The 54435-nt window shown below is 69.5% G+C and carries 59 protein-coding genes, 4 tRNA genes and 1 pseudogene; 34 read left to right on the top strand and 30 right to left on the bottom strand.

Annotation, left to right across the window (positions count from 1 at the left end; translation table 11 throughout):
• Nucleotides 1-527 precede the first annotated feature (527 nt).
• The 4 genes from AB0J71_RS36565 to purM all read left to right on the top strand — a co-directional run bounded on the left by AB0J71_RS36565 (nt 528) and on the right by purM (nt 4286).
• Complete coding sequence (locus AB0J71_RS36565; RefSeq protein WP_352320471.1) at nt 528-935, top strand: MarR family transcriptional regulator; 408 nt, start codon at nt 528-530, stop codon at nt 933-935.
• 94 nt (nt 936-1029) lie between these two features.
• Nucleotides 1030-1776, top strand: coding sequence for an SDR family NAD(P)-dependent oxidoreductase (locus AB0J71_RS36560; protein WP_352320469.1), 747 nt, complete (start codon nt 1030-1032; stop codon nt 1774-1776).
• A 51-nt stretch (nt 1777-1827) separates the two neighbouring features.
• On the top strand, nt 1828-3264 hold the full coding sequence (gene purF / locus AB0J71_RS36555) for an amidophosphoribosyltransferase (RefSeq protein ID WP_352320467.1): 1437 nt from the start codon (nt 1828-1830) through the stop codon (nt 3262-3264).
• Nucleotides 3261-4286: a phosphoribosylformylglycinamidine cyclo-ligase gene (purM, locus tag AB0J71_RS36550; protein WP_352320465.1), complete on the top strand. Its 1026-nt coding sequence runs from the start codon at nt 3261-3263 to the stop codon at nt 4284-4286. The genes purF and purM overlap by 4 nt, the downstream gene beginning before the upstream one ends.
• Before the next feature lie 35 nt (nt 4287-4321).
• On the opposite strand, the gene AB0J71_RS36545 is transcribed toward purM, so the two are convergent.
• Complete coding sequence (locus tag AB0J71_RS36545) at nt 4322-4867, bottom strand: CGNR zinc finger domain-containing protein (protein ID WP_352320463.1); 546 nt, start codon at nt 4865-4867, stop codon at nt 4322-4324.
• Between the two features lie 86 nt (nt 4868-4953).
• On the opposite strand from AB0J71_RS36545, the gene AB0J71_RS36540 reads away from it, so the two are divergent.
• A complete protein-coding gene (locus AB0J71_RS36540) occupies nt 4954-5796 on the top strand; it encodes an alpha/beta hydrolase (RefSeq protein ID WP_364418503.1) in 843 nt (280 codons plus the stop codon).
• A 91-nt stretch (nt 5797-5887) separates the two neighbouring features.
• Here the strand turns inward: AB0J71_RS36540 and AB0J71_RS36535 are convergent, their stop codons facing one another.
• Together AB0J71_RS36535 and AB0J71_RS36530 are read right to left on the bottom strand one after the other, a co-directional pair.
• Nucleotides 5888-6115 (bottom strand): DUF3073 domain-containing protein, encoded by a 228-nt coding sequence (locus AB0J71_RS36535; protein ID WP_352320460.1) that lies wholly within the window; start codon nt 6113-6115, stop codon nt 5888-5890.
• A 151-nt stretch (nt 6116-6266) separates the two neighbouring features.
• Nucleotides 6267-7346, bottom strand: a complete 1080-nt coding sequence (locus AB0J71_RS36530; RefSeq protein ID WP_352320458.1) for a Glu/Leu/Phe/Val dehydrogenase dimerization domain-containing protein — start codon at nt 7344-7346, stop codon at nt 6267-6269.
• Nucleotides 7347-7451: 105 nt separating this feature from the next.
• Here AB0J71_RS36530 and AB0J71_RS36525 point away from each other — a divergent pair, with 105 nt between their 5' ends.
• Both AB0J71_RS36525 and bldC read left to right on the top strand, forming a co-directional pair.
• Nucleotides 7452-8315, top strand: a complete 864-nt coding sequence (locus AB0J71_RS36525; protein ID WP_364418501.1) for a hypothetical protein — start codon at nt 7452-7454, stop codon at nt 8313-8315.
• A gap of 322 nt (nt 8316-8637) precedes the next feature.
• Nucleotides 8638-8841 (top strand): developmental transcriptional regulator BldC, encoded by a 204-nt coding sequence (gene bldC / locus AB0J71_RS36520; RefSeq protein ID WP_013133571.1) that lies wholly within the window; start codon nt 8638-8640, stop codon nt 8839-8841.
• Between the two features lie 123 nt (nt 8842-8964).
• Here bldC and AB0J71_RS36515 read toward each other — a convergent pair whose 3' ends face one another.
• Entirely contained in the window at nt 8965-9576 is a 612-nt protein-coding gene (locus tag AB0J71_RS36515; protein ID WP_352320454.1) for a TetR/AcrR family transcriptional regulator, read from the bottom strand.
• A 257-nt stretch (nt 9577-9833) separates the two neighbouring features.
• Between AB0J71_RS36515 and AB0J71_RS36510 the strand changes: the two genes are divergently transcribed.
• From AB0J71_RS36510 to AB0J71_RS36495, 4 genes are all read left to right on the top strand, one after another.
• Nucleotides 9834-10826, top strand: a complete 993-nt coding sequence (locus AB0J71_RS36510; protein WP_352320452.1) for a LacI family DNA-binding transcriptional regulator — start codon at nt 9834-9836, stop codon at nt 10824-10826.
• 209 nt (nt 10827-11035) lie between these two features.
• Complete coding sequence (locus tag AB0J71_RS36505) at nt 11036-11284, top strand: hypothetical protein (protein ID WP_125645653.1); 249 nt, start codon at nt 11036-11038, stop codon at nt 11282-11284.
• 131 nt (nt 11285-11415) lie between these two features.
• Complete coding sequence (locus AB0J71_RS36500) at nt 11416-12264, top strand: N-acetylmuramoyl-L-alanine amidase (protein WP_364418499.1); 849 nt, start codon at nt 11416-11418, stop codon at nt 12262-12264.
• A complete protein-coding gene (locus tag AB0J71_RS36495; protein WP_352320448.1) occupies nt 12261-13853 on the top strand; it encodes a beta-N-acetylhexosaminidase in 1593 nt (530 codons plus the stop codon). The genes AB0J71_RS36500 and AB0J71_RS36495 overlap by 4 nt, the downstream gene beginning before the upstream one ends.
• A 7-nt stretch (nt 13854-13860) precedes the next feature.
• Here the strand turns inward: AB0J71_RS36495 and AB0J71_RS36490 are convergent, their stop codons facing one another.
• The 3 genes from AB0J71_RS36490 to AB0J71_RS36480 are packed head-to-tail and all read right to left on the bottom strand — an operon-like array spanning nt 13861 to nt 16149.
• Complete coding sequence (locus AB0J71_RS36490; protein WP_352320446.1) at nt 13861-14421, bottom strand: GNAT family N-acetyltransferase; 561 nt, start codon at nt 14419-14421, stop codon at nt 13861-13863.
• A gap of 18 nt (nt 14422-14439) precedes the next feature.
• Nucleotides 14440-15492 carry a quinone-dependent dihydroorotate dehydrogenase gene (locus AB0J71_RS36485; protein ID WP_352320444.1) on the bottom strand — a complete coding sequence of 351 codons (1053 nt, stop codon included), beginning with the start codon at nt 15490-15492 and terminating at the stop codon, nt 14440-14442.
• 6 nt (nt 15493-15498) lie between these two features.
• Complete coding sequence (locus AB0J71_RS36480; protein WP_352320442.1) at nt 15499-16149, bottom strand: response regulator transcription factor; 651 nt, start codon at nt 16147-16149, stop codon at nt 15499-15501.
• An 18-nt stretch (nt 16150-16167) separates the two neighbouring features.
• Between AB0J71_RS36480 and AB0J71_RS36475 the strand changes: the two genes are divergently transcribed.
• A complete protein-coding gene (locus tag AB0J71_RS36475) occupies nt 16168-16542 on the top strand; it encodes a tautomerase family protein (RefSeq protein WP_352320441.1) in 375 nt (124 codons plus the stop codon).
• Between the two features lie 39 nt (nt 16543-16581).
• A complete protein-coding gene (lpdA, locus tag AB0J71_RS36470) occupies nt 16582-17961 on the top strand; it encodes a dihydrolipoyl dehydrogenase (RefSeq protein WP_352320439.1) in 1380 nt (459 codons plus the stop codon).
• Between the two features lie 56 nt (nt 17962-18017).
• Here the strand turns inward: lpdA and AB0J71_RS36465 are convergent, their stop codons facing one another.
• Entirely contained in the window at nt 18018-18494 is a 477-nt protein-coding gene (locus AB0J71_RS36465; protein ID WP_364418497.1) for an anthrone oxygenase family protein, read from the bottom strand.
• A 117-nt stretch (nt 18495-18611) separates the two neighbouring features.
• Between AB0J71_RS36465 and AB0J71_RS36460 the strand changes: the two genes are divergently transcribed.
• Nucleotides 18612-19100 carry a hypothetical protein gene (locus AB0J71_RS36460; RefSeq protein WP_352320436.1) on the top strand — a complete coding sequence of 163 codons (489 nt, stop codon included), beginning with the start codon at nt 18612-18614 and terminating at the stop codon, nt 19098-19100.
• Here AB0J71_RS36460 and AB0J71_RS36455 read toward each other — a convergent pair whose 3' ends face one another.
• Nucleotides 19101-19919: a nucleotidyltransferase domain-containing protein gene (locus AB0J71_RS36455; protein WP_364418495.1), complete on the bottom strand. Its 819-nt coding sequence runs from the start codon at nt 19917-19919 to the stop codon at nt 19101-19103.
• Between the two features lie 151 nt (nt 19920-20070).
• Between AB0J71_RS36455 and AB0J71_RS36450 the strand changes: the two genes are divergently transcribed.
• From AB0J71_RS36450 to AB0J71_RS36420, 7 genes are all read left to right on the top strand, one after another.
• Entirely contained in the window at nt 20071-20850 is a 780-nt protein-coding gene (locus tag AB0J71_RS36450; protein ID WP_364418493.1) for a hypothetical protein, read from the top strand.
• A gap of 78 nt (nt 20851-20928) precedes the next feature.
• A complete protein-coding gene (locus tag AB0J71_RS36445; protein ID WP_352320430.1) occupies nt 20929-21396 on the top strand; it encodes a hypothetical protein in 468 nt (155 codons plus the stop codon).
• 75 nt (nt 21397-21471) lie between these two features.
• Nucleotides 21472-22188, top strand: coding sequence for an ABC transporter ATP-binding protein (locus AB0J71_RS36440; RefSeq protein ID WP_364418491.1), 717 nt, complete (start codon nt 21472-21474; stop codon nt 22186-22188).
• Nucleotides 22185-22910, top strand: coding sequence for an ABC transporter permease (locus AB0J71_RS36435; protein WP_352324498.1), 726 nt, complete (start codon nt 22185-22187; stop codon nt 22908-22910). Before AB0J71_RS36440 ends, AB0J71_RS36435 begins: the two co-directional genes overlap by 4 nt.
• Nucleotides 22907-24121: a sensor histidine kinase gene (locus AB0J71_RS36430; RefSeq protein ID WP_352324500.1), complete on the top strand. Its 1215-nt coding sequence runs from the start codon at nt 22907-22909 to the stop codon at nt 24119-24121. Before AB0J71_RS36435 ends, AB0J71_RS36430 begins: the two co-directional genes overlap by 4 nt.
• 3 nt (nt 24122-24124) lie before the next feature.
• Nucleotides 24125-24751 carry a response regulator transcription factor gene (locus AB0J71_RS36425; protein ID WP_352324501.1) on the top strand — a complete coding sequence of 209 codons (627 nt, stop codon included), beginning with the start codon at nt 24125-24127 and terminating at the stop codon, nt 24749-24751.
• Nucleotides 24752-24898: 147 nt separating this feature from the next.
• Complete coding sequence (locus AB0J71_RS36420; RefSeq protein ID WP_364418489.1) at nt 24899-26941, top strand: cellulose binding domain-containing protein; 2043 nt, start codon at nt 24899-24901, stop codon at nt 26939-26941.
• Between the two features lie 28 nt (nt 26942-26969).
• On the opposite strand, the gene AB0J71_RS36415 is transcribed toward AB0J71_RS36420, so the two are convergent.
• Nucleotides 26970-28979 carry a protein kinase gene (locus AB0J71_RS36415; RefSeq protein WP_364418487.1) on the bottom strand — a complete coding sequence of 670 codons (2010 nt, stop codon included), beginning with the start codon at nt 28977-28979 and terminating at the stop codon, nt 26970-26972.
• A gap of 71 nt (nt 28980-29050) precedes the next feature.
• Nucleotides 29051-30034 (bottom strand): DUF5937 family protein, encoded by a 984-nt coding sequence (locus tag AB0J71_RS36410; RefSeq protein WP_352324504.1) that lies wholly within the window; start codon nt 30032-30034, stop codon nt 29051-29053.
• A 135-nt stretch (nt 30035-30169) separates the two neighbouring features.
• Here AB0J71_RS36410 and AB0J71_RS36405 point away from each other — a divergent pair, with 135 nt between their 5' ends.
• Entirely contained in the window at nt 30170-31024 is an 855-nt protein-coding gene (locus AB0J71_RS36405) for an isocitrate lyase/phosphoenolpyruvate mutase family protein (RefSeq protein WP_352324505.1), read from the top strand.
• A 442-nt stretch (nt 31025-31466) separates the two neighbouring features.
• On the opposite strand, the gene AB0J71_RS36400 is transcribed toward AB0J71_RS36405, so the two are convergent.
• From AB0J71_RS36400 to AB0J71_RS36385, 4 genes are all read right to left on the bottom strand, one after another.
• Nucleotides 31467-31543: transfer RNA gene (locus tag AB0J71_RS36400), tRNA-Phe, on the bottom strand.
• A gap of 5 nt (nt 31544-31548) precedes the next feature.
• Nucleotides 31549-31623 (bottom strand) — tRNA-Asp (locus AB0J71_RS36395).
• 100 nt (nt 31624-31723) lie between these two features.
• Nucleotides 31724-31796, bottom strand: a tRNA-Glu gene (locus AB0J71_RS36390).
• Nucleotides 31797-33302: a metallophosphoesterase gene (locus AB0J71_RS36385; protein ID WP_352324506.1), complete on the bottom strand. Its 1506-nt coding sequence runs from the start codon at nt 33300-33302 to the stop codon at nt 31797-31799.
• Nucleotides 33303-33398: 96 nt separating this feature from the next.
• On the opposite strand from AB0J71_RS36385, the gene AB0J71_RS36380 reads away from it, so the two are divergent.
• Nucleotides 33399-33740, top strand: a complete 342-nt coding sequence (locus AB0J71_RS36380) for a metallopeptidase family protein (protein ID WP_352324507.1) — start codon at nt 33399-33401, stop codon at nt 33738-33740.
• 109 nt (nt 33741-33849) lie between these two features.
• On the top strand, nt 33850-35136 hold the full coding sequence (locus AB0J71_RS36375) for an MFS transporter (protein WP_352324509.1): 1287 nt from the start codon (nt 33850-33852) through the stop codon (nt 35134-35136).
• Here AB0J71_RS36375 and AB0J71_RS36370 read toward each other — a convergent pair whose 3' ends face one another.
• Nucleotides 35137-35433, bottom strand: coding sequence for a PspC domain-containing protein (locus AB0J71_RS36370; RefSeq protein WP_352324510.1), 297 nt, complete (start codon nt 35431-35433; stop codon nt 35137-35139).
• Between the two features lie 91 nt (nt 35434-35524).
• On the opposite strand from AB0J71_RS36370, the gene AB0J71_RS36365 reads away from it, so the two are divergent.
• The gene (locus AB0J71_RS36365) at nt 35525-36679 is read left to right on the top strand and encodes an acyl-CoA dehydrogenase family protein (protein ID WP_352324511.1); all 1155 of its coding nucleotides are present in this window, start codon (nt 35525-35527) and stop codon (nt 36677-36679) included.
• A gap of 49 nt (nt 36680-36728) precedes the next feature.
• Nucleotides 36729-36801: transfer RNA gene (locus AB0J71_RS36360), tRNA-Lys, on the top strand.
• 71 nt (nt 36802-36872) lie between these two features.
• Here AB0J71_RS36360 and AB0J71_RS36355 read toward each other — a convergent pair.
• The 10 genes and pseudogenes from AB0J71_RS36355 to AB0J71_RS36310 all read right to left on the bottom strand — a co-directional run bounded on the left by AB0J71_RS36355 (nt 36873) and on the right by AB0J71_RS36310 (nt 44454).
• Nucleotides 36873-38189, bottom strand: coding sequence for a tyrosine-type recombinase/integrase (locus AB0J71_RS36355; protein ID WP_364418485.1), 1317 nt, complete (start codon nt 38187-38189; stop codon nt 36873-36875).
• The gene (locus AB0J71_RS36350) at nt 38189-38362 is read right to left on the bottom strand and encodes a helix-turn-helix domain-containing protein (RefSeq protein ID WP_364418483.1); all 174 of its coding nucleotides are present in this window, start codon (nt 38360-38362) and stop codon (nt 38189-38191) included. Before AB0J71_RS36350 ends, AB0J71_RS36355 begins: the two co-directional genes overlap by 1 nt.
• Nucleotides 38362-39910: pseudogene (locus AB0J71_RS36345) on the bottom strand (replication initiator). Before AB0J71_RS36345 ends, AB0J71_RS36350 begins: the two are co-directional and overlap by 1 nt.
• A gap of 50 nt (nt 39911-39960) precedes the next feature.
• Nucleotides 39961-40116: a hypothetical protein gene (locus AB0J71_RS36340; RefSeq protein WP_364418481.1), complete on the bottom strand. Its 156-nt coding sequence runs from the start codon at nt 40114-40116 to the stop codon at nt 39961-39963.
• Entirely contained in the window at nt 40113-41531 is a 1419-nt protein-coding gene (locus AB0J71_RS36335) for an FtsK/SpoIIIE domain-containing protein (RefSeq protein WP_364418479.1), read from the bottom strand. The genes AB0J71_RS36340 and AB0J71_RS36335 overlap by 4 nt, the downstream gene beginning before the upstream one ends.
• Before the next feature lie 84 nt (nt 41532-41615).
• On the bottom strand, nt 41616-41939 hold the full coding sequence (locus AB0J71_RS36330) for a hypothetical protein (RefSeq protein WP_364418477.1): 324 nt from the start codon (nt 41937-41939) through the stop codon (nt 41616-41618).
• Nucleotides 41936-42202, bottom strand: coding sequence for a hypothetical protein (locus AB0J71_RS36325; protein WP_364418475.1), 267 nt, complete (start codon nt 42200-42202; stop codon nt 41936-41938). Before AB0J71_RS36325 ends, AB0J71_RS36330 begins: the two co-directional genes overlap by 4 nt.
• Nucleotides 42202-42624: a plasmid replication, integration and excision activator gene (locus tag AB0J71_RS36320; RefSeq protein ID WP_364418473.1), complete on the bottom strand. Its 423-nt coding sequence runs from the start codon at nt 42622-42624 to the stop codon at nt 42202-42204. The genes AB0J71_RS36325 and AB0J71_RS36320 overlap by 1 nt, the downstream gene beginning before the upstream one ends.
• Nucleotides 42625-43186: 562 nt before the next feature.
• On the bottom strand, nt 43187-43921 hold the full coding sequence (locus AB0J71_RS36315; protein WP_364418471.1) for a GntR family transcriptional regulator: 735 nt from the start codon (nt 43919-43921) through the stop codon (nt 43187-43189).
• A 248-nt stretch (nt 43922-44169) separates the two neighbouring features.
• Entirely contained in the window at nt 44170-44454 is a 285-nt protein-coding gene (locus AB0J71_RS36310) for a hypothetical protein (RefSeq protein ID WP_364418469.1), read from the bottom strand.
• Between the two features lie 345 nt (nt 44455-44799).
• Between AB0J71_RS36310 and AB0J71_RS36305 the strand changes: the two genes are divergently transcribed.
• On the top strand, nt 44800-46089 hold the full coding sequence (locus AB0J71_RS36305; RefSeq protein ID WP_364418467.1) for a hypothetical protein: 1290 nt from the start codon (nt 44800-44802) through the stop codon (nt 46087-46089).
• Between the two features lie 531 nt (nt 46090-46620).
• Here AB0J71_RS36305 and AB0J71_RS36300 read toward each other — a convergent pair.
• The 3 genes from AB0J71_RS36300 to AB0J71_RS36290 form a co-directional block, all read right to left on the bottom strand.
• Nucleotides 46621-47622: a hypothetical protein gene (locus AB0J71_RS36300; RefSeq protein ID WP_364418465.1), complete on the bottom strand. Its 1002-nt coding sequence runs from the start codon at nt 47620-47622 to the stop codon at nt 46621-46623.
• A 560-nt stretch (nt 47623-48182) separates the two neighbouring features.
• Nucleotides 48183-48365 carry a hypothetical protein gene (locus AB0J71_RS36295; protein WP_364418463.1) on the bottom strand — a complete coding sequence of 61 codons (183 nt, stop codon included), beginning with the start codon at nt 48363-48365 and terminating at the stop codon, nt 48183-48185.
• A 694-nt stretch (nt 48366-49059) separates the two neighbouring features.
• Nucleotides 49060-49425 carry an STAS domain-containing protein gene (locus AB0J71_RS36290; protein ID WP_358302909.1) on the bottom strand — a complete coding sequence of 122 codons (366 nt, stop codon included), beginning with the start codon at nt 49423-49425 and terminating at the stop codon, nt 49060-49062.
• Nucleotides 49426-49774: 349 nt separating this feature from the next.
• Here AB0J71_RS36290 and AB0J71_RS36285 point away from each other — a divergent pair, with 349 nt between their 5' ends.
• Entirely contained in the window at nt 49775-50032 is a 258-nt protein-coding gene (locus AB0J71_RS36285) for a hypothetical protein (RefSeq protein WP_364418461.1), read from the top strand.
• A 133-nt stretch (nt 50033-50165) separates the two neighbouring features.
• Here AB0J71_RS36285 and AB0J71_RS36280 read toward each other — a convergent pair whose 3' ends face one another.
• Complete coding sequence (locus AB0J71_RS36280; protein WP_364418459.1) at nt 50166-50360, bottom strand: hypothetical protein; 195 nt, start codon at nt 50358-50360, stop codon at nt 50166-50168.
• A gap of 531 nt (nt 50361-50891) precedes the next feature.
• Here AB0J71_RS36280 and AB0J71_RS36275 point away from each other — a divergent pair.
• The 6 genes from AB0J71_RS36275 to AB0J71_RS36250 all read left to right on the top strand — a co-directional run.
• The gene (locus tag AB0J71_RS36275) at nt 50892-51110 is read left to right on the top strand and encodes a UBP-type zinc finger domain-containing protein (protein WP_352321829.1); all 219 of its coding nucleotides are present in this window, start codon (nt 50892-50894) and stop codon (nt 51108-51110) included.
• 19 nt (nt 51111-51129) lie between these two features.
• Nucleotides 51130-52119, top strand: a complete 990-nt coding sequence (locus tag AB0J71_RS36270; RefSeq protein ID WP_364418457.1) for a fatty acid desaturase — start codon at nt 51130-51132, stop codon at nt 52117-52119.
• Between the two features lie 131 nt (nt 52120-52250).
• Nucleotides 52251-52424 carry a CsbD family protein gene (locus AB0J71_RS36265; protein ID WP_364418455.1) on the top strand — a complete coding sequence of 58 codons (174 nt, stop codon included), beginning with the start codon at nt 52251-52253 and terminating at the stop codon, nt 52422-52424.
• A gap of 113 nt (nt 52425-52537) precedes the next feature.
• Nucleotides 52538-52708 (top strand): hypothetical protein, encoded by a 171-nt coding sequence (locus AB0J71_RS36260; protein WP_352321824.1) that lies wholly within the window; start codon nt 52538-52540, stop codon nt 52706-52708.
• A gap of 138 nt (nt 52709-52846) precedes the next feature.
• Nucleotides 52847-53821 (top strand): LysR substrate-binding domain-containing protein, encoded by a 975-nt coding sequence (locus AB0J71_RS36255; protein WP_352321822.1) that lies wholly within the window; start codon nt 52847-52849, stop codon nt 53819-53821.
• 157 nt (nt 53822-53978) lie between these two features.
• Nucleotides 53979-54435: TetR family transcriptional regulator (locus tag AB0J71_RS36250; protein WP_364418453.1), on the top strand; the 457-nt coding region annotated here is incomplete at its 3' end.

Below are 54435 nucleotides of genomic sequence, written 5' to 3'. Positions count from 1 at the left end.
GACGAGGGGCGTGCTCGGGTCCAGAGAACTGCTCGGGTCCAGAGGCGTGCTCGGGTCCAGGGGCGTGGTCGGGGGCGTGTTCGTGGTCGGGGGCGGTCCAGCCCTCCGGGGTGCCGGCGCCGCCGGTCGGCCCCGCGCCGGGCGGGCCGCCGACGGCCCACTCGCTCGGGCGCCACTCGTTGCTCGTCGGCCCGCCCTCGTACGGCCCGATCTCCGGCGGCTCCTCCTCGGGCGCCGGCCGCTCCTCCTCGGCCGTCCCCTCCCGCCTCCCTTCGGGCGTGTGCTGCGGCGGCGCGGATTCGGGCCGGCCCTCGCGGGGGTGGCCTTCGCGGTGCTGCGGGTCCTGCCCCTCGCGGGGTTCGTTGGGGTCCCCAGGTGTGGTCACGTCTGCGTCTCCCGACGGGTCTGCATGCCGGATACTTCACCTTTTCGCGGAGGGCATCGGCTAAAGCGCACGACACGGTAAGACGGCCGCCATCCTTGGGTCACCATGCGCCAAAGCGGCAGGCGGCGGGCAAGATGAGTGCATGCTGGACGAGACCCTGACGTACGCCCTGATCATGGTCATGAAGACCCACCGCAACCGGATGGCCGCCGCCCTGGCGCCACTGGGCCTGCACACGGGCCAGGAGCTGCTGCTCAACCAGCTGTGGCGGCAGGACGGCCTCACCCAGGGCGAGCTGATCGCCCGGCTGGGCGTTGAGCCGCCGACCGTCACCAAGACCCTCCAGCGCCTGGAACGCGCGGGCTTCGTCCACCGCTCCCCCGACCCCGACCGCCCGCGGGTGGGCCGCGTGCACCTGACGGAGGCCGGCAAGGCGCTGCGCCAGCCGGTCGAGGAGATCTGGGCCAGGACCGACGAAGAACTCCAGCACGGCCTGGACGACACCGAACGCGCCCTGCTGTCCCGCCTCGTCCGCGCCATCCCCCAGTAACTCTCTTCACCAAGAGCGAAACCCCCTTGCCTCCAGCACCCACAAAGGACTTAGCTGGCTAATTAGTCGGCTAATCAATCAAGAGAGGCATCCCATGCACGCGTTCATCACCGGCGGCTCCTCCGGCATCGGCGCCGCCACCGCGCTCGCCTACGCCAGGGCCGGCGCGCGGGTCACCCTCACCTACAACACCGGCCCGGACCGCGCCGCGGAGGTCGTCAAGCGCATCGAGGAGGCGGGCGGCCAGGCGGCGGCCGTCCATCTCGACCTGGAGGACCACGCCACCGTCGCGCCCGCCGCCGCCCAGGCGGGCCCGGTGGACGCCCTGGTGCTCAACGCCGTCCGCTGGGGCACGATCATGCCCAACAGCATGAGCTTCGAGGACGTCCCCGCCGCCGAATGGACGGCCGCCCTGCACGCGAACGTCGTCGGCAACGCCCTGCTCGTCCAGGCCTTCCTGCCCGGGATGCGGAGGAACGGCTTCGGCCGGATCGTCTTCGTCTCCTCGGGCGCCGCCGAGGAGGGCCAGCCGGGCCCCGGCCCGTACGGCACCGCCAAGATGGCCCTGCACGGCATGGCCCGCGCCCTGGCCTGGGAGGCCGGCCGGGACGGCGTGCTGGTCAACGTGGCCGTCGCCGGGCTCACGATCACCGAGGCCGAGCGCCCGGTCACCCAGGAGGTCCTCGACCGCGTCGCGGCCCGCACGCCCAGCCGCCGGCTCTCGACCGCCGACGACATGGCGGCGCTGATCCATTTCCTCGGATCGGCGGCGAACCGCAACGTCACCGGAGAGTTCGTCCGCGACGGATCCAACGCCGGCAGATCCTCCCACGCCGGCTGATGAAGCACCCGGGTGTGCGAGCACGGAAGCCCGCAACCTAAACTGAGGCATGTGCTGAAGGGCGACGGCCGGCTCGGCCATGACCTGGACCCCCACGACCGCGCACCCAAAGACGCTTGTGGTGTCTTCGGCGTCTGGGCACCAGGCGAGGAAGTTTCCAAACTCACCTACTACGGGCTGTACGCGTTGCAGCACCGCGGCCAGGAGTCCGCGGGCATCGCGGTCAGCGAGGGCAGCCGCATTCTCGTCTACAAGGACATGGGCCTGGTGGCCCAGGTCTTCGACGAGTCCGTGCTGGGCACCCTCCGCGGCCACCTGGCCATCGGCCACTGCCGTTACTCCACCACGGGTTCGAGCGTGTGGGAGAACGCGCAGCCGACCCTCAGCTCCACCGAGGTCGGCGGGCTCGCGCTCGCGCACAACGGCAACCTGATCAACACCCCGGAGCTGGCCGAGCGCCTGGCTCCCGGCTCCACCCGGGCGACCACCGACACCGAGGTCCTGGCCTCGCTGCTCGCCCAGGATCGCACGCGTTCCATCGAAGACTCGGCGGCCGAGCTGCTGCCGCAGGTCAAGGGCGCGTACTCGCTGGTGTTCATGGACGAGAAGACCCTCTACGCGGCCCGCGACCCGCAGGGCATCCGCCCGCTGGTCCTGGGCCGTCTGGAGCGCGGCTGGGTGGTGGCCTCCGAGACGGCGGCCCTCGACATCGTGGGCGCCACGTTCGTCCGCGAGATCGAGCCCGGCGAGCTGCTCACCATCGACGAGGACGGCGTCCGGTCCCGCCGCTTCGCCCTGCCCGACCCCAAGGGCTGCCTGTTCGAGTACGTCTACCTGGCCCGTCCCGACACCACGATCGCGGGCCGCGGCGTGCAGGTCACCCGGGTCGAGGTCGGCCGCGTGCTGGCCCGCGAGCACCCGGTCGAGGCCGACCTGGTCATCCCCACGCCCGAGTCCGGCACCCCGGCCGCCGTCGGCTACGCCGAGGAGAGCGGCATCCCCTACGGCCAGGGCCTGGTGAAGAACTCCTACGTGGGCCGCACGTTCATCCAGCCCTCGCAGACCATCCGCCAGCTCGGCATCCGGCTCAAGCTCAACCCGCTGCGCGAGGTCGTCGCGGGCAAGCGCCTGGTGGTCGTCGACGACTCGATCGTGCGCGGCAACACCCAGCGCGCCATCGTGAAGATGCTGCGCGAGGCGGGGGCGCGTGAGGTGCACGTCCGCATCTCCTCGCCGCCCGTGGCCTGGCCGTGCTTCTACGGCATCGACTTCGCGACCCGCGCCGAGCTGATCGCCGGCTCGCTGTCGGTGGAGGAGATCAGGGCCTCGCTGGGCGCCGACTCGCTGGGGTACATCTCCCTGGAGGGCCTGACCAAGGCCACCACCATCCCCGCCGGGCGGCTCTGCCGGGCCTGTTTCGACGGCTCGTACCCGATCCCCATCGACCAGGACAACGTGGGCAAGTTCGTGTTGGAGAGCAAAGCGTGAGTACCTACGAGGCCGCCGGCGTCGACATCGAGGCGGGCGAGCGCGCCGTCACCCTGATGAAGGACAAGGTGGCGCGGGCCCGCCGGCCGGAGGTGGTCGACGACGCCAGCGGCTTCGCCGGGCTCTTCGACGCCTCGGCGCTGCTGCGTTACCGGCGTCCGCTGCTCGCCTCCTCCACCGACGGCGTGGGCACGAAGGTCATGATCGCCCAGCGCTACGGCAAGCACGACACGATCGGCATCGACCTGGTCGGCATGGTCCTCGACGACCTGGTGGTCTGCGGGGCCGAGCCGCTGTTCATGACCGACTACATCGCCGTCGGCAAGGTCGTGCCCGAGCGCGTGGCCGAGATCGTCGGCGGCGTGGCCGAGGGCTGCCGGCTGGCCGGCGCGGCGCTGGTCGGCGGCGAGACCGCCGAGCACCCGGGCGCCATGGGCCCCGACGAGTACGACCTGGCCGGAGCCGGCACCGGCGTGGTCGAGGCCGACGCCATGCTCGGCCCCGACCGCATCCGCGAGGGCGACGTGGTCCTCGGGCTGGCCTCCTCCGGTGTCCACTCCAACGGCTACTCGCTGGTGCGGCACGTGCTGCGCGAGGCGTCGCTGTCGCTCGACGCGGTGCTGCCCGAGCTGGGCCGTCCGCTGGGCGAGGAGTTGCTGGAGCCGACCCGCGTCTACTCGCTCGACTGCCTCCACCTGGCCCGTTCCACCGAGGTGCACGCCTTCGCGCACATCACGGGCGGCGGCCTGGAGGCCAACTTGTCGCGGTCGCTGCCCGGCCACCTCGACGCGCTGCTCGACCGGTCGTCCTGGACCCCGCCGGCGATCTTCGAGGTGCTGGCCGGGCACGGGCGGATCGCCCAGAAGGACATGGACCGTACGTTCAACCTCGGCGTGGGCATGGCGGCCGTGGTGGCGCCCGGCTCGGCCGACGAGGCCGTCCGGCTGCTCGCCGAGCGCGGTCTGCCCGCGTGGGTGCTGGGCGAGATCGTCCAGGGCTCCGGCCAGGCGCGCTACCGCTGACCCGCGACGGGGGCCGGCTCGATGCCGGCCCCCGTTCAGCCGGTCCTGTGCCGCTGGTAGTGGCGGGCGACGCGCACCCGGTTGCCGCACAGCTCCGGTGAGCACCAGCGCCGCCGGGGGTGGGCGGGCAGGAAGATCATGCGGCACCGGGGCCCCTCACAGGCCCTGATCCGGCTCGCCGCCGGATCGGCGAGCAGGTCGGCCGCGGCCTCGGCGAGCTGCGCGAGCAGGCGGGCGAGCCGGTCGCCGTCCCTGTGCGCGCCCTTGGTGAGCCCGCCGTCCGTGACGTCCAGACGCCCGTACGCCGGCGCGGCGCGCATCGCGTCGTTGATCGCCGCGACCGCCTCGCCAGGCGGCCGCTCGCCCCGGCGCACGGCCTCGACCGCCGCCGCCACGTGCGCCCGCAACTCCCGGAGCACGCCGAGATCGTCCGCCGTGAACGGCCCCCGGACGGACGCCAGCCGGCCCGCCTGACGATCGAGCCAGTTCCCGAACACCTCGGGCGTGTCGAGGACGTCGAAGTCCTGGCCCCGGGTGTTCACCAGGTCCAGCGCGAGCGGCTCACCGATCAGGAACTCCATGAGTTCTAATGCTACATCTCCCCCTTGACGCGTTAGAAGCCTGCCCGTTATAACTAACGCATCATTGCGCGAGAAAGGCATTAGGCATGGAGATCCCGCAGATCCGCCACGGTTTCGTGGACGTGGAAGGCGTCCAGGTGTTCTACCGGGAGGCGGGCCCGCGCGACGGCATCCCCGTGCTCCTGCTGCACGGCTTCCCCTCGGCCTCCCACCAGTACAGGCGCCTGATGGACGCCCTGGGCGCCCGCTACCGCCTGATCGCGCCGGACTACCCCGGCTTCGGCCACACCGAGGCCCCCGGCGACTTCGTCTACTCCTTCGACCGCCTGGCCGACGTGGTCGAGGGTTTCGTGCGCGAGATCGGGCTCGACCGCTTCGTCTGGTACGCCTTCGACTTCGGCGGCCCCGTCGGCTTCCGCCTGGCCACCCGGCACCCCGAATGGATCGCCGGCCTGATCGTCCAGAACGCCAACGCCTACGACGAGGGCCTGTCGGACCTGGCGCGCACCACGATCCACGCGCCCGCGGAGAACCTGGGCGACCTGTTCACCCTGCCCGTCACGCGCGGCCAGTACGAGGGCGGCGCATCGGACGTCTCAGCCGTCGCACCCGACGGATGGACCCTGGACCAGCACTTCCTCGACCTGCCCGGACGCCGGGAAGCCCAGCTCGCGCTGGCGCTCGACTACCGCTCCAACCTCGCGCTCTACGCCGACTGGCAGGCATGGCTGCGCCGCCACCGGCCGCCCACGCTGATCGTGTGGGGCCGCAACGACGCCTTCTTCCCGGAGCCGGGCGCGCACGCCTACCTGCGGGACCTGCCGGACGCCGAGCTGCACGTGCTGGACACCGGGCACTTCGCCCTGGAGGACAAGCTCCCCGAGATCGCGCCGCTGGTCGCAGGCTTTCTCGACCGCACGCAAGCGTGACGAAAGCCCCACGGTTGCCCGTGGGGCTCGACGCTCATGAACGAGGATCCGGCACATGCCGGATCCTCGGCCACGTCACTCTGAAGAACGGCTATCGGCGACCCGAAGGACGGCCGTCTTCGTCGTCCCCGGAGCCGTAGTCATCGGCGTAATCGGCATAGCGATCCGCCAGCTCATCGTTGAGGTCGTCGGCGTCGTCATTGCTGGAGTCTCCGACCCCGAGTTCGTCGCGCAGACGGTCAAGATCCGTGCCACCGCTGTTGTACTTCAGCTGGCGAGCAACCTTGACCTGCTTGGCCTTTGCTCGGCCGCGCCCCATTGGCTCGACCCCCTCGTGTGGGGTCGTCCCCGACCCCTCGTCGCTAACGCACCACACACTGACGCCGCCTGACTTTGGACGTCAGCCTATCGTTCGCCTATTACCGTACCTGTTTTGTGCCCAGCTCGGTACGTCGTATGGGCGTGGGGCGTCAGTGGCCCAGCCAAATGGCCCTAATACGCCCGACTTCCGACATTCTGCGCTCGGCTAGCCTATCCGCTGCCACAGCCGGCGGAACGCCCTCGTCCGCCGCGATCCCGAAGATCTTCAGGGTTGTGTCGTAGATCTGGGCCGCCTTCGCCCTGGCCCGGTCCATGCTGAAGCCCTCGATCTCGTCGGCGACCTGGATGACGCCGCCGGAGTTGACCACGTAGTCGGGCGCGTACAGGATCCCGCGGTCGGCCAGCTGCTTCTCGACGCCGGGATGCGCGAGCTGGTTGTTGGCCGCGCCGCAGACGATCTTCGCCCGCAGACCGGCCACCGTGGCGTCGTCGAGCGCGCCGCCCAGCGCGCAGGGCGCGAAGACGTCGATGTCGGACGTGGTGAGCGCCTGGGCGTCGGCGACCACCTCGACCTCCGGATGCCGCTGGCGCACCCGCTCGACGGCCCGCGGGTCGACGTCGCAGATCACGACCTCGGCGCCGTCCTCGCGCAGGAGGTCGACCAGGCGGTGGCCCACCTTCCCGACCCCCTCGACGCCGACCCGCCTGCCGTGCAGCGACGGCGTGCCGAAGACCCGTTCGGCCGAGGCGCGCATGCCCTGGAAGACGCCGAACGAGGTCAGGACGGAGGAGTCGCCGGCGCCGCCGTGGGCCAGGGTGCGGCCGGTGACGTGGCGGGACTCGCGGGCGACGACGTCCATGTCCTCGCTGAAGGTGCCGACGTCGCAGGCGGTGATGTAGCGCCCGCCCAGCGACTCGACGAACCTGCCGTAGGCGCGCAGCAGCGCCTCGCTCTTGACCTTGGCCGGGTCGCCGATGATGACGGCCTTGCCGCCGCCGAGGTCGAGGCCGGCCAGGGCGTTCTTGTAGGACATGCCCTTGGCCAGGTTGAGCACGTCGGCCAGGGCCGCCTGCTCGTTCTCGTACGGATAGAACCTGGTGCCGCCGAGCGCGGGCCCGAGGGCCGTGCTGTGGACGGCGATGATCGCACGCAGGCCGCTCTGCTCGTCGGCGCAGAAGACGACCTGCTCGTGGACGTCCTTGTGGGACGTGCCGAAGACGTCGGTCACGGTAGTGACTCCCTGTCCGGTCCACCGCTCCTTCGCGGCGGAGGTCACTCTCAGACTAGTGAGCCCGACGGTGCGCGCAGGTGCTCTTCGTGACACGATGCCTCCGTGCTGCCCTATGCCGCCTACCTCCGCGTCTATGAGCCACTGACCGCGTTCGCCGAGTCCGAGCGCAAGCTGTGGGCCGACTACGCCGACTCACGCGACCGTCCGCGCCGGGCGAACGCGCTCAACGCGGAGCACAGCGAGTCGGTCATGCGCCTGCTCGGCATGCCCCCTCAGCCCGTTCCCGCCCAGGAGAGCCCCAATGCCTATCTGCGGCGCGTTGAGGACCGTTTGTACGTATGTCCCTGGCAGACGCGTCTGCGGTCGTGGCTGGCCTTCTCACGGCTTCGTGGCGCCACTCCCGTGAAACTGATGGACCGGCTCGTGCCGAAGGCCATCGCCGAGCAGACGGCCGACGACTTCGACCGGTTCAAGCGCCGGGCCGGTTCGTCCGCCTTGCGTACGCACATTCGCACCACGGCGTGGCATGTGCCGCCATCGTGGTTCGTGCCGTTTGATGGGAACGAGCGCTGGCTGGTGCTCGGCTCCTCCACCCCGAGACAGGACGTGACGACCACTACGGGCCGTAACCTCATCTACGTCACCTCCATGGCCCAGGCCAGGAGGCGGGCGGCCCGCGCCCTCAACGTGATGCGCCGGCACCTCGGCGACGCGTCGTCCAACTTCGACGTGGAGGACATCGCACGCTGGCTGGAGGAGTTCCACCCGCACTCGCTGGTCGAGCTCGACTACGGCGGCCTGGTCCACCTGATGAACGACGACGCCCTCCAGGCCGACCAGTCGGTTGCTGAGCTTTCGGCCGCTTTGACCGGTCTGGACACGGGTCAAGAAGAACTTGCCTATGCCATGTACCAGCGCGTCATCCTTCGGTGGAAGTCAATGCAACAGCTGGAATCCGCCAACTGATTCCCAAAACAACCGTCTGACCTGCATGAGTAGGTCACGTCTCGCGGCTGCTCTCTTCTGCGAACTGAGTAGTTTGCCGTTTTCACTGCGATACCACGAACCGTGTCGCTAGAATCACCGAGCGTGACATCGCCATAGGGGCGGGCAGTTGGGTCAAAGAAGGGCTCGCCAATCGCTCTGCGTGGCGGTATGGTCACATCGGGTGATGCCGCATATGGCTCAGAAAAGCCGCACGCTCTGCGCCATAGGGGGACATCCGTGACACGCGCAAAGGCAGTCACAGGATCGCTAAGCCGGTCCACACGGAGGAGAGGCCGCACAAATGTCAGCTCGTACACCCGAGGCCGAGCCACTGCTCACGCCCGCTGAGGTCGCGACCATGTTCAGGGTCGACCCCAAGACCGTTACGCGGTGGGCCAAGGCGGGCAAGTTGACGTCGATTCGTACCCTCGGCGGTCATCGGCGTTACCGGGAGACCGAGGTTCGCGCACTGCTGGCGGGCATTCCACAGCAGCGTTCCGAGTAGTTCGCAAAGGGTCGTCACGAACCTCAGGGGGGTTGAGGGTGGACCAGGTACGCTTGCCCGGTCCACCGACGTGACGTCGCACGGGGAAGTTGGCGTCGCCCGCCCGGCGCCACTCTTCCCCCGCTACGCCAGTTGCTCGCCGGTGAGCACGTCGAGCAGCTCGCCGACCTCGCCGTCGTAGGCGGCGGCCACGCCCAGCAGGGCCACCATGTGGTCGACGAGCATCTTCTCCAGGATCGGCCGCTCGACGTCGCGGTGCTCCAGCCAGTCGAGACCGGCCGTCTCCACGGAGGCGATCCACGAGCGCAGCGTGGTGCGCAGCACCGGGCTCGGCTCCTCGACGCGCATCTGCTTCTGGATGAGGCGGAACAGCCTCCGGCGCACGCCGTCGACGATCTCCCCCACCTCGCCCGCCCGGTTGGCGGGCCCCCCGCGCAGCAGCGCGGCGAAGCCGGCGGCGTGCTCCTCGACGAAGTCGAAGTAACGCCCGAGGCCCGCGGCCAGCTCGTCGAGCGGCCTGCCGCCCTCGGCCGGGCGCAACCGCGACTCCAGCTGCTCGGCCGCGCTCCTCAGCGCGGCCACGTAGAGCTCCTGCTTGCCGCCGAAGTAGTGGTAGACGAGCGCCCGCGAGGCGCCTGCCGCGGAGGCGACGTCGTCGATCGAGACGTCCTCGGCGTCACGGGTGCTGAACAGCTCCAGCGCGGCCGCCATGAGCTCCTCGCGACGGCGGTCCACGCTCAGCCTTCGGCGTGCGGGGCGTGCCGTCTCGGCTGACTTCCCGGGTGTCACACCTGCACAGTATCCGACGACGTGCCCAATAGCGGACGTGTGGCGAATGGGTCAATATCAGGCTTCCCTAACCCGAACCCGTACCCTGCGGCTTACTCGATCGTTTGGTGAGACAGGTGCCCATATCCGCATCGCGGGGGAGACACATGTCAGGACCGCCCGTCAACACTTCAACCATCGCCGAGCTCCGCGAGGTAGACCCATTGCCTCGGCCACGACCCACCATCCGCAACGTCGCCGAGCGAGCCGGCGTCTCGAAGTCGCTGGTCTCACTCGTGCTGCGCGGATCCCCGCACGTGAGCGAGCACCGGCGGCAGGCAGTGCTCCAGGCGGCGCGCGAGCTCGGCTACCGGCCGAACGCCGTCGCGCGCAGCCTGGTGGAAGGACGTACCCATCTGGTCGGTGCGCTCGTCGCCGACCTGCACAACCCGTTCTACGCCGAGTTCCTCGACGGCCTGCAGGAGAGCCTGCACGGCGACGGGCTGCGCATGCTGATCGGGAACAGCCAGTGGGACCCGGCGTTCGAGGACGAGGCCGTCGAGGCCTTCCTGGAGCTCCGGGTCGACGGGCTGGTGCTCTTAGGCATCGCGCCGACCAGCGAGACGCTGATCGAGGCCACCGCCTACACCCCGACCGTCGTCGTGGGGGAACGTGACATCGAGCTCGACGGCGTCGACATCGTGGTCGACGACGACCAGCTCGGCGCCCGCCTGGCCATCGACCACCTGGTGAACTTCGGGCACAAGCGGATCGCGCACATCGAGGGCCCCCGGTCCTCACGCTGCGAGGGCTACCTCGTGGCGATGCGCAGGCATTCGCTGGCCCCGTACATCATGGTCGAGGCGGCGGACGCGACCGAGGAGGGCGGCCGCGAGGCGGCGATCGCCCTGCTGACCCGCGACCCGCGGCCGACGGCCGTGTTCGCGGCCAACGACGTGGTGGCGCTGGGCGTGCTGGCCGCCGCGGCGGAGCTGGGGCTGCGGGTGCCGGAGGACCTGTCCGTGGTCGGCTACGACAACACCCACCTGTCGGCCTCACGGCACATCTCGCTCACCTCGGTCGACCAGCCGCGCCGCGCCATGGGCAGGTCGGCGGCCGCGCTGCTGAGCGACAGGATAGGCGAGCCGGCCAAGGGCGCCCGGCTGCGCGAGATCCAACCCGAGCTGGTCGTGCGCCGCAGCACGGGACCCGCCTGAGGGGATATCTGCCGGTTGCGCTGCCGTTGCGGGCCTTCACCGGGCGCCGCAATGGCACGGCGGGCCAATGCACAGGTCTCTCGTCGGCAAGCCCGACCAAAGCCTGGGTCAAGCCGTACGGCAACGTCGCCGGACGGCGGTTTACTCGTCAGGGTCATGCTAATTGTGGCCGAATCTGGTTCGGTCACGATCTGATCCGGGGGACAGTCATGCGTGATCCAGAACTGGTGTCCTGCGCCCAGCGCGCGGCGGCCGAGCTCGAACGCGCCTGGGGGCACTGGCGCGCGGGCAGGGGGCGGGGCACCGACGTCGGCGCCGAGTCCGTCGCCAGCTACGTGGCGCATTCCCTCGACCATCCGTGGGGCCGCCCCCGCGTCGTCCTCGGCCTCGACGCCGAGGACGCGCGGGAGCTGGCCGCCCTGCTCGAACGGCAGGAGGTTGGCGAGCACGTGTGGTGAAGCGGACGGCGAAACCGCCAGACGGACCGTCGCAGCGGTCCCGATCCGGCACTTCGGCAGGGTCGCGTGCCGACTCGCAGGATTGCTGTTGATACGGGCCTGAACGCGTGGCTTCACGTAAGTTGGAGCCCATGCGTGCTCTACCAGCCACCGTCCTCGCCGTCTGCGGCCTGATCGCCTCCGCGTGCGGCGGCACCGAGCCTGGTGGCGCCGCGGCAGGTCAGGCCCCCTCCACCGCCCAAGGGCCCAGTAAGGCGTCCGTCCAGGACGGGACGACGGAGACGGCCACGGCGAAGCAGGCGCCGCCCGGCGCCAAACCGCTCGCCGGCAAGGTCATCGTCATCGACCCCGGGCACAACGGCGCCAATTACCGCCATCCGGCCGAGATCAACCGCAAGGTCAACGTGCTGACCCAGATGAAGGCCTGCGACACGACCGGCACGGCCACGAAGAGCGGTTACAGCGAGGCCGCCTTCACCTGGGACGTCTCCAACCGCATGGCGAAGATCCTCAAGCAGCGCGGCGCGACCGTCAAGCTGACCAGGCCGGACAACGACGGCGTCGGGCCGTGCATCGACCAGCGGGCCGCGATCGGCAACAAGGCCCATGCCGACGCCGCGATCTCGGTCCACGGCGACGGCTCGGACAATTCCTCGCACCGGGGGTTCCACGTGATCCTCCCGAAGAAGATCAACGGGCCGGTCGACAAGGTCGTGGGCGCCTCGACCAAGCTGGGGATCGACGTACGCGACGCCTACCTCAAGGGCACCGGCATCCCCTACTCCAACTACATCGGCAACAAGGCGCTGAACTTCCGCAACGACATCGGCGGGCTCAACCTCTCGACCGTGCCGAAGGTCCTCGTCGAGTGCGGCAACATGCGCAACGCCGTCGACGCGGCCAAGTTCCAGGACCCGAAGTTCAGGCAGCGGATCGCCTTGGCACTCGCGAACGGGATGCAGCACTATCTCGAAGCATGATTCCTCGCCCAGAGCTGCTCAGTGATCTTTCCGGCTCCTTCGAGCTGACCTCGGGCGCGACCGTCGCCGGTCCGTACGCGGACGCGGTACGTCGCGCGCTGCCCCTCCTCGACCTGCGCCCGGGAGACTCGGGCGAGATCGAGGTACGCCAGGATCCCGCGCTCGGCGCGGAGGCCTACCGGCTGACCACCGGGTCGCGTGGGATCGAGATCGTCGCCGGCGGGGCGGCGGGCGCGTTCTACGCGGCGCAGTCGTTGCACCAGTTGCTGCCGGACGCCTCCTACCGGTTCGCCGACGGCGCGTCGTGGCCGGTGCCCGGAGTGCGGATCGAGGACGCGCCGCGGTTCGCCTGGCGTGGGCTGCACCTCGACGTGGCCCGGCATTTCTCCCCCAAGCGGGAGGTGCTCCGGCTGATCGACCTGATGGCCGTGCACAAGCTGAACCGGCTGCACCTCCACCTGGTCGACGACCAGGGCTGGCGGGTGGAGAGCCGGGCGTACCCGCTGCTGCACGAGGTCTCCTCGCACCGGCCGCGCACGGCCACCAACTACTACCGGGAGCCGGAGGCGTACGACGACATCCCGCACGGCGGCTACTACACGCTGGAGGACCTGGCCGAGATCGGCGCGTACGCGCGGTCCAGGTTCGTCACGGTGGTGCCCGAGATCGACGTGCCGGGGCACGCCTCGGCGATCCTGGCCGCCTACCCGGCGCTCGGCGCCACCGGCGAGCCCTACGACGTGCTCGACCGGTGGGGCATCTCGCCGGCCATCCTGTCGCCGCTGCCGCCGACCGTCGAGTTCCTGATCACGATCTTCGACGAGATCATCGGCGCGCTGGGCGAGGTGCCCTTCTTCCACATCGGCGGGGACGAGGTCGTGCTCGACCACTGGGCGCAGTCGGCCCAGATCACGGCCTACCGCGAGTCGCTGGGGCTGTCCACGGTGCCCGACCTGCAGGCGTGGTTCCTGCGCCGGCTGGCCGACGCCCTCGCCGAGCGCGGCGCGCGGGCCGTGGTGTGGGACGAGGCGTTCGTCAGCGGCGGGCTGCGCCAGGACACCGTCGTCATGCCGTGGCGCGGCATGGGCGTCGGGCGGCGCGCCGCCGCGGCCGGCCACGAGGTGGTCGCCACCCCGGTGTTCCCGCTCTACTTCGACTACGCCGAGGCGGCCTCCGCCGACGAGCCGATGGCCATCGGCGACACCACCACGGTGGCCGACGTGGCCGCGTTCGACCCGGCCCCCGCCGACTGGACCGACGAGGAGCGGGCGCGCGTCATGGGCGTGCAGGCCCAGCTCTGGACCGAGCGCGTGCCCGACCCCCGGACCGTCGACTACCGGCTCTGGCCGCGGTCGTGCGCGCTGGCGGAGGTCGCCTGGGCCGGCTCGGGCGGCGACGGGTTCGCCGAGCGGCTGGAGCGGCACCTGCGGCGGCTCGACGCGATCGGCGTGGAGTACCGGCCGACGGCGGGCCCGCACCCGTGGCAGCGGCGGCGTCCGCACCGGCCGAGCGGCGTGAAGGTGAACGAGGTGATGGAGCGCATCGACGCCATGACGCACGACGCGGAGTCGACCAGGCCGAGCGTCTGACCGTCGGTCACATGGGCGCGGGCCGGTCGTTGAGTATGCGCTGGAACAGCACGTGGTCCTGCCACTCGCCGTCGATGCTGACGGCGCGGGGGGCCATGCCGTACTCCTCGAAGCCCGCCTTGCGCAGGACCGCCTGCGAGGCCTTGTTGTGCGGGAGCGTGCCGGCCTCCACCCGGTGCAGGCTCAGGTCCTCGTCGGCGGCCCGGCACGCCTCCAGCACCGCCTTGGTGGCCAGCCCCCGCCCGTTGTACGCGGCGTCCACCCAGTAGCCCAGCGACGCGCTCTGGGCGGCGCCCCGGATGATGCTGTTCAGGTTCATCCGGCCCACGACGCGGTCGCCGTCCGTGAGCACCCACGGCATGACGAAGCCGGCCGCACGGTCCTCGGCCAGTCGTTCGAGGCGTGCGGCCTGGCCCGCGGGGGTGAAGAAGTCGGCCGGCCTGCGGGGCTCCCAGGGGCGCAGGAACTCGCGGTTGCGGCGGTAGGCGTCGGCCAGCGCCCGCGCGTCGGACCTGGCGACGGGGCGCATGACGACGTCGTCGGTGAGCTTCACCTCGGCATTGATCACGATTCCACGATAGGGGCCCTAGGCGGTGCGGCCGATCGCCTCGGTGACGGAGGACAGGCCGTGGCGGCGGACCCGGCGGGCGAGCTGCCGGTGGATGCGGGCGGCCCACAGCGGGCCGCCGTAGATCCAGCCGGTGTACCCCTGGACCAGGGTGGCCCCGGCCAGCAGGCGCTCCCAGACGTCGTCGACGTCCTCGACGCCGCCCACGGAGACCAGCGTGAGGCGGTCGCCGACCTTGGCGCGCAGCCGGCGCAGCACCTCCAGCGAGCGCCCCTTGAGCGGACGCCCGGACAGGCCGCCGGTCTCGCCGCCGTGCCTGATGGTGGTGTTGGTCGCGATGATGCCGTCGAGGCCCAGCTCCACGGCCAGGTCGGCGACCGCGTCGACGTCTTCGTCGGCCAGGTCGGGGGCGATCTTCACCAGCAGCGGCGTGCGGCGCGGCGTCGCGTCGGCGACCTCCTTGACCGCGACCAGCAGCGGGCGCAGCAGCTCGACCGCCTGAAGGTTGCGCAGGCCGGGCGTGTTGGGCGAGCTGACGTTGACCACCAGGTAGTCGGCCAGCGGGGCCAGCTCCCTGGCGCCGGTCACGTAGTCGGCCACCGCCTCGGACTCCGGCACGACCTTGGTCTTGCCGATGTTCACCCCGACCACGACCGGCACCCCGCGCGTACGGCGCAGCCGCCGGGCGGCGGCGCGGGCGCCGGAGTTGTTGAAGCCCATCCGGTTGATCACCGCCCGCTCCCCCACCAGCCGGAACAGGCGCGGCTGCGGGTTGCCGGGCTGGGCGTGCGCGGTGATGGTGCCGACCTCGACGTGGCCGAAGCCGAGCGCGGCGATCGCCTCGGCGCAGGCCGCGTCCTTGTCGAACCCGGCGGCCAGGCCGAACGGGCCGGGGAAGTGCACGCCGAACGCGGTCACCCGCAGGACCGGGTCGTGCGGGGCGAACGCTCGGTGGAGCAGCCGCTTGAGCAGGGGCAGCCGGGCGAGCATGGCCAGGCCCTTGACGGTGAGACGGTGCACGGCCTCGGCGTCGAAACGCCGCAAGACCTGCGTGAACACGAGGCGATACATCACGGGTCAGGCTACCAATCCCGCCTCGTGGGCGATGATCGCGGCCTGGACGCGGTTGCGCACGTCGAGGCGGGTCAGGATCGTGCTCACGTACGCCTTCACGGTGCCCTCCACGATGTGCAGCCGCTTGGCGATCTCCGCGTTCGACAGGCCGGCGCCGAGCAGGGCGAGGACCTCCCGCTCGCGGTCGGTGAGCACGCCGGCGCGGTCGCGGGCCTCGGCCTCGCGGGCCATCCGGCCGCCGGCGAGCTGGGCGATCACGCGCTGGGCCACCTTGGGCGACAGGTACGCCGCGCCGTCGGCGACCGCGTGGATGCCGGCGATCAGCTCGCGCGGGTCGCCCGACTTCAGCAGGAACCCGGCGGCCCCCACCTCCAGCGCCCTGGCGATGTAGTCGTCCTCGCCGAACGTGGTCAACATCACCACGGCCGTGGCGGGCGCGACGCGGCGCAGCTCGGCCGCGGCGGCCAGGCCGTCGAGGCGCGGCATGCGGATGTCGAGCAGCGCGACGTCGGGACGGTGGCCGATGGCCAGGTCGACGGCCTGTCTGCCGTCGCCTGCCTCGGCGACCACCTCCAGGGACGGGTCGGAGTCGAGGATCGCCTTGACCCCGGCCCGGATCATGGCCTCGTCGTCGGCGAGGAGTACGCGGATCACGCCCTCTATATTGCCGACATGGCACAAGTGAAGGTTTACGGGCGTCGTGACGTGTGGGCCGGACGGCAGCGTGAGATCTCCGATCTGCTGCAGTCGTGCCTGGTGAGCGCCTGGGGGGTGCCGCCGGAGAAGCGCTTCCACCGGTTCCTGCTGCTGGACGCCGACGACTTCGTCTGCCCGGGGCGCAGCGCCAACTACCTGATCATCGAGGTCGTGTGCTTCACGGGACGCAGCGACGACGCCAAGCGCGCGCTGATCCGGTCGATCTACGAAAAGTCGGGATACGACCCTGAGGATGTGGAGATCACGATCATCGAGATGCCCAAGGTGAACTGGGGGATCCGGGGCGTTCCGGCCGACGAGCTGACGCTGTCGTACAAGGTGGAGGTCTAGCGTCAAGGGTGGCCTGGGGCGGGCGGTATGGTCCGAGTCATGAGCACTCACTATGACGTCGTCGTTCTCGGCGCGGGTCCGGGAGGATACACGGCCGCCGTCCGCGCCGCCCAGCTCGGGCTGCGTACCGCGGTCGTCGAGGAGAAGTACTGGGGTGGCGTCTGCCTGAACGTGGGCTGCATCCCGTCCAAGGCGCTGCTGCGCAACGCCGAGCTGGCCCACATCTTCCACAACGAGGCCAAGACGTTCGGCATCAGCGGCGAGGTGAGCTTCGACTACGGCGCGGCCTTCCAGCGCAGCCGCAAGGTGGCCGACGGCCGGGTCAAGGGCGTTCACTACCTGATGAAGAAGAACGCCATCACCGAGTACGACGGGCGCGGCACGTTCCTCGACGCCAACACCCTGCAGGTCAACGATGAGACGATCACGTTCGACCACTGCATCATCGCGGCCGGGGCCACCACCAGGCTGATCCCGGGCACGCAGTTGTCGGAGCGGGTGGTGACGTACGAGGAGCAGATCCTCACCGAGAACCTGCCGCGCAGCATCATCATCGCGGGCGCGGGCGCGATCGGCGTGGAGTTCGCGTACGTGCTGCACAACTACGGCGTCAAGGTGACGATCGTGGAGTTCCTCGACCGGGTCGTGCCGCTGGAGGACGAAGAGGTCTCGGCCGAGCTGGCCAAGCGTTACAAGCGGCTCGGCATCGAGGTGCTGACCTCGACCCGCGTCGACGGCATCGAGGACACCGGCGGCTCGGTCAAGGTCACCGTCACCCGCGACGGCCAGACCCAGGTGCTCGAGGCCGACAAGGTCATGCAGGCCATCGGCTTCCAGCCGCGCGTCGACGGCTACGGCCTGGAGAAGACCGGCGTGCAGCTCACCGAGCGCGGCGCGATCGCCGTCGACGGCCGCTGCCGCACGAACGTGCCCCACATCTTCGCCATCGGCGACGTCACCGCCAAGCTCATGCTGGCCCACGCCGCCGAGTCGATGGGCATCATCGCCGCCGAGACCATCGCCGACGCCGAGACCATGGAGCTCGACTACGTGATGATCCCGCGGGCCACGTACTGCCAGCCGCAGGTGGCCAGCTTCGGCTACACCGAGGCGCAGGCCCGCGACCTGGGCTACGACGTCAAGGTGGCCAAGTTCCCCTTCACGGCCAACGGCAAGGCCCACGGCCTGGGCGACACCGCCGGGTTCGTCAAGATCATCAGCGACAACACCCACGGCGAGCTGCTCGGCGCCCACCTGATCGGCCCCGAGGTCACCGAGCTGCTGCCGGAGCTCACGCTGGCCCAGCAGTGGGACCTGACCGTGCACGAGGTCGCGCGCAACGTGCACGCGCACCCGACGCTCGGCGAAGCGGTCAAGGAGGCGATCCACGGCCTCGCGGGCCACATGATCAACATGTGATCCGGTCGCGCGGATGCGCATCCCGGTGCTCGTCCATCGGGATGCATCCGGCCAGGTCAGACCCAGACGTACAGGGCGACGCCGAGCAACGCCACGGCCAGCGCCGAGGCCCAGCCGCGCAGCGTGTTCCACCGGGTCCAGCGCGGCGCGTACGCCTGCCAGGCCAGCTCGCCCGCGTCCAGGGCGTTGTTCATCGGCACGTTGATCGCGGCCGTGACGGCGATCGAGCCCAGGAAGTAGACGACGGCCGCCGCGAACGCCAGGACGGCCGGCCCGCCGTCCCCGCCGATCAGCAGGAACACGCCGGCCAGCAGCGAGGCCGCGGGCGCGAGCGTGAACGTCGACAGGAATCCGGGGTTCAGGATCTTCCTGTTCATGCTGCGCATGGCGGCCGCCGCGCCCTCCGGCCCCACGGGCTCCCCCAGGGCGTCCAGGCCGGGCATGACGGAGGTGGAGAAGGCGAAGAACACGCCCGCCATCAGCCCGTTCAGGACGAGGGCGAGCACCGAGGAGACGGCCGCGAGTACGCTCACGTCCCTATGATCCCTTAAGTCACGCTTGTCCAAAGCATCCGCCGACGCCCTCGATTCTCATTGAACGTTCATTTATTCCTGAGACGTCTCTGAGACCGGGGGCACAACGTGGTGCCCGTGCCTCCAACGAACGCGCAAACTCAGATCGGACGGCTCGGCGCCGTCACGGTACGCCTGGGGCTCTTCGGGCTGGTCGCGCTGGGCATCCTGGGCGCCGGCCTGGAGCTGGCCTTCGAACGCCACTGGCAGTCCTGGCAGCAGTTCGTCCCCTGGGTGGCGCTGCTGGCGCTCGGGGCCGCGCTGGTGCTGCTCGCCCTGGACGCCTCGCCCCTCACGCTCAAGGTCGTCCGCGGGATCGCGCTGGCGGTGCTGCTCGCCTCCGCCTACGGCGTGTACGCGCACATCTCGGCCAACCATGGCATGGGCGCCTTCGACCCGCGCTACGCCGACACCTGGCAGACCCTCTCGCCCCTCACCCAATGGTGGTACGCGCTGACCAAGTCCGTCGGCCCGGCCCCACCGCTCGCGCCCGGCATGCTCGCCCAGAGCGCGCTCCTGCTGCTGCTGACCACGCTGGCCCCCGCCAGGGCCAGGCAGGACGCCTGATCACACCCCGCAGGCGGCCCGCACGTCGGCGACCAGCCGTTCGGCGGCGGCCACCGTACGGGTGATCTCCTCCGGCGTGCCGCCGACGGAGGCGAGCAGCGCCTGGGCCCGCTCGCCGAACCCGGCGGGCGCCGAGGGCAGCCGGCCGGCGGCGGCGACCATGCCCTTCTCGTTGATCAGCCAGGCGCCGTCGGCTGCGTGCAGGGCGTGGCAGGCGACGCCGATCGCGCGGAACAGCGCCCCGGCGGCGTACACCGGGTCGCGCCCGGCGGCGCCGTACTCGGCGATCGTGAGCGAGAAGCCGGCCTCCCACAACCCCTGGACCAGCGCCTCGCGCAGCGCCGGCGGGTACGCGGCGGTCTCGGCGCGCAGGGCCGCCAGCTCGCCGGACGGGTCGGCCAGCACCTTGCACAGTGCCACCTCGCCCGCGTAGGCGTGGGAGTAGAAGCCCAGCGGGTGGCCCGGCTGGACGCCGATCTCGTAGCGTCCGGCGCGGCAGTCGTGCCAGACGCGGCGCACCCGGTCGAGGTCGCGGTAGATCCAGTCCACCCGCCACCCCTCGACGGTGAGCCAGCCGCCGCCGTCGACCCAAGGGCCCCAGCCGCCGGGCTCGGTCACCTCGGTCGGCTCGCCGGTCATCTCCTGGGCGAGGGCGCGCAGGTCGCCGACGGCGAGCGGCCCCCGGTAGTACAGGCCCAGATCGATGTCGGAGTCCGGCCGGTGCGTGCCGCGGGCCCGGCTGCCGCCGAGCGCGACCGCCACCACGCCGGGCACCTCGGCCAGCTTCGCCGCGATCTCCCGCAGCCGTTCGTCACGCATGCCGGTCCGCCATCCGTCCAACCTACCGAAGGCCCAAATCACATATTTCCGAACCACTCCGGCATTTTCCGCGTCACACTCAAGCACAGCCCGGTGTGTGATCCACGAGACTGGAGAGACCGAAGTGGCGTCAGGTCGCAAACTCGTAGCCATGGCCGTGATGACGGCCGCCGCGCTCACCACGGGAGGGGCCGTGGCCCGGGGCGAGGCCCGCCCGGCCGCCGCCGTCCAGGAGCCGGCCCCGGTGACCACCACCGCTCTGACCACCACCGCTCTGACCACCCCCGCTCGGACCACCCCCGCCGCCACAGCGGAGCCCGCCTGCATGCGGGTCAAGGGCGCCGAGGTCTGCGTGGGCCCGGACGGCAGCGACCGGCCCGGCATCTGGGTCGAGGACACCCGCAACGACAAGCTGCACGCCGCCGTCGAGTACCACCTGAACGAGTACCTGGGCACCAAGTACGTCATCCACAACCTGGGCGGCAAGGGCGAGATCCGCGGCAACCGCGAGATCGGCAGGACGGTCACGTTCCGGGCCGCCGTGTACGAGGGCAACCACCGCGTCCGGGTGGGCCGCTGGAAGACCGTCCGCAACCTCACCAAATACCCGGTCAAGCGCGACACCGGCGTCACCCCGGCCGCCGCGCGGGGCCGTTCGGAGCTGTGCTCGTACACCAAGGGCGGGGCGAGCGTGTGCTTCCACGAGCGCGACACGTACGTCTTCGCCTGCGACACCAGGGCCGACGAGTACCAGGCGCGCGCCGAGTACTTCGTGGCCGGCGACCCGACCGCCCGGTACGAGATCCACCAGCTCGCCGGCCTCAACACCTGCGGCAAGGCCGAGCACGGCGACCAGTCGATCAGCATGTTCCGCGCGTCGGTCTACAACGGCTCGCACCGGGTCGCGACGCGGCAGTACAAATACAACTAGTTTGCAAGCGCCCCCGCAAGCCGGTTGAAATCGGGCCAATGCACTGTGTGGTCATCCCAGAGAGGAAGGAACCCCTCGATGACCGCCTCCCGTACCGCCGCCGTCCTGACCGGTGTCGCCGCCGCAGCCCTGGTCGCGCTCGCCTCCTCCCCCGCCCAGGCCGCCTCGGCCGCTTCGTGGGGTCCCTACTACGCCCCTGGGCAGGCCGCCAAGGCCACCGGCTCGCTGAGCGCGACCGGCGAGGACCACGCCGACCTGCCGACCGCCGACGTGGTGCGGATCTCCGGCAAGCTCACCGACCGCACGCGCAAGGACTCCGCCTGCGGCTGGGCGGTCTTCCGCATCACCTACCGCGACGGGAGCAACCTGCCCAACAAGGAGCGCAGCATCCGTAACTGCTCCTCCACCTCCGTCAAGCGGTTCTCCTTCGAGTCCCACGACGTCTACCAGGTCGAGCTGAAGGTCTGCGCCGAGGGCAAGGGCTCCAAGCCGTCCCTGAACTGCCTGTACGCCGGCACCTGGAAGACCCTCTACCTGTCGAAGTGAGGCCCCCCGGCGGCGTCCCGCCCATCCACCGATCGGTGGATGGGCGGGACGCCGCTCCCGCGTGATGCTCGGATCATGACAGTCATCGAGATCGACGACCTGCGCAAGAGCTACCGGCACACCCGGGCCCTCGACGGCCTCTCCCTGACCGTGGAACGCGGCGAGATCTTCGGGCTCGCCGGGCCCAACGGCGCCGGGAAGACGACGGTCGTGGAGTGCGTGTCCGGGCTGCGGCGTCCCGACGGCGGCAGCGTACGCGTGCTGGGCCTGGACCCGCAGAGCGACCGGCGCGCGCTGCTCCAGCGCGTCGGCGCCCAGTTGCAGGAGGCCGCGCTCCCCGACGGCATCAAGGTCGGCGAGGCCCTGCGCCTCCACGCCTCCCTGTACGACCACCCGGCCGACTGGCGGGCCATCATGGACGAATGGGGCCTCACCGACAGGAAGGACGCCCGCTTCGGCGACCTGTCCGGCGGCTGGAAGCAGCGCCTGTTCATCGCGCTGGCCCTGGTCGGCGACCCCGAGCTGGTCCTGCTCGACGAGCTGACCACCGGCCTCGACCCCGACGCCCGCCGCACCACCTGGGGGCTGATCCGGGCCATGCGCGACCGCGGGATCACCGTCGTCCTGGTCACCCACTTCATGGACGAGGCCGAGGCGCTGTGCGACCGGATCGCCGTCGTCGACCGCGGCCGGGTCGTGGCCGAGGGCAGCCCGCGCGAGCTGATCGGCCGGGCGCGGGCCGCCTCCCTGGAGGACGCCTACTTCACGCTGACCGGGAGGGCCGGGGCATGAAGGGCTTCACGAGGGTCGTCGCCGTCGAGCTCAGGCTGGGGTTGCGCGACCCGATGTCGGCGTACTTCGCGCTGGGCTTCCCGCTGGTCATGCTCTGGGTCAAGCTGCGCGGCGGCGACCGGCCGCTGCCCGGTGGCGAGCGCCTGGTCGACGCCACCGTGCCGATGCTGACGGTCTTCGTCGTGGGGCTGGCCGCGCTGGTCGTCCTGCCGGCCACGCTGGCCCAGTACCGGGAGCGCCGGGTGCTCAGGCGGCTGCGGGCCACGCCCGCCACGCCGTTCATGCTGTGCGGCGCCCAGTGGGCCGCGCACATGCTGCTGGCGGTGCTCGGCAGCGTGCTGCTGGTCGTCCTGGGGGTGGCCGGCTACGGGCTGAGCGCGCCCGCGAGCCTGCCCGGCGTGCTGCTGGCCTGGTTGCTCGGCGCGCTCAGCCTCGGCGCGGTCGGGCTGCTCCTGGGCGCGCTGGCCCCCAGCGGGCGGGCGGCGACGGTGATCGGGCTCGCCCTGTTCTTCCCGATGGTGTTCCTGTCCGGCGCGGTGATCCCGCGCGAGACCATGTCGGGGTCGATGCGGGCGATCGGGGACCTGACCCCCATGGCGCCCGCCGTCCAGGCCATCCGCGACGGCTGGTCGGCCGGCGCGCTCCCGCCGCTCGCCCTCGGGATCATGGTGGCGGTCGGCGCCGTCGCGGGCGGCCTCGCGGTGAAGGCCCTGCGGTGGTGAGCCGGTGGGAGCGGGTCACCGCGGCCCTGCCGTACCTGCTGGTGCTGCTGCCCGCGTTGTTCTCGCTGCTGCGGACGTGGCGGGTCGAGGTGCTGGCCCTGGCGCTGTTCGCGGCGGCCTGGCACTGGTTCGTGGTGGCTCGCCGTCCCGGCCTGGCCGCGCGGGCGTGGGTGGTGGCCGGGTACTTCGTGGTGCTGCTGGCGGTGGTCGCGGCGCTGGTGCGGATCGACCCGGTCTTCACCGTGACCGGGGTGGGGATGTTCGTCCAGTGCTTCGCGCTGCTGCCGGGGTTGTGGGCGTACGCCGGGGTCGCGCTGACGGTCGGGACGCTGGTCGCCGCCCGTCCGCCGGCCGGTCGCAGCCCGGTCGAGCTGCTGGCCTCCTTCGTGGTCGGGGTGCTGGTCGCGTCCATGACCGGGCTGGTCTTCCAGACCGTCGCCGAGCAGAACGCGCAGCTGAAGGAGAAGAGCGCCAGGCTTGCCGCGCTCGCCGAGGAGAACGCCGACCTGCAGGCCCGGCTCCTGGTCCAGGCCCGCGAGGCGGGCGTGCTGGCCGAGCGGCAACGGCTGGCCAGGGAGATCCACGACACCGTGGCCCAAGGGCTGACCGGCATCCTCACCCAGTTGGAGGCCGCCGACGAAGCCGCTGACTGGGCCGCTGACGGGGCCGCCGACGGGGCCGCCGGAGCGATGCCCGCGGTGCGCGCGCGGCTGGCGACCGTACGGGAGCTGGCCAGGGAGAGCCTGACCGAGGCCCGCCGCTCGGTCCAGGCGCTGCGCCCGGCGCCGCTGGCGACGGCGGCGCAGCTCGGGACCGCCCTGTCGGACGTGGCGGCGGCCTGGTCCCGGGCCTGCGAAGTGCCGGTCACGGTGTCGGTCACGGGCGCGGCCCGGCCGCTGCACACCGAGGTGGAGAGCACGTTGCTGCGGGTGGCCCAGGAGGCGCTGGCCAACGTGGGCAGGCACGCGCGGGCCACCCGGGTGGGGATCACGCTGTCGTACATGGAGGACGTGGTGGCGCTCGACGTCCGCGACGACGGGTCCGGCTTCACCCCGGGCTCCGGCGGCGGCTCAGGCGGCGGGTTCGGGCTGGTGGCGATGCGGCAGCGGGTCACCCGCCTGGCCGGCAGCCTCGCCGTCGAGAGCGCCCCTGGCCAGGGCACCGGGATCTCCGCTACCGTTCCGGCCATCCCCGCCGACCCGGGAACGTGAGCCATGCCGGTACGCCTGATCGTCGTCGACGACCACCCCGTGGTCCGCGACGGGCTGCGCGGCATCTTCGAGACCGACGGCTTCGAGGTGGTCGGCGAGGCGGCCGACGGCGCCGAGGCGCTCGCGGTGGCCCTGCGCACCGCTCCCGACGTCGTGCTCCTCGACCTGCGCATGCCCGGGCCGAGCGGCGCCGAGCTCATCCGCCGGCTGCGCGAGCAGTGCCCCGGCACGCACGTGCTCGTGCTGACCACCTTCGGCGACGACGCCGACGTGGTGCCCGCGATCGAGCAGGGCGCCACCGGCTACCTGCTCAAGGACACGCCCCGCGCCGAGCTGCGCCGGGCCGTGCTGGCCGCGGCCCGCGGCGAGAGCGTGCTGTCGCCGGCCGTGGCCGGGGCGCTGACGCGGCACGCACACCCTCCGGAGCAGCGCGCGCTGAGCCCGCGGGAGCTCGAAGTGCTCGGCCTCGTCGCCCGCGGCGCGACCAACCGGGAGGTGGCCAGGAAGTTGTTCGTCACGGAGGCCACCGTGAAGACCCACCTGCTGCACGTGTTCGCCAAGCTGGAGGTCAAGGACCGGGCGGCGGCCGTCGCGGCGGCCTACGACCGGGGCCTGCTCAAGCCCGCCTGACCGGCCGTGACCCGCTCACAGCCCGCCTGACCGCCGTGAAAGTTTCAGCGCCGATTGACGTGCCGGACCCCACGTCGCATGATCATGCTTGCCTCCTGGTCAGGAGGGGGCGTCGAGCCATACCGCTACCCACGGCGAGGTACCCCGATGCCTGGCAAGATCCTGCCCAGGGCCGCGACCGCGGCCCTCCTGACCCTCACCACGCTGATCGCTCCCCCGGCGCGCGCCGACGACGTCACCCCCGTCACGGTGACCGTCAACGCCCGCGCCGCCCTGGCCACCGCCCCCGAGACCGGCATCGGTTCCAACCATGCGATCTGGGACGCGAACCTGGGCACCGACCAGACCGCCGACCTCCTCAAGGACGCCGGCGTCAAGCTGCTGCGCTACCCCGGCGGCTCCTACTCCGACATCTACCACTGGGCCGACCACACCGCCCCCGGCGGGTACGTCGCCCCGAACACCGACTTCGACACCTTCATGCGCGGCGCACGGCGTACCGGCGCGCAGGCCATGGTGACCGCCAACTACGGCACCGGCACCGCCGAGGAGGCCGCCGCCTGGGTCCGGCACGCCAACGTCACCAAGGGCTACGGCGTCAAGTACTGGGAGATCGGCAACGAGAACTACGGCAACGGCCACTACGGCAGCGCCTGGGAGGCCGACGACCACGCTGACAAGAGCCCGGCCGAGTACGCCCGCCACGTCGTCGCCTACGCCGACGCCATGAAGGCGGCCGACCCGACGATCAAGATCGGCGCGGTGCTGACCACCCCCGCGAACTGGCCCGACGCCATCACCGCCGAGGGCGACGACGGGAGCTGGAACAAGGTCGTCCTGTCCCTCGCCGGACCGAAGATCGACTTCGTGATCCTGCACTGGTACCCCGGCGCCCTGGACAGGGCCGGTCAGGTGCCCGACATGATCCGGCTCACCCGGCAGCAGCTCGCCGCGTACGCCGGGCCCGGCTCGGACCGGATCGGCATCGCGATGACCGAGTTCAACACCGGCTCCAGCAGCAACGGCACCAACACCCAGCCCGGCGCCCTGGCCGCCGCCGACGCCTACGCGAGCCTGCTGGCGAACGGCGTGTTCACCGTCGACTGGTGGAACGTGCACAACGGCATCGGCAACGTCACCGAGGTCGAGGGGCACACCGACTACGGCGACTTCGGCCTGCTGTCCAGCGGGGTCTGCAACTCCTCCGGGGTCTGCGAGCCGCCGCTGAACACGCCGTTCGCGCCGTACCACGCGTTGCGGATGGTCAGCGTGTTCGCCCGGGCCGGCGACCAGTTCGTCACGGCGGCGACCGACCAGCCGAAGGTCAGCGCGCACGCCGTCCGGCGGCCGAACGGCGACCTGGCGGTCATGCTGATCAACGCCTCGCCGGACACGTCGTACCCGGTCGCCGTGGACTACGCGGGCTTCACGCCGGCCGCGGGCGCGCCCACCGTGCTGACCCACGTCAACGGCGCCGACGCCATCACCACCGCGACCACCGGCACCGCCACCAGCCAGACGCTGCCGCCGCTGTCGCTGACCACCGTCGTCGTGCGTCCCGCCGCGCCTCAGGCCGGCCTTCCCGGCGCGCCCGGCCGTCCGACGGCCTCGAACGTCACCGACCGGGCCGCCACCCTCTCCTGGCCCGCCGCCGCCCCCGGCGCCCGCCCGATCGTCAAGTACGAGCTCCACCGCCAGAACGGCGCCGTCAGCGAGCAGCTCGGCGAGACCGCCGGCACCTCCTACACGGTGGGCAACCTCAAGCCCGGCACCACCTACACGGTCAACGTGATCGCCCGCGACAGCGGCGGCGGCGTCTCCTGGGCCTCACCGCCCGTGACCTTCACCACCGGCACCCCGGCGACCAGCTCCTGCACCGTGCGATTCACCGACCAGACCGACTGGGCCAGCGGCTACGTCGGCGCCGTCGAGATCACCAACAACGGCGCCCCGGTCAACGGCTGGACCCTGAGCTTCACCTGGCCGAGGCCCTGGCAGAGCCTCGGCAGCGGCTGGAGCGCCACCTGGACCCAGACGGGCTCGAACGTCAGGGCCGTCAGCGAGCCCGGCAACGCCTCCCTGGCCACGGGCGCCTCGACCACGATCGGGTTCGTCGGCAACTACGCCGGCCCGAACCTCCTGCCCACCGTCTTCACCCTCAACGGAACCGTCTGCACCACCCGGCAGTGACCCGCCTCCCGCCCCGGCGTGCGGGTCCTCACCACAACACCCAGGGGCTCTCCGCGCCGCCGCCGAACGCCGCCGTCCCCGTCCGGCGCCAGCGCTGCCGCACGTCGTGCTTGGCGTGGACGGCCGGCGCCGTGGTGGTGAACGGCCCGCAGGTGGCCACCTCGCCGTCGTTCCGCGGGGACACCCCGGAGCAGGTGAAGGGCTGGGAGACGTTGCGGTCCGCGTCGGTGTCGTAGAGCTGGACGTGCACGTCCGAGCGGACCGAGCTCGCGCCCCGGATGCGTCCCATCAGGTAGAAGACGTCGCCCACCATGGCCATGCAGGGCGACATCTCCACGCCGGAACCGTCGCCCGCGGTGATCCACGAGCGGCATCTCCAGTTCGGCTGGGAGCTGCGCGGCGGGGCGCCGTCACCGTCCGTCCCGGGGTCCACGGTGTGCGGGGCCTCCGTCTTCCTGCCGGTCGGCGTCCGGCGAGGGTCGGCGGTACGGTTCGCCGTGGGGTCCGTCGTCGCGCCCGGCGCGCGTTCCTGGACGGTCGCGCCCGGCGTGCGGACCGGCCCCTTCGGCGTCTTCCTGGCCGACGACTTGAGTGGTTCGTCCTCGGTGCCGGACGTCTCCTCGTCCGCCTCCGACGGGACAGGCGTCTGCTTCTCCGTCCCGGACTCGGCAGGCGTCGCCGTGCCGGCCACCTCGGCCGCCTTGGACACCGACAGCCCGGACGCGTCGTTCGCGGCCCCCGCACCCGGCGTCCGCCATGGGGCCATGGCGGCCACGGCCACCGCGGTCAGCGCCACCGCCGTCGTGGTGCTCGCGATGACGACCAGCCGTCGGCGGGACCGTCCGGACGGCCGCCCGGACGCCGTACCCGCCTGCGCGGCGGCACCCCGCCCCGCGGACGGAACCATGCCGACCCGAGCCGCGCCCCGCCCCGCGGACGGAACCGTGCCGTCCCCGCCGGCGACGCCCGAGACCGCCCCGGCCCCTGGGCCATCCCCAAAGGGCGGAGCAGCAGCCCGAACAGGCTCACCGCCTGGCCCAGCGTCGCCGGCCGGCGACGACCCAGGCGCCGGCCCCACGAGCGGCCCAGCCACCGACCCCGGCACCGGCCCCGCGAGCTGTCCAGGCACCGTCCCCGGCACCGGCGGCCCCGGGAGCGGCTCTGACGTCGCGGACGGGGCCTCGGCCCTGCCGACCCGCGGCAAGGCGGCCAGCCCCGCCACCGCCGGCGCCGCCTCCCGCAGCGCCACCGCCACCTGCCCGGCCGCCGGACGCGCCGCGGGATCCTTCGCCGTGCAGGCCGCGATCAACGACCACAGGGCGTCGGGCATCCCGGGCAACCGCCGCGGCATGGCCATCGCGTGCTGCCGGAGCAGGGCCATCGGATGCTCGCCCACGAACGGCGGACGCCCGGCCAGCAGCTCGTAGAGGATCAGCCCGGCCGCATAGACGTCCACCGCCGGCGTGGGGGCGCCGCCGTCGGCCACCTCGGGCGACAGGTACGTGGGCGTGCCGATGATCGAGGTGGTCTGCGTCAGCCCCGGCCCGAGGACGATCCGGGCGACCCCGAAGTCCGTCAGCCGCACCTGCCCCGAGGGCCCGTCGATCAGGACGTTCCCCGGCTTGACGTCCCGGTGGACGACGCCCGTCGCGTGCGCCGCCGCCAGCGCCTCGGCGACCTGGGCCATGAGCTCGGCTGCCATGGCCGGCGGCAGCGTGCCGTGCTGCTGGAGCAGGCCGCGCAGATCGCCGCCCTCGACGAGGTCCATCACGAGCGCGAGCCGCTCCCCCTCGATGACGAAGTCGCGCATCGTGACGATGTGGGGATGACGGAGGGTGCGCAGCACATTGCGTTCCTGCACGAACCGCAGCACCAGGTCCTGGTCGCCGGCGAGGTTGCTGCGCAACAGCTTGACCGCCACGATCTCGCCGGTCTCCCGGTGGCGTGCCCGCCAGACGGTCCCCATCGCCCCGGCGCCGATCTCGTCGAGCAGCACGTACCGGCTGCCGAGGAACGCCTCGGCCCCACCCTCGTCCATCGCCCGCCTTCCCCCGCACAATGGGGATCACAATAGTCAGGATGATCGAGACAAAAAAGATCAGCGCCGTTTCACACCTGAGCCGTGAGCAGGGCGTCCGCGAGGCTCGTGCGGGCGTAGAACACCGTGCGGCCCGCCCGGTGAGTGCTGGTCAGCCCGGCGGCCCGCAGCGCGGTGAGGTGCTGCGACACCCCCGCCGCGGACATCCCCGACCGCTCGGCGAGCTCGGTGGTCGAGGCCGGCGAGTCGAGTTCGGCCAGGATCAACGCCCGGGACCGGCCGATCACGGCGGCGAGCGCGTCCATGGGCGCATGCCTCCGCGACTCCCACAACGCGCCGATGCCACGCGCCGGGTAGGCGAGCTGAGGCGGCTCGGACGCGACGGACCGCGTCAGCACCCGCGGCCACGCGAAGACCGACGGCACGAGCAGCAGCCCCGCACCGGTCTCGATCCTGGTGATCGCGCAGTGCCGCTGTGCCAGCTGGAGGCCGCCGCTGTCCCAGCGCACGGTGTGGTGGAGCTGGTCGAGCGTGCGCGCGGTGCCGTGCTCGGCCACCTGGCGGCCCCGGTGGAAGACGTCCGCGTCCAGCACCGACCGGATGCGCGCCCAGTAGGGCGCGATCGCGAGCTGCCAGTAGGTCTCGATCTCCGCGACGACCTTGGGCAGGTACGCCCGGGGGTCGCGGTGCAGGTTCCGCAGCCGGGGCGGCAACCGGCCGTCCCGCTCGGCGGACACCAGGTCGAGGTCGCGCCGTACCTGCTCGGGATCGGTGGCCTCGATGGCCGCCAGTTCGTCGGGCAGCTCGTGGGACGCCGTGGTCGGATTGAGGAAGTCCGGGAAATGGCCGACGGGCGCCACCATGTCGGCCAGCCAGCCGCGATCGAGCCCCGCCGCCGCGATCCGGGGACGCACCTGCTCGGCCCAGCCACGATGAGGATCGGGCAACGTGGCCGCGGCCAGCGCCCGGCAACTCGTGACGACCTCCCACATGGCCGAGACGGCGAACCGGGTCTCGGCCAGGTCGTTCACCGAAAAGGCCAGCCGCGCCTTCATGCCGCCTCCCGTGCGTCCACGATTCGGTCAGAGCTTAATCAATGGACGCCTACCTCGCCGCCCGGCAACATCCCGGACCAGGCACCCACCGAGCCATGGTGCCGGACTCCGAACACCCCGAAGGCGGTCACGCACATGTCTGTGGACAACCTCCCCTCCACCGATGCGACGACGACGAAAAAGGCTGATCTGTTCAGAAAGCTGAACGCCGGCTCCGTACTGATCCTCCCCAACGCCTGGGACGCCGCCAGCGCCGCCGTGATCGCCGCAGCCGGCGCCACGGCCATCGCCACGACCAGCGGCGGCGTCTCCTGGTCCCTCGGCCGCGGCGACGGCCAGCACCTCACCCGCGACGAGACGCTGCACGCCGCCCGGCGCATCGTGAACACCGTCGACCTCCCCGTGACGGTCGACATCGAGGGCGGCTACGGCCCCGCCCCCGAGGACGTCGCGCACACCGTCCGAGCCGTGGCCGGAGCCGGCGCGGTGGGCGTCAACCTGGAGGACTCCCAGGCCGTCGGCGGCCCGCTGTTCGACCTCGCCGACCAGACCGCCAGACTGCACGCGGCCCGCGAGGCGGCGGCCGCGGCGGGCCTCCCCGGGCTCTTCGTCAACGCCCGCACCGACGTCTTCCTCTTCGCCGTCGGCCCCTCCGCCGGCCGCCTGGACGAAGTGCTCAAGCGCACGGCGGCGTACGCCGAGGCCGGCGCCGACGGCATCTTCGTCCCCGGCCTCCTCGACCTCGACGCGCTGGCCACCCTGTGCGCCGAGTCCCCCCTGCCGGTCAACGCGATGGCCGTCGCCGGCGGCCCCACCATCGCCGAGCTCACCGAGGCCGGCGTACGCCGGATCAGCCTGGGCACCGCGCTCGCCCAGACCGCCTACACCGCCGCCCGCAGAGCCGCCGAAGAACTCCTCACCACCGGCACCTTCGAGACCCTGACCGACTCCCTGGACTTCACCGAACTCAACACCCTCTTCCACCCCTGACCCGCCCCGCACGACGACCCCAGCCCCGGAAGCGCAGTGGTGAGCGATCCGTAGATCATCCAGCCGGAGCGTCGCCCGCCTCGTGAGCCGGGTCCCTCGCACGGATCCTGGGATCTGCCCTGCGTGAGGCTCACGCTCACCTCAGCAGGACACTCGCATCGCGCTCCGCGAAGATCGTCTGAACGGCGTCGAAAGCGGCCGGATCCGAAGCCCCTCCAGCCAGAGAGAATTCTTCAGGCGGTACCGACTGGCCCACTCCAGGCAGTCACGTAACCGCCGAGTACGAGCCCTTCTCCATCGATCCGCAGGAACTTCGGCTGACTGATATCCACGGACTTGATCCTCGCGCATGCATCCATGACGTTGCTGTCACTGTTGCTGTCCGAGAAAAACAAAAAGCCCCGAACGATGATTCGTTCGAGGCTTTTTTGCTGTTCAAAGCTGGTGGTCAGGGGCAGGGTCGAACTGCCGACCTTCCGCTTTTCAGGCGGACGCTCGTACCAACTGAGCTACCTGACCCAGAGCGGTCCTGACGGGACTTGAACCCGCGACCTCCACCTTGACAGGGTGGCGAGCACTCCAAACTGCTCTACAGGACCTTGCTTTTCTTGCGTTTCTTTCTGTTTGCGCTTGCTTAGCTTACCAGCTCTCCGGTGGCCTTTCGACCAGCCGGTTCGCGGTGCGCCAAACACTCGCAAGTGCCCCCAACGGGATTCGAACCCGTGCCGCCGCCTTGAAAGGGCGGTGTCCTAGGCCGCTAGACGATGGGGGCTCAGGATTCCCTGTCGCCTTCCGTCGGAGACCTCTGAAGCATAGGGGACGATTGCCCTTGATGCCAAAGTGGCTGACCGGCGGTCGGTGACGCGGTGCCAGTGACCGTTCCCGTTGGAGACGGGGCGTTCGTTGGCTCCGGAGAAATCATACGTTGTGGGTCGGCCTCCACGTGACGCTGGATGTACACCGACTGCTCCCCCAGGCCGCCCAGCGTGATGTCGTCCCAGGCACGCAGGCGGCGTGTCTCCCGGTCGAAGTACAGGACCGAGGCCTGTACGGGCGTGGGCTGGGCGTGTTCGAGCGCCCGCAGGCCGGCGCCGCCGGTCGAGCCCTGGACGAGCATGCGGGAGCCGGACGGCAGCATGGACGTCGAACGGTCATGCGTGTGACCGGCCAGGATCATGGGCGTGGCCCCGCTGAAACCGCGGCCGACGACGGGGTCGTGGACGGCCACCAGGTCCGCCCCGTCCACCTTGGGCCGGTGAGAGCGGGCGAATTGCTGGAGGGCGTCCGGGTCGGAGTCGACGGCCACCGATTTGTCGGGGGTGAACCGGGGGTCGCCCAGGCCGTAGATGCGCAGGCCGGCGACCTTCTCCACCCTGTCGTCCAGGACCACGGCGTTCTTCTGCCTCTCGACCGCCCGCTGGGTGATCATCGAGTCGTGGTTGCCGCGTACGTACACGTACGGCACGCCGAGGCGGCTGATCTCGTCGACGAACTTGTTCTCCGGTTTGGTCCCGTGGTCCGAGATGTCGCCGGTGTCGATGATCATGTCGACGGCGAACTGGTCCTTGAGCGAGCGGATGACGTTCCAGGCGATGGGGTTGATGTGGATGTCCGAGACGTGCAGGACCCGGATGGAGTTGGGGTCGGCGTCGTAGAGCGGCAGGGTCGAGACGGTGTCGTACAGCTTCGAGACGTTCGTGACGAGCTTGGTGAGCTGCGACCGGTACGACTCGAACTTCGTCACGATCGACTCCGCGCTGCCCACCAGCGACGGCGCCGCGGCGACCAGACCGGAGTAGCGCGGCTCCACGAGCGAGCTGGGACGGAACGTGAGGGCGGCCAGCGCCCCGGTGGCCGCCAGACCCACCGAGGCCGCCAGAAGCCCCACCAGAGCCGTCCTGGGGCGTCTGTAGACCATCAGGACGGCGATCAGGGCCCCCGCCCCGGCACAGAGCATGCTGCGGACCGCCAGGGCGCGCACGCCGTCCAGGAGGTCGCTCTCGATGAGGCCGGGCAGGCGGTCGGCGAGTTTGGGGTCCTCGATGAGCGCCTTGGCGCGCTCCTGGTCGATGTTCTCCAGGGTGATGCGGAGCCTGAGCGGGGCGTCGTGGGTTCGGAAGGTCAGTGTGCCGAGAGGGCTGGCGTCGACGACCGTCTCGCCGTTCCAGGCGGGTCTGAGCGACATGCCCGTCTCGACCGGGCCGACCTGGGCGTGCACGGTGCCGCTCAGGAAGATGCCCAGCCAGGCGCCGGCGGCGGCCACCAGGACCACCGCCACGGCCCTCGTTGCACGTGACCGAATGACTGCTTTCGACCTGTCAACGAACTTCATACAGTTTCTTGCATACCTGACCGACAGGGCAGAATGGCATGCGTGATCGACGTTTCGCGGGAGAAGTTCGAGGAACTCGTGGCCGAGGCTTTGGACACGATCCCCGCCGAGCTCACCCGCGTCATGAGCAACGTCGTCGTCACGGTCGTCGATGATCCGCCAGAGCCCCACCTGCTCGGCCTGTACACCGGTGTCCCCCTCACGGAGCGCGGCGACTGGTACTCAGGTGTCCTGCCCGACCGGATCGAGATCTACCGCAATCCCATATGTCAGATATGCAAGACAGAAGAGGAAGTCGTTAACGAGGTGCGCATCACCGTTGTCCATGAGGTGGGACACCATTTCGGGATCAGTGATGACAGACTTCACGAACTGGGCTGGTGACCCTTTGCAGCCCGTTGACTTCTTTGGGTTGCGCCTTGCCTCATGATCGGGCACCTTAGGTCACATAGCGAACACGGTGAGTCAGGCGCAGCGGAGTCCAATGGGGGCCATGCAGGCAGGTAGGCCGCCGGGACGGCATCGCCGTGCCGAGACAGACCAGGCCACCTACGGCGAAGTCATCGCCATCCGGGAGTTCCGGGCACTCTGGTACGGCCAGGGCCTCTCCCTCCTCGGTGACCAGCTCGCCCAGGTCGCGCTCGCCGTCCTCGTCTACTCCCGCACCGGGTCGCCCCTGGCCACCGCGGCCGTCTACGCGCTGACGTACCTTCCGTCGATAGTCGGGGGGCCGCTGCTGGCAGGGCTGGCCGACCGGTTCGCGCGCCGGGGCGTCATGATGACCTGCGACGTCGTCCGGGCGGTGCTGGTCGGCGTGATGGCGCTGCCGGTGATGCCGTTCTGGGCGTTGTGCGTGCTGGTGTTCTTCGTGGTGCTGCTCAGCGCCCCGTTCTCGGCGGCGCGCGCGGCGCTGCTGCCCGAGGTGCTCGAAGGCGACCGGTACGTCGTCGGCTCGGCGTTGCAGAACATGACGAACCAGGCCGTACAGATGCTGGGTTTCGCCGCGGGCGGAGCGATGATCGCCACCCTGGGCCCCTACCGGGCGCTCGCGCTCGACGCGGCCACGTTCCTCGCCTCGGCCCTGATCCTGGTCTCCGGGGTGCGCCCGCGGCCGGCCGCCCGCCAGGACGGCGCGAAGCCGTCCATGTGGGCGATGACCAGGGCGGGAGCCCGGCTCGTCTTCGGCTCGCGCAGGTTGCGGACGCTCGTGCTGTTCGCGTGGTTGTGCGGCTTCTACATTCTTCCCGAGGGCATCGCCGCGCCCTATGCCGCCGAACTCGCCACGGGGTCGTTGCCGGTGCCCGTGATCACCGGTCTGCTGATGGCCGCGATGCCGACGGGCACGGTGGTGGGCGCGTTCCTGTTCAGCAGGTTCGTGACGCCGGCGCGGCGGCTGCGGCTGATGGGGTGGATGGCCATGCTGAGCTGCGCGCCCCTGGCCGTGACGGCGCTCCGGCCGCCGCTCGCGGTGGTGCTGGCCGCGTGGGTTCTGTCGGGGATCGGTGGGGCGTACCAGCTCGCGGCGAACGCGGCCTTCGTCCAGAACGTGCCGCCGGAGCGGCGCGGCCAGGCGTTCGGGCTGGTGCAGTCGGGGTTGATGGCCGTGCAGGGGATCGGGATCCTGGTCGGCGGGTTCGCGGCGGAGAGACTCGGTCCTGAGCTGGTGGTCGCGCTCTCCGGCATCACCGGAGTGATCGCGGCGGCCGTGCTCGCCCTGCTGTGGACCGAGTCCCGGGACGACCGTGATGCCCAGGAGCTGCCCGCCCAGGCGCCGGCCTGATCACTGCTGCGGCTTGTGCTCGCCGGTCCAGTCGGCGGCGTTGCGCTGCTGCTGCTGCTTGCTGATCAGGTCCTGGACGATCGAGGTGTCCCGCTCCTCGTCCGGCAGCAGGAGCCAGCCGATCGCGTACAGGCCGACGCCGGCCCCGCCGAACAGGGTGGCGATGGCGAGACCGACCCTGATCAGGTTCGCGTCGATGCCGACGTACTCACCGATGCCCGAGCAGACGCCCGCGATCATCCGGCCCTTGTTGGTGCGACGGAGCTTCTTGACGTTGTGCTCGCTGTATTCGTTCATGTCTCAAGACTGCCCCTGGGGCCGGTGTTAGCACATCAGGATTGTCCCTGGTAGAACCCTGGTAACCCCTTACGCGAGGAGAGGACCCGCCATGGACGATCTGCTGCGCCTCGACGACCGCCTCAACGGCGACCAGCGGCTGATCCGCGACACGGTCAGGTCATTCGTCTCCGACCGCGTCCTTCCGCACGTGGGCGACTGGTTCGAGGAGGCCGTCTTCCCGGCGCGCGAGCTCGCGCCGGAGCTCGGCTCGCTCGGCCTGCTGGGCATGCACCTGGAGGGGTACGGGTGCGCCGGCACCGACGCCACCTCCTACGGCGTGGCCTGCCGCGAGCTGGAGGCGGGCGACTCGGGCCTGCGCTCGTTCGTGTCGGTGCAGGGCTCGCTGGCGATGTTCCCCATCTGGCGGTACGGCTCCGAGGAGCAGAAGGAGGAATGGCTCCCGCGCATGGCGGCCGGCACGGCGATCGGCTGCTTCGGCCTGACCGAGCCCGACCACGGCTCCGACCCCGCCAACATGCGCACGTACGCCAAGCGGGACGGCTCCGACTGGGTGCTCAACGGCTCCAAGATGTGGATCACCAACGGCTCGATCGCCGACGTCGCCGTGGTGTGGGCGCAGACGGACGAGGGCGTCCGCGGCTTCGTCGTCCCCACCTCCACGCCGGGGTTCTCCGCCCCTGAGATCCACAAGAAGCTGTCACTCAGGGCCTCGGTCACCTCGTCCCTGTACTTCGACGACGTCCGTCTGCCCGCCTCCGCCGTGCTGCCCGGCGTCACCGGCCTCAAGGGCCCGCTGTCGTGCCTGTCCGAGGCCCGCTTCGGCATCCTGTGGGGGGTCGTCGGGGCCGCCCGCGCCTGCCTGGAGTCGGCGGTCGACTACGCCAAGACCCGCGTCCAGTTCGACAAGCCGATCGGCGCGTTCCAGCTCACCCAGGAGAAACTGGCCTGGATGTACGTCGGCGCCGCCCAGGCCCAGCTCACGGCCCTGCACCTGGGCGCACTGAAGGACGAGGGACGCCTGGAGCCCCGGCAGATCAGCTTCGGCAAGCTGGCCAACGTACGGGCCGCCCTGGACATCGCCCGGCAGGCCCGTTCCGTCCTGGGGGGAAACGGGATCACCCTGGAGTACCCTGTGATCAGGCACATGAACAATCTGGAGTCTGTGCTGACGTACGAGGGGACCCAGGAGATTCACACGCTGGTGCTGGGGGAGGCCCTGACGGGGTTGCCCGCTTACCGGTGATGGAGGCGTCGCGGGCGGGGCGGTAATCTCTGTACCCTTGCTCGTGCGAGGGGCGTTAGCTCAATTGGCAGAGCTGCGGACTTTTAATCCGTAGGTTCCGGGTTCGAGCCCCGGGCGCCCTACCTCGAAGACCTGGGCGGACTCTCCGATCTCCATGATCTGGAAGCCCGCCCGGTTGCATTTCGAGTTGCAGTTATCCCCAAAGTGCTCGGCCCATGCGGGCTGCGGCTTCGGTCGAGAGTGTCGCCGTGATGTGGGTATAGCGCTTCGTCGTGGTCAGTTGTGAGTGGCCGAGGATTTCCTGAACGACGCTGATGTCCACGCCTTGCTCGATGAGAAGCGTTGCGGCGGTGTGGCGAGCGTCGTGGACTCGGGCGTCCTTCTCGACTTCGGCCAGGCGCAGGAGTTCTTTCCATTCGTCCCAGTCCTGGCCGGCGTCGATGGGGCGTCCGTCCGGATGGCACCAGACGAGGTCATAGTCCTGCCACCGCTCCCCCGCTGCTTCCTTTTCGGCCTGTTGGGCCTTCTGGTGGAGCTTGAGGAGCGGGATCAGCGGAGGCGGGATCATGACGGTTCGCTTGCTCTTGCCCTTGGGCTTCACGAAGATCCAGCCGCCGACGCGCTCAGGGCATGAGGGCGCATGCTTGGCACAGTTGGGTTCGCAGTACTTCCGTCCCTCCTTGTCGCACACGTGCTTGCGTCCGGAGGTGCGCTTGGCCTTGGGGCAGTCCTTCGGGCACGGGTAGCGGTGAAGTCGTTTCCCGCAGGCGTGCGGGTCCTTGCAGCCGTGGCGGTACCGCTGGTGCTTGATCTGCCAGAAGACTCGGATGACGCCTCGCTTGAGGTCCACGTACTTCCACCGAAGGCCCAGCGCCTCACATTGCCGAAGACCGAGAGCGAGCGCCACGGACCAACGGGTGCCGTTCCTCTGACTGCTGGCCACGTCGAGGACGTCGCGGGCCTCGTCAGCGTCGAGGGGATCGATCTCCACGTCCTCGGCGGTCGGGGCGTCGATCAGGGTGCAGACGTTGCGGGTGACCTTCTCACGCCGTACCGCGATTTTCAGAGCTCGGGAAAGGATCCGGTGGACCTGCACGATGGTGTTCTGGGCGAGGCCCTGCTGCGCGAGGTAGGCGTAGAAGGCGTCCAGGTGCTCTGGGCGGAGCCGGTCGAGGCGGTGGGCCCCGAGGCGCGGGATGATCCAGTGTTCGGCCTTGGGCCGATAGGTGCTCTCCAGGGTGCGATCGCTGACCTTGAGGGGCGCGATCTCGTCGAGGTACGTGCGCATCCACTCGGCGACTGTGGGCGCGAGCCCCGGCTTGTCTGACTTGCCGGAGTCCCGCGTGCCCTCCAGCTCGCGGACTTTCTTGGTCACTTCGGTCTCGCTGTCGCCGACTCGATGGCGGCGATCGGGCGTGCCGTCGTCCTTGATGCCCATCGTCACGTAGCCGTGCCACTTGCCGTCCTTGCCCAGGAAGATCGAGGAGCGGCCATTGGGCTTGCGCGCCATCACACCGCCTCCAGGTCACGAGCGAAGTCGAGCAGGGCGGCAGCAGGGATCAGGCGGTATCCGTCGCGCTTGATCGATCGAAGCTCGCCGGTCTTGATGAGCCGGAAAACCGCCGTACGACTCATACCCAGAACCGTGGCCGCGTCGTTCGGCCGGTAGAAGAGTCGTTCCATCACGCTGCCCTCCCTTCGGTTGCCGAAAGATCTTGTGCTCTGGCTTCCAGCTCTCTGAGATGGGCTCGCCAGCGTTGACGTTCGTGGACGGATCGGAGGAGCCGAACGGCGAGGGGCGGCACGTTGGCGTCTCCGGCCGGAACGGGGCGCCAGACGTAGCGGTGTGGGTCGGTGGGTTCGTCGGCTTGGCCGAGGGCTTCCAGGACCCAGGTGCGGCGGTCCTGCTTGTGTTCGGCGAGGGTTTTGTTGGACCACTTGCGGGAGACCAGGACGCGGCGTCCGGCGTAGCCGAGGTGTTCGGGCTTGTGCGCCTTGGAGCGGCACCGGCCGGGCACCATCCCCGCCTTGGCGTTCTTGGGCTGGACGCCGTAGCGCAGCCAGTTCGGGCAGGTCGGCGAGCAGGGTTCGTAGCGCAGGGCATCGACCATGCGGGCGGCGTGCTCGCGCTGGGCCTGGCCGCCGTCGAGGCTGTCGCCGATGGACTTGGTCAGGTACTTGGACAGGTAGCGGATGCACTGGTCGGCGTCCGGGGTGCCGGCGAGCACGCCTTGCACGTCCACCTGGTCGCCGAAGCGGATGACGTGGAGGGGGTCGGCGTCGTCGTCGAGTGCGTCGAGGGCTTCGTCCCAGGTGGGCAGGACCTCGCCGGTAGTTGGGTCGAGGTAGCCGGTGCCGTCTTCCCAGACCGGTAGGTGGTCGCCGTCGAAGATGACTTCGTCGGCCTGTGGCCACCAGACCTGGTGGTAGGTGGCGGTGGCTATCTGCTTGATCTCGGCGCGTGGGAGCGTTCCGCGGATGGCCATGTGCAGGTGCGGGGCGAGCCGCTTCTGAGGCTCGACCGAGGCGAAGTACTGCACGTCGTAGCCTGCGACGCGGCGAAGGTTCTGGACGAAGCGGTCGATCAGCTTGGAGAAGTGCAGGGCGTCTCGTGCGGCGCGGCGGTAGTCGTAGGGTGTCGGGGTCGATGGGTGCGCCGTCGCGGACCTTGCCGTACGAGGGCAAGGTGAGCGTGACGAACAGGGACGGGCGGTAGGTCTTGCCGTCCGGGGCTTGGAAGGTGCGTCCGAGAGTGGTGTTGGTCATCTTGCGCTGGGGCAGGTCGGGCGCGTCCTGGCGGCGTCTGGTGGAGCGGGAGCGCTTGGTGGTCGTACGGCCGAGGATGTTGCCGCGCATTCCTGCGGCCTTGATCTCCTCGTCGAGGCCGGTGATGATCGCGTCGAGTTCGGTGGTGTCGTGGCCGGCCTTTTCGGCGGCGTCGCGCTGGGCTTGGTAGTCGGCGCGGAACTCCACCAGCCAGCGCTGTTCCTCGTTCGGGTCGTCGGGTGTGATGATGGGTTCGGTCTCCAGGTGCCAGCCCTCGCGGCATTGGGCCTTGCGGAGCTGCTTGTTGCGCTTGGCGCAGGGCGGGCACTTGCTGTCGAGGGTGGCCCCGCACGGTACGTCGATGATCTCGGACTTGCCGGTGACGGTGTCGAGGCGCTTGAGCGGGATGGGGCGGATACAGACGCCGTGTTGCTTGGCGACTTCTATGAGTACGTCGCGTGCCATCGGCATGGCCTGGCGGATGGTTCGGGGGAGTGCGCGGTGGTGCGCAGGGGTCATGCGGTCCTCCCTTCGTCGGGGTCGGTGACGATGAGCGCGGTCTGGCCGCACTCGGTGCACTCGGCCAGGGCGCGGACCAGGTCGAGCCAGAGAACGTTCAGGGTGAGGCAGGAGGAGCAGCGAAGGTCGTCAAGGAGGTGAGTGTGCGTCATGCGGCCTGCCGGTAGTAGGCGACCATGTCGCGGATGTCGGTGTCGGAGACGTAGGCGGCGCGGACCCGGATCGGTTCGGGTGAGGTCTCCAGCCGCATGTACGCGACGCCAGCGCCGAGCTCGGGTATCGGTGAGATTCGGTCGGCGAGTGCGCCCCGGTCGCGTGCGCCGTCGCCGAGGACCATGTCCACCTGTTCGGATTCGTCCAGGCGGAGGGCGATCTTGTCTGGGAAGAGGTTGCGGATGTTCATGACTTCCTTGCGTGGGTCTTGGAGGGCGGCCATGACGCCGACGCCGACCGAGCGGCCTTGGGTCGCCAGCGTGGCCAGAGCAGCGGAGATGCGCTGCCGGAGGTGCTTGTCGGGCTGGTAGGCGGTCAGGAACGCGACCTCGTCGACGAGCACCAGGACGAATGGGTCCTCGACGGTCGGGACGTGGGAGCGCTGGAGACCGGCGAAGCGGGACGCGCGCTTCTGGATGACGCTGACGACCTCGTCCAGCAGGTCGGCGCAGTCGGACGGGTCGGCGGCGTACCGGCCTTGGAACAGCTCTCGGCCGTAGGACAGCTCCATCAGTTTGGGGTCGAGCGCCCAGACTTCGGCCAGGCCCGCCCGCATCGCGGGGAGCAGGCCGCGGATGGTGTCCCACAGGAAGGAGCCCTTGCCGGCCCCGGTCGCGCCCGCGACAAGGACGTGGGTTCCGTGGACCTTGAGTCGGAGCGGCCGGCCGTCCTCCTGCTTGCCGATCTCGACCGGCCCGACCGATGGTTCGTCCGGGATGGGAAGGGCGGGCATGGGCGCGGCCAGTGGATCGCTGCGCGGGAACGTCAGGAGCAGTCGGCCGCCCTTGACGAGCGCGACCCGGCACGAGGTGGTGCCGAAGCCATGGGCGAGGTTGTCGGTGCGGTCGGACCAGTCCTTGACCGCCTGACCGGAGAGCATCCCGACGATGACGCGGTCGGCCCAGCCGTCGCAGGTGACGCGCAGCAGACGTGGCATGTAGACGCGACCGTTGACGCGCCTGGCCAGGCCGGAGACGTCCATGACCGGCTGCCAGTGTCGGCGGTAGATCGACATCAGCCGCCACCAGGCCAGCAGGCGGAAGCCGACGAGGCGGGAGAAGGAGTCGGGCTCGGTGAAGGCCCAGGAGAGCAGGGACAGGACGACGAAGCCGAGCATGGATGCCGTGGCGGGCCAGCCGTACCAGTACCAGACGAGCCCCAAGGTGACCGGTACAGCGACGGCGACCGGGTGCCGCCACGTCGTGCGGACGAGGGCGGACAGGAAGCGCCAGATGTAGACGAGGAAGGTGACGATGGCGGGTGTCTTGAGTACGGCCGGTCGGAAGACGACGGCCGTGTCGGGCGTGGTGGAGACGAGGTTGCGCGCCTCGTCGCCAGGCAGCCGCTTGAACATAAGCTGGGAACCTCTCGTGATATGGAGTCAGGGGAGAACCGAGGGGCCGCCGGAAGTTGCCGCTTCCAGCGGCCCCGCCTCATGTCAGGTCGCCGGGCCGGCGGTGTCCGCGGTGGCGTCCTTGTCGGCCTGTTCGGCATGCAACTGCTCGCAGTCAGCCAGGTAGCGGGCAGCGGCGGTGAAGATCTCGCGGGCGGTGCTCAGGTCGGCGTCGGTGACCGACCCGGCTCCGGTGGTGGAGATATGGACGTTCGCCTCGGTGGAGTAGAGCTCCAGATACGGGCGCGGACTACTGAGCAGCAGACCAGCGCGAACCTTGAGGTCGGGCGTGTGGAAGGAGACGCCGACGTGCGGCGTGGACTCCGGTCGCAGGGACAGGGTGACGTAGGTGTACGGGCGCAGACTCATGCCGCAACCCCCTTGCCGTCGGACAGGCCGTAGAAGCTGCGCTCGACGGAGCGGGCGAAGCGGTTGGCTTCGTGGGCGAGCTGGCGGGCGAACTCCAGGTCCTCCACCGTCACCGGCCCGTTGGTGGTGACCAGGACGGAGGCGGCGCCGAAGTCGAGCGCCAGGACGGGCTCACGGCGGGCGAACGGGTGGTTGAGGGTGCGGGCGGCGTGCCCGGTGGTCAGCCGGATCACGCTGTTGCGCGGGGTACGGCGTCGGGTCATCAGGCGGCGTCCTTTCCGGCCTTGGCCGTGTGGGCGGGTTGGGTGGTCTGGCGGGGAGCGTGCATCTGCTGGACTTTGATCGAGTACGCGAGGCGTCCGGCGGCGTTGACGTACGGGGTGACGGACATGCCGTCGAACTCGACCGGCGTGAACGGCAGCCCCGGCATCGGCTGCGGGGGCACCGGCTGGACCGGCGCAAGGATCTTGACCGCGACGGTCTTCTGGGCGGGCTTGAGGGTGGGGTCACCGTCCATGACCGCGACCTGCCAGACCAGCTCTTGAGTCTGCTTGTCGCGGGCCTGCACGAAGCGGCCGTTGGACGAGGCGTCGAAGTCCTTGACGGGCTCGACCTCGCCGACGATGTAGCAGCCGTGCGGGAAGACCATGGCGAAGGTGACGGGGATGGGGCCTTGCAGAGCCATGACAGCTTTCCTCTCTTGACTGACAGGCACTTAACCTATCAAGTTGATGCTGAAGCTACGCGGCTCAAACTTGCTAGGTCAAGTGCCTAAGAGCAATTTCGGCGCGGAATCGTGATCCTCTGTGCTTCATTCATGTCAAATTGGACGAAATAGTCACAATTGTGGAGACCGCAGAAACGGAGCCTGGCGCCATTAGCGGCATCGCCCTCGGGCTGTTAGCGCTCATCTGGGTTTTTGGGGTACCGCTCTGCCTTATGCAGGCACTTGAGGCCGGCCCGGCGTTTCCCAAAGTCGATCAGGCAAGTGTGGGCGGATGGCTGACCGCAGCCGCATGGATCTCCGCTGCGGCGCCAGCTCTCGCCACAGGAATCTGCCTGTTCACTGACAGGCACGTCGGCGCATGGATCTTCGGCGTCATCGCAGCGGCATGCGTGATCGTCGTCCTGGGATCCGTACAGGCCCATGAGGCGAAGCTGCACCCCGTACCGTCTCCCTCGCCGTCCAACCATTGCATGGAGCGCAGCGGTGGAGGCAATGACTGCCCAGGAGGGTAGGTGTCGCCTCAGGCGATCGGGTAGGCGTCTTCCAGCTCGTGCCGGTCGGCGGGAAGCAAGACTTCCACGACCGTGAGAGGCCGGCCGGAAGCGTCGCGAACCGCGCCGAAGACAGCCAGGAGTGGTTGGTTCTTCGGCATCGCGAGTTGCTTGGCCTCGTCGGCCGAGGGCATGCGGGCGGTGATCTGCTCCACGACGTGATCGAAGCGGACGCCCTTGCGCGCCTGGAGATGTTCCCGGAAGCCCTGTTTCAGGGGTTCCCCGCTGGTGAGATCCGTTCCTTCGGAGAGCTCCAACGGCAGCCAGAGCGACACCAGCTCGGTCGGCTCACCATCACGCGTGATCAGACGCCGCCGTACGAACGTCTTGCTCTTGGGCTGGAGATCGAGAAGAGAGCTGATCCGGTTCGGTGCGGTCACCGCGCCCACCTCGACCACCTCGCCCGCCGACTCCGTCTCCGGCTTGGTCAGGTACGCCTGTCCCGGCCGCTTCTGCTCGACGGCGGCCATCGCCGGTCGGCCGCGTACGAAGCGCCCCTTGCCCTGCTGGGACTCGATCCATCCCTGCTCTCGCAGCACCCGTAGGGCGGCGACCACGGTAGGACGGGAGACGCTGAACTCCTGGATGAGCTGGTTCTCGCTCGGCAGGAGCGTGCCCGGCGGGTACTCTCCCGACTCGATGCGCCTCTGAAGAGTCTGCACAAGCTGCGCATACTTAGGCGGCACGGACTCTAGCGACATCATGACCGTCCAACAGCCGACAGGTTGTTTTACCAAGTTTGAGCGTAACCGGCTTGCCGCCGACTGTCCACGTGGTTCGCCGAAGCGGGAGCCGTACATGAAAAGGCCGGCAGGCAGCGCAGCGACCGGGCTGGGAAGGGTGCCGCGGGGGACGCCACTGCAACTGCCTGCCGGGGGGAGGCACGGCGAGACCGGACGATGACCCTCACCCCCCTTCGGAAGGGATCACCCCTGCCTCACCGTGCCCGTCATCACCTGGCCACGTACTCAGCCAGGACGTTCGCCGCGCCCTCCGGGTCACTGGTCGGATGCCGCTTCTCGGCGCTCTGCCAGGAGTAGTAGGCGCCGCCGTACCCGACGAACACCCACACCGGCAGCCCTCCCGCCGGCCTGTGCACCAGAAGCACGCTGTTGTTGTCGCGCAGCTCGGCATTGACGCCGAGGCCCGCGAGGCGGTCACGCAGCCGGACGAGCATGCTGCCTTCGTTCTCGCGCTGCGGGAAACTCGCGTCCAACGCCTGAATGATCGAATTCATTTCACGCTCCCTTCGGCCCGGCCGCTTCCGAGGCAGTCGAGACACTCCCGCTCCTCACTCAAGGTCTGATCTCCGTCGTCGTCGCCGATGAGGAGCGCACGGCGTGAGTCACGCAGCTTGATCCCGCGTCCCCGGCAGGCGGGGCAGCACGACGTCTTGCTTGTCTCGTCTGGCCGGGTCACCGTCGCCATCTCCTCGTTCATCCGGCGTTCCCTGTGGCGGGAGGCCGCGTGACGTACCGTGGTTGCTTGATGACAAGTCCACCGGCAACCGCGTTTCTGCAGGACCCCTGAACGGCCCCCTTGTTCCCCCTTTCGAGCCCCCAGCCGGGAGGAAGACCCGCAGATGCCCGACTACATCCCGAACGTGCGGCTTCGTGCCTGGCGCAACGAGCAGCGGCTCACCCGCGCGGACATGGCCGACCGCATCAATGCCACGCCGGTAGGTATCGCCGAACGCCTGACGTGTGACGAGGAACGGGTTCGACGCTGGGAGGCCGGCGAAGTCCGATGGCCTCGCACGCCCTACCGGCTCGCACTGACGCAACTGACCGGACTGGAACCGGAAGCACTCGGGTTCTTCCAGGGAAGGCAGAACGACAGCCGCATCATCGAGGCTCGCGTCATCCCAGCCGACGCGCTACGAGCCGAAGCCGATCTCTACGGGACGATGGAACTCGCCCAGCAACTCCAGGCATCCGACGTCGGAACCGGCACCCTGGAGGCCCTTGCCGAGGCCGTCGACCTTTTGTGCCGCGCCTATCCAGTCGTGCCCGCAGGCACGCTCCGCGATCGCACCCAGAAGCGCCTCGCCCAGATCAACCACCTCCTGGCCGGACGTCTCACCCTCGATCAGCATCGCGAACTGCTCGTGATCACCGGGTGGCTGACCGCCCTACTGGGATGCGTTCACTACGACCTGGGTGAGAGAGAAGAAGCCGAAACCGCCCGACGCGCCGCCTTCGAGATGGGTCGCCAGGTCGGACACGGCGAACTCATGGGCTGGGCACACGAGATGTCAGCGTGGTTCGCCCTCGTCGAAGGCCGCTACGAAGACGTCGTCACCTCCGCCCGCATGGGCCAGGCAGTCGCCGGCACCAGCAGCGCCATGGTCCAACTCACCTTGCAGGAAGCCCGTGGCTTGGCCCGCATCGGAGAGCGCCGGGAAGCCGACCGTGCCCTGACGCGCGGAGCCGAAGTCCTCAGCAGTCTGCCCATGCCCGACCACCCAGACCACCACTTCGTGTTCGACCACGCCAAGTGGGTCTTCTATGCCGCCACCTGCTACACCTGGCTTGCCGACGACGACCGCGCCGAAGAACACGCCCGCGAAACCATCCAAATGCACACCCGCCCAGACGGCACCTCCAACGCCCCCATGCGAGTCGCCGACGCACACATAGACCTCGGTATCGTCCACGCCCGCCGAGGCGAACTCGACGCAGCGGTTGACGAAGGCATGGCCGCATTCGACATCGACCGACGATCACTCACAGACCTCGTCAACCGTGCCGGAGACCTCGACCGCGTACTACGACAGCGCTACCGACGCGAAGCACTTGCCGAAGAGTTCCACGAACGCTTCGTAACCGCCCGCAGAGCCCTGACCAGCCGCCGCCCTGACCTACTCGACTGAGCACAACGAGGGAGTAGCGGCGCGGCTGCCGAATTGCCGAGTTGTTCTTTTAGGTATCAAGCGGCGGCGCGGCGCGCCGCCGTACCCCCGGCCCTCCGCCCGCCCGCCGTCCGGGCGTGCGGCCTGGGGGCCGGTCCCGGACGGCGGCGGGACACCGGGCCGGCCACCGCACGCCAGCCCCGCCGTACTGACCGAACTCTCCGGCCAGCATTGCCACGCCGCCGCACCGCGATGCAGCCCTTACGATCGCCCCGGCGTGGTGGGCCGCCGTAGCTGGTCGGGGGCGATCGACGATCCAGGGTTCGTTCCTCACCCTGGCTCAGCGAGGAACGCCGTTGCTGTCTGCCACCTGACTGGCAGTCAGGGGAGGTCACTCTTCAAACCACCCTCCGCTGAGATTCCCGCTGTTCAAAGAATTAACGCAAGGTGGGGCGGCTTAATGAAACGCTACCTCTGCTGGACAGAGCATCTATGATCGAACACACCGACAACTCGGGAATGAGTCTGGGTATGTGCTCAATTACTGTTGAGCTAGATGGCCGCTCCATCCGTCGTCTGCAACTCCAGGTGATCAAGCTTGATTATGGTCCTGTAGGCGGCAAGCGGCACGATAGAGAACCCTGGATATTGCGGCATGTCAGCCAATCCTTGATGTCCCGCAAACTGCATGAAGTAGTTGACGAAATTGGCGAATTTGGATCGGTTGATTGTGTCATTATCCATAAATTCCTGCTTACCAACCTCGTCGCTTGACGCGCTCTGCGAATAGGCCCCAATGGATCCGACAAGTGTCCAGGATTGCCTTGCCGTCCCGTAGCGCGAAAATAGGATTTCTGGATTTGTTTCCAAGTACTTGCCCCCCTCCTGCAGTCGAGCAGTAATGGTGATCTCGTCTCCGCGCGGAGTCAGCATCAAATGAACGCCAGGACTGAAGAGGCCACGCGAAATCTTCACTATCGCGCGGAGCGTGCTGGCCTCAATGCCAAGAATTCTGGAATCATAATCGTGAATTTCGGACTCCAGAGTATCTGGCACGGGTTCGTTGACGTTATGCTTTTTCTGTTGATTCTTTCGCCCAGCTGCGCTTCTTGTGTTCGACTGGTCCTCGACCGGATTGAGGGTTGCGATCCCGTCGCTTGCTGCAGCAAGGCCTCCTAGGACTCGTGCTACGAACCTTGCATCGAAGAGCAAACCAGGCGCTGTAATACGCACCAACGTTCCCGGTGAATAGGATTTCGGCAGTGTTGAATAATCGGTGCTGGCGCCTTGTAGGATATCGGAAATATCAAATAGCCAGCCCTCGCTCTCCAATATATCTTCAAGGTCGCCAAACAAGGAATCTGCTAGTGATCGATTGGTATATTCCTCGGATGTCCAGTCGTTGACGCTCCCCGCTACAGCCTTCATTCCCAAGGTTAGTTGCTTCATCTTCTTTTCGGTCGAACGAGCTTCTTCTGGAACTCCTTTCATGAGTTGGGCTGCGAGTGACCGAATCTTGTCTACGTCGGCGTACAGATACTCGCGCAGGTACATGGTTAAGAACCTCCTAGCTCATTGAACCGTGAGTGTGCTACGCCAGGGCTGGCGCAATCTTCGCAGGTAGAATCACGCCGAAAAGCTGACTCCCCGCTCACACTCAACGTCCAAACATGGTACTCCTCTTGTCCAGCGCGATCCGTCCATCGTTGAGTTATATGCAACTTTCCGTGCTTGGTGACACGATCGCCTCTTCGGTGCTCATAATTGTCCGCTGCGGTAATGAGGCGGAACTGAACGAGCATGCCCCTAGGACAATGCGGGTGAACGGACCTGAGGCCCTAGAAGATCGCGGAAGAGCGCGGCACAGGTCAGCCGGTTCCCCGCCCCTGCTGGCAAGCCGTTGGAGTTGCAGTTCGAGTTGCAATACGAGGTAGTTCCGCGCCGTTCAGGACGATCCGCGTGTGGACGTTGGCCTGCATTGAACGATCTGGAACGGTCTGAACTGGATCTTTTAATCCGTAGGTTCCGGGTTCGAGCCCCGGGCGCCCTACCACTCCGACCTGGGGTTTCTCGTCTGTGCAAGATCCTGGTTCTTGATCTGGGTCATGCTTGGGTCACGTCTGGGGCAACCGGATTCTTCGGACTTTTCTGGCGGTAGTGCGCGCCGTCGTCAGCACCAGCCGGGCCGTTGCCTCCGCCGCCTCGTGGTACAGCTCCGGCAGCACGGACGTGTAGGTGTCCGCGCTCAGCACGATGCTGGCGTGCCCGAGTTGCCCCTGAACGGTACGCAGATCCACTTGCGCAGCCAGCGCGGTCGAGGCGGCTCCATGACGGAGGTCGTGGAGCCGCACCGGCGTTCGGCGCCTATGGACAGACCAAGCTGGCCAACCTGCTGTTCACCCGCGAACTGCAGCGCCGCCTGAACAGGGCCGGCTCACCGATCCTGGCCACGGCAGCGCATCCCGGCTGGGCAGCCACCGGATTCACCATGACCACCGGCCGCCGGATTTTTGACCACGCCCTCGCCCTGGGAACGCGGCTCCTGGCCCAAAACCCCGAAGGCGGGCCCGGCCGACCCTGCTGGCTACCGTCGGCGACGTCCCCGGCGCCAGCTTCTCCGGACCCAGCCGGTTCGGCGTACGCGGCCCTGCCGCCCTCGAAGAATTGTCCGGCGAAGCACTCGACGATGACGCCGCGCAAAAACTCTGGGAGGTTTCCGAACTCCTCACTCATGTCACGTTCCCCCTGCCCGCCGCCTGAGCAGTAGATCCCGCCGCAGCAGCCCCGGCCACGACCCGCTGAGGGCAAGGCGTGGCCCGGGCGGCCAGGCCGAGGACGGTGTCCGGGATTGGGTTCGGGCTGGACGCCAACCACGACGCCCAGCCCGGCGGCGTCGCAGAACGACACCTTGAACAGGTCGGCAACGGGCGGACGACGGTGGCGGTGGCGGGGATGGGCCACAGACCTGCCTGGTGCGGCGATCGAGGGCCGTCATGAGGTGCTCCGATCCTGCAGGCGAAGACCGGCCTTCGGATGCCAGCCGGTGAGCTGGAGCAGGCGTCGCACCTGCGGAGAGGGCGAGCGTAACGTCAGAACCTGGCCGTCGCGCATGCCGGCGGCGGGGGTGACCAACGCGCGCAGCCCGCCGACGTCGCAGAACACCAGGCCGCTCAGATCGACGCAGAAGCTGCCACCTCTCGCCATCGAGGCCAGTGCCCTGGTCAGGACAGGCAGGGTGGCGTAGTCGAGCTCGCCTTCGATCCGCAGGCCCGTGGAATCGACGAGCGGCGTGATACGCAAGAGCGGATCGGCGACCGTGTCAGGCGTGCGGATGCCGGCGGTGTCCGCGGTGTCCATGCTGACTCCTACGGGCGGGGAGTACGGAATAAGGTGGCCGCGCGTGTGAGGCGGCCATGAACACGTGGTGCGGGAGCCGGCGTGAGTGGAGCAGTCCGGTGCGATGTACTGATCATCCCGTGGGCTCGGCCCGGTGGATAGCGGCAATCTGCCTCACGCTTATCATCAGCCGTGATCACCGGGGTCGGCGCCCGCGTGGTGACGCGATGGGTTTGACGGCCGCACCGCTCGTGGCGTCTCATGGGGAACCACTGGGGCGCTCTCCCGTTGTCCTCGGCCGGCAGATGGAGCAGGCCGGCCGGCGGCACCGGATCGCACTCGGAGCTCAAGGACGGCATGGTGACTTGCATTGACCGCTCAACCTGCGCAGCCGCCGGGTCCGAACGACGGCGTGGATCAGGCCCTGGCCGACGTCTTGACGGCGATCGGCACGGCCTCGCTCGCCCTCGCCGTCCAGCGTGCGACGAACATGGCCTGCCATGGTGACCGGCGGCGGCTGGCCGTCTGCCTGGACGCGATGGGGCCCGGCCGGCTCGCCGAGGTGACCGCCGCCGCCCGGTTGCTGGGCGCCGCGGCCGAGCAGGCGCTCGCCAGGAGGAATCCGTAGCGGTCGGCCGGCGCCGGCCCCTTCACGTCTCGCGCGACGATGGGCCGACACAAAAAAGGCCCCGCGCCATGACGCGAGAATTTTCTCGCACGCCACAGCACAGGTTGAGCTTTTCGCGATGTTCAGCCGGTGATCAGCTCTTGTCGCGAATCACATCGTAGTCGGAGAACGTGATCGGACCGTCGCACAGTTTGACCATGTGCGCGTTGAACCGGTCGGTTTCCGGCAGCCTGCTGTTACGCTGGGCCTCCTCGCAGGAGGAGAATTCGACGAGGGCCACGTAGTGGTCGGGGCGATCGCGGTGCTTCGCCACGACCTCGCGCTGCACATGGCGCTTTCCCTCGGTCTACGTCCGCCACTCGTTCATGAGCGACTCGACTTCCGCAGCGCGTTTGGTGTTGAATTCCAGAATCTGTACGAAGCTCATAAGGGCCTCCCCTTTTTCTTGCTTGCATTCCCCAGTCAATACCCTTTCGAAATAAATAGCAAGGAAATTTCGCACAAATGAGCGAAATTTGCTCTCGGCATAAGTGACGGGAGGCCCGCGCCAGGTGAAAAATCCGTCCGATTTCGCGGTCCGGCGGCCCCTCGACGTCGCGGTCCGCGTGATCCGGTGGCCTCTCGTCAAATCGCCCGCAGGCCCCGCCATCGCCGCAACTGATGAGGCTGACTGGGATCGCGTCTTTCCGCCGGCCCGGCTGCGCACGTTGACTGGCAAGTGACCAGCCGGCGCACCTTGCGTCGCTGTCACCGTGAGGGGGTCGTCATGACCCTGGACGCACAAGGAACGGACGCCACCAACCGCGCGGGCCTGAACGGTCAGACCCCGCGCTGCAATCACATCGACCGACTCCCCCAAGTGCGGTACGGACCCCCCGAATGCAAGGAATGCCTGGCTCTCGGCCAGCCCTGGACGCGCCTGCTGGCGTGCCTGACCTGCGGCTGGGTCGCCTGTTCCGACGGTTCCCAGGGCGGCCACGCCAAGGCCCACTACCAGGAGACCGACCACCCGGTGGCCGCCGCCCTGGGGCCGAGGTCGACCTGGCGCTGGTGCTATGTGCACCGGCGGACCGTATAGACGAGAAGAAGGCTGCTTCATGGCTGTTTCTGAACGACCGGTGCGACGCCGGCGGGACTACGACGGAACCTCGCCCTTCCCCGGGGCCGGCGAGCACGTGCCGGCCGGGCGGCCGCAGACCGCGCTGACCGGGGCGATCGTGATCGCGCCGTTCGCCGCGCTCGGTGCGGTGATCTATCTGGCATGGGGGCACGGGGTCGCGCTCACCGACCTGCTCCTGGCCGCCGCCTTCTACGTGGTGACCGGGCTGGGAGTGACGGTCGGCTTCCACCGGCTGCTCACCCACGGCTCCTTCACCGCCCGGCCATGGTTGCGCGTGGTGCTGGCGGTCGCCGGGTCGATGGGCTTCCAGGGCAACGTGATCGACTGGGTGGCGGTGCACCGCCGCCATCACGCCTTCACCGACCGGCCGGGCGATCCACACTCGCCCTACCGGTACGGAACCAGCCTGCGCGGGCAGCTTCGGGGGCTTGCCCACGCCCACCTCGGCTGGCTGTTCACCGACGACCAGACGTCCGCCGAACGCTACGCCCCTGACCTGCTGGCCGATCCGGCCATGACCCGCGTGGCCCGCGCCTTCCCGGCGCTGTGCGCGCTGTCGCTGGCGCTGCCGTTCGCAGCCGGCTGGGCGACCGCCGGCACCCTGTACGGCGGCCTGACCGCCTTCCTGTGGGCCGGCCTGATCCGCATCGCGCTGCTCCAGCACGTCACCTGGAGCGTCAACTCCCTGTGCCACCTCATCGGCAGCCGGCCCTTCAAGACCCGCGGCCACGACCGGGCGACGAACCTGTGGCCGCTGGCCCTGCTGTCGTTCGGCGAGAGCTGGCACAACGGCCACCACAGCGAGCCGACCTGTGCCCGCCACGGTCTCGACCGGGGCCAGATCGACCCGTCCAGCGGGGTGATCCGCCTGTTCGAGCGGCTCGGCTGGGCGAGCGACGTACGCTGGCCCGATCCCGAACGCCTCCGGCGCCACCGTACCGGCGCGCTCTCACCGGCCAGAGAGTGACCCGATACCCCACCGCTCATCAGTTCCTGTGATGACCGGCACGGCCGTTGCTCGTTTCCCCCTTCCAAGCCAGAGCAGACACTGGGGCTCCAAGCCGCCTGACCGCGGCGGAGCAGGGAAGGAAGATCGAGATGAGTCTGCGCTGGGAAATCAGCAACAAGGTTCAGGTACTCAAGGGCTGGGCCAGGCAACGCTTCGGCCGTGTCTCCGGCAACCGGCGCCAGCAGGTCGCGGGCAAGAGCGACCGGGTCGCCGGCAATCTGAAGCAGGCCGGCAAAGGGCCAGGGACGCCTTCAAAACGCTGATCCCACTTCGACGAACCGCCCGGCGGGGCCCAGATCTCGGATCGGGATCCCGTCCGGACGCGGGCGAAGCCGACAACGGTCCCGTCGTCCCCGCCGGCCTCGCAAGGACGAAGATGGAGGCAGAACCGATGCGCGTCGCATCATTGGTGCTGATCCTGTGGCCGATCGTCGGCGCCGTCGCCGCAGGCCGGCGCAAGTGCTACACGGCACCGGTGGAGAACTGCGACCAGGTGGCCACCATCGCGGTGACGATCCTGGCCGGCCCCTCAACCACCTCGGCATGAACCCGAAGATCGACTGCCGGACGCCTCAGCCCAGCAAGTGAGGCCAGGCCCACCTTCAGAAGTTGACACACCCACGAGGACCTACAGTGGGAGACGACGGCCGCATCGGCACCGCCTGGGAGAGGAAGGGTGTCGGGCATGGAGTTACGGCAGTTGCGCTATTTCGTGACGCTGGCCGAAGAGCTGCACTTCGGCCGCGCCGCCGCCCGCGAGCACATCGTGCAGTCGGCGCTGAGCCAACAGATCCAGCGGCTGGAACGCGAGCTCGGTGTGCGGCTCCTGGACCGCAGCACCCACCACGTCGACCTGACCCCCGCCGGGGCCGCCCTCCTCGTCGAGGCGCGCCAGATCCTCCATCACGTCAGCCGGGCCGGGCATGCCGCACGCAACGCCGCCGCGTCCGCGCCCACGCTACGCGTCGGCATCATCGACGCCGGCTACGACACCATGCCGCAGATCCTGCACGAACTTCAGGACAACCAGCCCGGCATCACGATCCACCAGATCGAAGCAGGCACCCCCGAGCAGTACCGGCAACTGGCCGACGGCCGCCTCGACATAGCCATCGGACGCGCCTCCCAGACCCCGGCCGAGATGACCACCAAACTCATCAGGCTCGATCCCCTCGGCGTGCTGGTCCCCGACGACCACCGCTTCGCCGTCCTCGACGGTGTACCCGTCGCCGCCCTCGCCGACGAACTGCTCCTGCTCGGCGAGGAATCGCAGACGCCGGAGCTCAACCAGTTCGTCCTCGCTCTGTGCCGCTCGGCCGGGTTCGAGCCCACTCTCTACGACGGCACCGTCGAGAGCTCCCGGGCTGCCGCCGACCTCGTACTCCAGCACCGCTGCGTGCACTGCGTCCCTTCCTCCTTCCGCTCCTCCAACCGGCCCGGCACCACTTGGCGGCCCCTGACCGACCCCACCACGTACTACCCCTGGTCCCTGCTGTGGCACGACGCCAACCCCTCCCCGCACATCGCCGGCGTCATTGACACCGCCCGCCACCTGGCCGAACAGCTCGACTGGCTCGAACCCGTCACCTTGGCCACCGAACCGCCGTCCGGCGAAGACGCGCCGGCAGCCACCAGCAGCCGCAGCGACGAGGCTGTCTGACGCGCCTGGCGGGACTGGTGCGGGCGATGGTTGTTGCGGCTGGAGGTCAAAGCCGTGGATCAAGCACCACTCGACGAGTCATGAAGCGCTACAGGCCCTTGATCACGGGCCTGCCCTCGACTTGCCAGGTATTGAACATCTGTTTAGTCTACTAAACATGTGTTCAGCATCGTCGGACCTGACCGCCCAGGCCAAGATCCGCAACGCGGCCATCGCACACTTCGCCCGGGACGGCTTCGGCAAGACCAATCTGCGCGCCGTCGCGGCCACCGCGGGAGTGAGCCCCGGCCTGGTCATCCACCACTTCGGCAGCAAGGAAAAGCTCCGGAGCGTCTGCGACGACCACGTCCTGCGCATCCTGGTCCAGCGGGCCGACAACGCCGGCCCGAGCGGCATGCAGGACCTCTTTCGCGAATACCTGTCCAACCCGGAGGAATACCGCCTCCAAGTGCAGTACATGCTGCGCGCGATCGAGGAGGACACCCCCGCCGCGGGCACGTTCGTCGACACGCTGGTGGCGGAGTCGGAGCAGGTCCTGCGGGCCGGGATCGCCGACGGCTCGATGCGGCCGTCCTCCGACGTGCGGGCGCTGGCGGTGCTGACCGTGCTCAACA

It is taken from the genome of Nonomuraea sp. NPDC049637 (assembly GCF_040675235.1).
Lineage (GTDB): Bacteria > Actinomycetota > Actinomycetes > Streptosporangiales > Streptosporangiaceae > Nonomuraea.
This window is presented reverse-complemented; position numbering and strand designations above follow the sequence as displayed.

Excerpts from the sequence above, each read along its gene's own strand:
- AB0J71_RS36565 (WP_352320471.1), top strand. The coding sequence starts at position 528 with ATGCTGGACGAGACCCTGACGTACGCCCTGATCATGGTCATGAAGACC.
- AB0J71_RS36560 (WP_352320469.1), top strand. The coding sequence starts at position 1,030 with ATGCACGCGTTCATCACCGGCGGCTCCTCCGGCATCGGCGCCGCCACC.
- AB0J71_RS36545 (WP_352320463.1), bottom strand. The coding sequence starts at position 4,867 with ATGGAGTTCCTGATCGGTGAGCCGCTCGCGCTGGACCTGGTGAACACC.
- AB0J71_RS36540 (WP_364418503.1), top strand. The coding sequence starts at position 4,954 with ATGGAGATCCCGCAGATCCGCCACGGTTTCGTGGACGTGGAAGGCGTC.
- AB0J71_RS36535 (WP_352320460.1), bottom strand. The coding sequence starts at position 6,115 with ATGGGGCGCGGCCGAGCAAAGGCCAAGCAGGTCAAGGTTGCTCGCCAG.
- bldC (WP_013133571.1), top strand. The coding sequence starts at position 8,638 with ATGTCAGCTCGTACACCCGAGGCCGAGCCACTGCTCACGCCCGCTGAG.
- AB0J71_RS36505 (WP_125645653.1), top strand. The coding sequence starts at position 11,036 with ATGCGTGATCCAGAACTGGTGTCCTGCGCCCAGCGCGCGGCGGCCGAG.
- AB0J71_RS36500 (WP_364418499.1), top strand. The coding sequence starts at position 11,416 with ATGCGTGCTCTACCAGCCACCGTCCTCGCCGTCTGCGGCCTGATCGCC.
- AB0J71_RS36495 (WP_352320448.1), top strand. The coding sequence starts at position 12,261 with ATGATTCCTCGCCCAGAGCTGCTCAGTGATCTTTCCGGCTCCTTCGAG.
- AB0J71_RS36485 (WP_352320444.1), bottom strand. The coding sequence starts at position 15,492 with ATGTATCGCCTCGTGTTCACGCAGGTCTTGCGGCGTTTCGACGCCGAG.
- AB0J71_RS36475 (WP_352320441.1), top strand. The coding sequence starts at position 16,168 with ATGGCACAAGTGAAGGTTTACGGGCGTCGTGACGTGTGGGCCGGACGG.
- lpdA (WP_352320439.1), top strand. The coding sequence starts at position 16,582 with ATGAGCACTCACTATGACGTCGTCGTTCTCGGCGCGGGTCCGGGAGGA.
- AB0J71_RS36455 (WP_364418495.1), bottom strand. The coding sequence starts at position 19,919 with ATGCGTGACGAACGGCTGCGGGAGATCGCGGCGAAGCTGGCCGAGGTG.
- AB0J71_RS36450 (WP_364418493.1), top strand. The coding sequence starts at position 20,071 with ATGGCCGTGATGACGGCCGCCGCGCTCACCACGGGAGGGGCCGTGGCC.
- AB0J71_RS36445 (WP_352320430.1), top strand. The coding sequence starts at position 20,929 with ATGACCGCCTCCCGTACCGCCGCCGTCCTGACCGGTGTCGCCGCCGCA.
- AB0J71_RS36440 (WP_364418491.1), top strand. The coding sequence starts at position 21,472 with ATGACAGTCATCGAGATCGACGACCTGCGCAAGAGCTACCGGCACACC.
- AB0J71_RS36435 (WP_352324498.1), top strand. The coding sequence starts at position 22,185 with ATGAAGGGCTTCACGAGGGTCGTCGCCGTCGAGCTCAGGCTGGGGTTG.
- AB0J71_RS36425 (WP_352324501.1), top strand. The coding sequence starts at position 24,125 with ATGCCGGTACGCCTGATCGTCGTCGACGACCACCCCGTGGTCCGCGAC.
- AB0J71_RS36420 (WP_364418489.1), top strand. The coding sequence starts at position 24,899 with ATGCCTGGCAAGATCCTGCCCAGGGCCGCGACCGCGGCCCTCCTGACC.
- AB0J71_RS36415 (WP_364418487.1), bottom strand. The coding sequence starts at position 28,979 with ATGGACGAGGGTGGGGCCGAGGCGTTCCTCGGCAGCCGGTACGTGCTG.
- AB0J71_RS36410 (WP_352324504.1), bottom strand. The coding sequence starts at position 30,034 with ATGAAGGCGCGGCTGGCCTTTTCGGTGAACGACCTGGCCGAGACCCGG.
- AB0J71_RS36405 (WP_352324505.1), top strand. The coding sequence starts at position 30,170 with ATGTCTGTGGACAACCTCCCCTCCACCGATGCGACGACGACGAAAAAG.
- AB0J71_RS36375 (WP_352324509.1), top strand. The coding sequence starts at position 33,850 with ATGCAGGCAGGTAGGCCGCCGGGACGGCATCGCCGTGCCGAGACAGAC.
- AB0J71_RS36370 (WP_352324510.1), bottom strand. The coding sequence starts at position 35,433 with ATGAACGAATACAGCGAGCACAACGTCAAGAAGCTCCGTCGCACCAAC.
- AB0J71_RS36365 (WP_352324511.1), top strand. The coding sequence starts at position 35,525 with ATGGACGATCTGCTGCGCCTCGACGACCGCCTCAACGGCGACCAGCGG.
- AB0J71_RS36355 (WP_364418485.1), bottom strand. The coding sequence starts at position 38,189 with ATGGCGCGCAAGCCCAATGGCCGCTCCTCGATCTTCCTGGGCAAGGAC.
- AB0J71_RS36350 (WP_364418483.1), bottom strand. The coding sequence starts at position 38,362 with ATGGAACGACTCTTCTACCGGCCGAACGACGCGGCCACGGTTCTGGGT.
- AB0J71_RS36340 (WP_364418481.1), bottom strand. The coding sequence starts at position 40,116 with ATGACGCACACTCACCTCCTTGACGACCTTCGCTGCTCCTCCTGCCTC.
- AB0J71_RS36335 (WP_364418479.1), bottom strand. The coding sequence starts at position 41,531 with ATGTTCAAGCGGCTGCCTGGCGACGAGGCGCGCAACCTCGTCTCCACC.
- AB0J71_RS36330 (WP_364418477.1), bottom strand. The coding sequence starts at position 41,939 with ATGAGTCTGCGCCCGTACACCTACGTCACCCTGTCCCTGCGACCGGAG.
- AB0J71_RS36325 (WP_364418475.1), bottom strand. The coding sequence starts at position 42,202 with ATGACCCGACGCCGTACCCCGCGCAACAGCGTGATCCGGCTGACCACC.
- AB0J71_RS36320 (WP_364418473.1), bottom strand. The coding sequence starts at position 42,624 with ATGGCTCTGCAAGGCCCCATCCCCGTCACCTTCGCCATGGTCTTCCCG.
- AB0J71_RS36315 (WP_364418471.1), bottom strand. The coding sequence starts at position 43,921 with ATGATGTCGCTAGAGTCCGTGCCGCCTAAGTATGCGCAGCTTGTGCAG.
- AB0J71_RS36310 (WP_364418469.1), bottom strand. The coding sequence starts at position 44,454 with ATGAATTCGATCATTCAGGCGTTGGACGCGAGTTTCCCGCAGCGCGAG.
- AB0J71_RS36305 (WP_364418467.1), top strand. The coding sequence starts at position 44,800 with ATGCCCGACTACATCCCGAACGTGCGGCTTCGTGCCTGGCGCAACGAG.
- AB0J71_RS36300 (WP_364418465.1), bottom strand. The coding sequence starts at position 47,622 with ATGTACCTGCGCGAGTATCTGTACGCCGACGTAGACAAGATTCGGTCA.
- AB0J71_RS36290 (WP_358302909.1), bottom strand. The coding sequence starts at position 49,425 with ATGGACACCGCGGACACCGCCGGCATCCGCACGCCTGACACGGTCGCC.
- AB0J71_RS36270 (WP_364418457.1), top strand. The coding sequence starts at position 51,130 with ATGGCTGTTTCTGAACGACCGGTGCGACGCCGGCGGGACTACGACGGA.
- AB0J71_RS36265 (WP_364418455.1), top strand. The coding sequence starts at position 52,251 with ATGAGTCTGCGCTGGGAAATCAGCAACAAGGTTCAGGTACTCAAGGGC.
- AB0J71_RS36260 (WP_352321824.1), top strand. The coding sequence starts at position 52,538 with ATGGAGGCAGAACCGATGCGCGTCGCATCATTGGTGCTGATCCTGTGG.
- AB0J71_RS36255 (WP_352321822.1), top strand. The coding sequence starts at position 52,847 with ATGGAGTTACGGCAGTTGCGCTATTTCGTGACGCTGGCCGAAGAGCTG.